A 51,815-nucleotide genomic window follows, 5' to 3' on the forward strand; every position below is an offset into this window, starting at 1 on the left:
CGTCAATTGACGAAAATCATGGGGAACCGCTTGAAATCATTTGGAAAATGTCCGGCGGCCGAAGCGAGAAACCGCCTCACTGCGCGCTGAGACCCGGCTGGCGCGGCTTGGCGGATTTCACTTTCCGATCCGAAATAAAGTGGCTTGATTTTTCCTTTCGGAAACCGTGGCGATTCCCGGATCGAAACTATTTATCCGATCGGAAACACATTCCACCGGCGTCAAGCGATCGCAAATAAATCCCTATTCCTGCATGCAGGAAAACCCTAAATGCAAACTGCGCCAAGTCGTTGATTCGATTCACAAAACTTACACAAATATTTCAATCGAATCAGACGGCATCGTGTCGATCGCGTGAAAATGGGCGCGCATGCTCGGCACGGATATTTCCGATTGGAAATCGGGAAAACTTTCGGGTGCCTACGCATTTTTCTCGAAAATGCGCCGAAACCGTTGATGAAAATCAGCGGACATACCGTCGCATTGCCGCACCACTGCGCCGCCGCGTCGTTCCAGAGGCGCGAACTCCGGTGTATGCTCGCTGCCTCGCCGCCGGTCTTATGCACCAACGCGGCGCACGGCGTACGGGCATGACCGGGCACCACCGGGGACACCACAGGCGCCGCGCGCCACGCCGCGGCGAAGCCGCTTCAAGCGGCCCTACCCGTCCAGAACCGAACACTCGGGGGAGATCAAAGAGAATGAAGACCGTCAAGCTGGCCGCCCGCGCCGCCACCCTTACCCTGATCGCCAGCGCCGCCGCGCTCTCGCTCGCCTGCGGCGCCGCGCACGCGGCCGACACCGCCACCGTCGAAGTCCTCTCGATCGTCGAACATCCGGCGCTCGACGCGATCCGCGACGGCGTGCGCGACGAACTGAAGGCCGCCGGCTACGACGCCGGCAAGAACCTCAAGTGGGAATACCAGAGCGCGCAGGGCAACACCGGCACGGCCGCGCAGATCGCGCGCAAGTTCGTCGGCGACAACCCGAGCGCGATCGTCGCGATCGCGACGCCGTCGGCGCAAGCCGTGGTGGCCGCAACGAAGTCGGTGCCCGTGGTCTATTCGGGCGTGACCGATCCGGTCGCCGCGCAGCTCGTGAAGACGTGGTCGGCGAGCGGCACCAACGTGACCGGCGTGTCCGACAAGCTGCCGCTCGACAAGCAGGTCGCGCTCATCAAGCGCGTCGTGCCGAACGCGAAGACGGTCGGCATGGTCTACAACCCCGGCGAAGCAAATTCGGTCGTGGTCGTGAAGGAACTGAAGGCGCTGCTCGCGCAGCAAGGCATGACGCTCAAGGAAGCCGCCGCGCCGCGCACCGTAGACATCGGCTCGGCCGCCAAGAGCCTGATCGGCAAGGTCGACGTGATCTACACGAACACCGACAACAACGTCGTTTCGGCTTACGAAGCGCTCGTGAAAGTCGCCAACGACGCGAAGATCCCGCTCGTCGCGTCCGACACGGACAGCGTGAAGCGCGGCGCAATCGCGGCGCTCGGCATCGACTACAGCGACCTCGGCCATCAGACCGGCAAGGTCGTCGTGCGTATCCTGAAGGGCGAAAAGCCCGGCGCGATCGCTTCGGAAACCAGCAGCAAGCTGCAACTGTTCGTGAATCCGGCCGCCGCGCAGAAGCAAGGCGTGACGCTCTCGGCCGATCTGCTCAAGGACGCGACCTCGGTCGTGAAGTAAGGCCCAGGCACGCATGACGGATCGACGGCTGCGCATGTAGCACACGTTGCGCACGTAACGTTTCCCATCGGAAACGCCCGCGCGCCGTCGATCCCGCAAGGCCCGCCAGGCGCACCCGCGCCCCCGCGCACGCACCGGCGTGCGGCCTCACCCTGGCCGCGCGCCGGTGCGGCGACCGATCCGCCGCCGTCGCCACAATCGACGCGCCGGAGACCGCAACAGGATTCCCCATGTCCCTCTATTCGCTGCTGGGCGCGCTGGAGATCGGCCTGATCTTCAGTCTCGTCGCCCTCGGGGTGCTGATCTCGTTTCGCATCCTCAACTTTCCCGACCTGACCGTCGACGGCAGCTTTCCGCTCGGCGGCGCCGTCGCGGCCACGCTGATCGCAAGCGGCCACGATCCGTTTCTCGCCACCGTCTGCGCGATGCTCGCGGGCGCCGCCGCCGGTTTCGTCACGGGCTGGCTCAACGTGCGCCTGAAAATCATGGACCTGCTCGCCAGCATCCTGATGATGATCGCGCTCTACTCGATCAATCTGCGCGTGATGGGCGCGCCCAACGTGCCGCTCATCACCGAATCCACCGTCTTCACGATGATCCAGCCCGCGTGGCTGCCCGACTACGTGCTGCGCCCGCTCGCGCTGCTCGTGGTCGTGTGCGTCGCGAAGTTCGGCGTGGACTGGTTCTTCTCGTCGGAATACGGCCTTGCGTTGCGCGCGACCGGCGCGAATCCGCGCATGGCGCGCGCGCAGGGCATCGCCACCGGCCGCGCCACGCTCGCGGGCATGGCGCTGTCGAACGCGCTCGTCGCGCTCGCGGGTTCGCTGTTCGCGCAGACGCAAGGCGGCTCGGATATCTCGATGGGCATCGGCACCATCGTGATCGGCCTCGCGGCGGTGATCATCGGCGAAAGCATTCTGCCCGCGCGCCGTCTCATGCTCACGACGCTCGCCGCCGTGCTCGGCGCGATTCTCTATCGCTTCTTCATCGCGCTCGCGCTCAACAGCGACTTCATCGGCCTCAAGGCGCAGGATCTGAACCTCGTGACCGCCGTGCTCGTGACGATCGCGCTCGTGCTGCCCGCGACGCGCAAGAAGCTGTTTGGCCGCAAGAACGGGAGAGCCTGAGATGCTCAGCGCACAAGATCTTCGACTCACTTTCAATCCCGGCACGCCGATCGAAACACGCGCGCTGCGCGGGCTCACGCTGGAGATTCCGACCGGCCAGTTCGTGGCCGTGATCGGCTCGAACGGCGCGGGCAAATCGACCTTCCTGAATGCGATCAGCGGCGACCAGATGGTCGACGAAGGCACCCTCACGATCGACGGCCAGGACGTCACGAAGAAGCAGGCCTGGGACCGCGCGCATCTGGTCGCACGCGTGTTTCAGGACCCGATGGCGGGCACCTGCGAGGCGCTCACGATCGAGGAAAACATGGCGCTCGCGATGGCGCGTGGCAAGCGGCGCGGCTTCGGTTCGGCGCTGAAAAAGCAGGATCGCGAGCTGTTCCGCGACAAGCTGCGGCTGCTGAATCTGGGCCTCGAAAACCGCCTGACCGACCGCATCGGCCTGCTTTCGGGCGGCCAGCGCCAGGCCGTGAGCCTGCTGATGGCGTCGCTGCAGCCGTCGCGCATTCTGCTGCTCGACGAGCACACCGCCGCGCTCGATCCGAAGACCGCCGCGTTCGTGCTCGAACTCACGGCGCGCATCGTCGAAGAAGCGAAACTCACGACGATGATGGTCACGCACAGCATGCGCCAGGCGCTCGATTACGGTCAGCGCACCGTGATGCTGCATCAGGGCCAGGTGGTGCTCGACGTGTCCGGCGAGCAGCGCCGCGGCCTCGACGTGCCCGACCTGCTGCGCATGTTCGAGCAGACCCGCCACGAGCAGCTCGACGACGACGCCCTGCTGCTGGGCTGATCGTCGACGCGCGGCGCGATGCCATGTAAAAAGCCCGCTTTCTGCGAGGAAAGCGGGCTTTTTTACGCCCGAACGATTAATTCGGATATCGAATCAATCGAAAATCAAGCCGATTTCGCATACTTGAACGTACCTTGCGCGCTTGCGATCAGCAGCGTGTCGTCCACCCACGCTTCCGCGCGCGCGAAGAAAATCGAGCGGCCGCCGCGTTCGAGAAAACCCTTGGCGCGCACGAACTGGCCAAGGCCCTTGTCGAGATAGTTGGTGGTCAGCGAAAGTGTGAAGCCATGACGCTTGGGTGCGTCGAGTTCGGCGAACAGGCCCGCGTAGCCCGCGGCGGCGTCGAGCAGCGTGGCGATCGCGCCGCCTTGCAGCACGCCCTGGCGATTGAGCTTCGAGGCGTCGATCGGCATCAGCAGTTCGGCGTACCCTTCGCGCCAGGCCGCGACGCTCACGCCGAGCGTTTCGAGAAACGGATTGTCGACGGCGAATTGCGTCATGCGTGCTGTCCCCCCGGTGTTGTCGATGAAAGCGGCGTGGTTCGAAGCATCGTTGCCAAGCCGCGCCGCGCAGCCGATTATAGAACCCCGCGCCGCGCGTTGCAGCGTCGCATCCGCGACTGTTCCGGCAAAAAGCGCGCAACTGTACATGGTATTGTGCGCCGCGCCGGAGAACACTGTACGTTTCCCTTGCCGCCCGAGCGCGCGCATTTTTCCACTGTCCCAAAAGGAATCATCATGACCGACAACACGCGACCCACCGACTCCCTCACCCTGCAACGGGCGGCAGCGGCGGCCGCCGCCGCGTTGCCGGTCCCTTGCCCGGGCGTCGATCCGCTCACCGAGATCCTGCCCGACGAGCCGCTGCTCATGATGGGCGCAGGCCCCGTGCCGATCCCGGACGCCGTCGCGAAGGCCAACTCGGTCGTCATCAATCACCTCGGCGACACCATGGCGCGCGTCATCGACCAGGTGAAAACCATGGCGCGCTACGTGTTCCAGACGCGTTCGAACTGGGTGCTCGGCGTGGCCGGTCCCGGCTCGGCGGCCATGGAAATGGCGATCTCCAACCTCGCCTGGCCCGGCACGCGCGTGCTCTCCATCGTCAATGGCTTCTTTAGCGGCCGCATGGCGGAGATGGCGCGCCGCATCGGTGCCGACGTCACCACGCTCGACGTCGCCGACCGCGAGATCGCTTCGCTGGAAGCCGTCGCGCAGGCCATCGAGCGCACGCGTCCGGCCATCGTCACGATCGTGCACGGCGAGACCTCGAACACGGTCTGGAACCGCCAGCTCAAGGACATCGTGCAGATCGCCAAGGCGGCGGGCGCGCTCGTGGTGGTCGACGCCGTCTGCACGCTGAGCACGATGCCGCTGGAGATGGACGCGTGGGGCATCGACACAGTGATCACGGGCGGCCAGAAAGGTCTTTCGTCGATTCCCGGCGTCTCGCTGATCGCGTTCTCGGACGCCGCGTGGGAACGTGTGCGCACGCGCACCGCGCCGAACACGCACTGGTGTCTCGACGCCGTGCTCGCGGAGAACTTCTGGCACAAGGCGGGCTATCACTACACCGCGCCCGTGTCGGGCGTGCTCGCGCTGCACGAGGCGCTGCGGCTCGTCTGCACGGAAACGCTCGAAAAGCGTTTCGCGCGCCATCAGCGCTGCTCGCTCGCGCTGCAAAGCGGCGTGGCCGCGCTCGGTCTCGCGCTCTATACGCCCGAGCTTTGCCGCCTGAATTCCGTGGTCGGCATCGAACTGCCCGACGGGCTCACGCCGCGCGACGTGTGCAATCACATCTCGCAGCAGTATCAGGTGGAGATCGCCGGATCGTTCGGATTGCCAATCATCCGCATCGGACAGATGGGCGAGCAGTGCCGCGAACACCATCTGTTCCGCACCGTGCATGCGCTCGGCCGCACGATGCGCGATCTGGGCGCGATGGTGGATCTGCCTGCCGGCGTCGCGGCGCTTGAAGAGTCGCTTTCGGCGGCGGGCGCGCGGCGCTAATCGCCAGGCGCCAGGCGCACGCCGCGCGTCATATCACGTCATCACATCACGTCAAATCACGCCACTCACACGCGGCGCGCGCGCATGCAGATAAACGCGGGCGCGAGCATCAACTCCGCGTAGAGTCTGGGCGCAACGTCCTTCATCTCGGGCAGGGGCTTCGGTTCGGTCATGCGATCGACGCTCCAGCCCGTCTCGATCAGCGCGTTGACGATATCGGCGAGCGGACGGCGATACGCCTCCACATACGGCTTCGGTTCGCCGAAACCGCCCCAGTGCAGGCCGAAGCGCGTGGTCTCGAAGTACGCGCGGCCGCCGCGCGTGCGCGTGTCGATCCAGTCGCGCATCGGATGCGCCATCGAGAACACCAGTTGCGCGCCGGGCCGCGTGACGCGATGAAACTCCGCGAAAGTGGGCGCCAGATGCTCGACATAGTCGAGCGCGAGCGAGCAGACGATGCGGTCGAACTGCGCGTCGGCGAGCCAGGCGAGCGGCTGGCCGAGGTCGCCTTGCGCGATCTCCACCGCCATGCCCGCGCAGCGCACGCGCGCTAGCTCGACCATCGCGGGCGTGACGTCGAAGGCCTGCACGCGCGCGCCCTTGCCCGCGAGTTCCGCGCTGACGATGCCGGGGCCGCAGCCCGCGTCGAGCACCGCGAGTCCCGCCACGTCGCCGAGCAGAGCCTCGGTGGCCGGACGCTCGTAGAGCGCGTTGTGCGGTTTTTCGGGCGCCATCTGCGCGTAGCGGTCGGCGAACTGCGTGTAGTTGGCGCGGCCCGGCAGTTCGGGGGCGGCGGCGTTAGCCGGTTCGGACGGGTCGTTGTGCATGCTGGCGTGAACGGAAAAGCGAAACCGCCATTGTCCCGTGTTTCGTGCCTTCGACTCCAGTGCGATGCGCGTCCCGGTATCATCGCGCTCTTGCAACGCGGCCCGCGCCCGTTCATCATTTCATTTTGCTTTCACACGCGCCATCAAACGCACCATCAAACGCCTCCTCCAACGCGCCTGATTCCGACGATGTCCTCGCTTCCCGCCCTTTCTACCGCCCTCTCTTTTGACGCCGTGCTCTTCGATTGCGACGGCGTGCTGGTCGATTCCGAACGCATCACGCACGTCGTGCTGGTCCAGATGCTCGGCGAACTGGGCTGGACGCTCAGCGTCGACGATGCCATGCGCATCTTCGTCGGCAAGATGGTGAAGGACGAGGCCGATCGCATCGAAGCCCACACCGGCTATCGCATCACCGAAGACTGGCTCGTGGGCTTTCGCGCGCGCCGCAACGAAGCGCTCGCGCGCGACCTCGAAGAGATTCCGGGCGCGCCGGCCGCCGTGCGCGCCGTGCACGCGGCCTTCGACGGGCGCATCGCGGTGGCGTCGGGGGCGGATCGCCGCAAGGTCGAACTGCAACTGCGCAAGGTCGGGCTGCTCGACTGTTTCGACGGACATATCTATAGCGGCCACGAAACGCCGCGCAGCAAGCCGCATCCCGACGTCTATCTCGCGGCCGCCGCCGGGCTCGGCGTGGACCCGCGCCGCTGCGCCGTGATCGAAGACACGGTGACCGGCGCGCGCGCGGGCCTCGCGGCGGGCGCCACGGTAATCGGCTACAGCCCCGCCGAGCCGGGCCACAGCAGCGCCGAGGCGCTGCGCGCCGAAGGCGTCGCTCACGTCATCACCGACATGGCCGCGCTGCCCGCCCTGCTGCAAGGCTGGCCCGCACGCTAACTGCGCCGGACCCAACGCTACGCCCTAAACCCATCGCGCTCCGCTGCAAAGCAAGTAAGCGTGTGTGACAATCGCAACCCTGCCGCCAATCAGGAGACAACCGGCGGATCCAGCGTGGCGTACAGGTCACACGAACGCCACGCGAGCGCCACGCAGACGCCGGCTCGATTACTATCCGAGGATGGCGTCGTCAGCCGGAAAAAGATAGTTTGCTACCAAATCGCTTTGGGCTATCATCCCGCCGATGTCGAATCTTCACACCTTACGACTGGCCGTCAGCAGCACGCTCGTCCTCGCCGCGCGCAAATGGCGCCGCACGACGCATGGCGCGCTCACGGCCTATAACGTCTCCGAAGCCTGCGCTTCGCCGCTGCTGATCGCCGGCCGTCTGGGCGAAGGCGTACGCCAGGTCACGCTCGCCGAACACGTGGGCATCGAAGGCCCGTCGCTCGTGCGCCTGCTCGACCAGCTCTGCGCCGCCGGTCTCGCGCGCCGCGACGAAGACCCCGACGATCGCCGCGCGAAAACGATTTCGCTCACCGACGAAGGCCGCGCCGTCACCGCGCGGATCGAGGCTGATCTGCGCGATCTGCGGGCGCGCGTGCTCAAGGGCGTGAGCCGCGCCGACCTCGAAGCCACCTTGCGCGTGCTCAGCGCCTTCAACGCCCCGGACCCGGCCGAGGGCGCGCCCCGGACAGAAAGCTGAAAGCGGCCTCATGACCTACCCCTCACTTCGCGACTGGCTTTTCTCGGTCAAGACGTTCGCCGCGTCGATGCTCGCGCTCTATATCGCGCTGATCTTTCAGCTGCCGCGTCCGTACTGGGCGATGGCGAGCGTCTATATCGTCTCGAATCCGTTCGTCGGCGCGACGCGCTCGAAGGCGCTCTATCGCGCGCTCGGCACCGCGCTCGGCGCGGCCGCCGCCATCGCGCTCGTGCCGCCCTTCGTCGAAACGCCGCTGCTGTTCAGCGTGATCGTCGCGACCTGGACCGGCACGCTGCTCTATCTGGCGATCATGGACCGCACCGCGCGCAGCTACGTGTTCATGCTCGCGGGCTACACGATGCCGCTGATCGCGCTGCCCACCGTGACCGATCCGAGCACCGTGTTCGACGTCGCCATCGCGCGGACCGAGGAAATCACGCTCGGCATCATCTGCGCGAGCGTGGTGGGCAGCAACATCCTGCCGAGCCGCCTCGCGCCCACGCTGATCGAGCGCGCCGACGCCTGGTTCCGCGACGCCGCCTTCTACGGCCGCGAAACGCTCTCGGGCCACATCACGGGCAAGGCGTTGTCGGCCTGCCGCCAGCGCCTCGCGGCCACGGTCAATCAGCTCGAATTCCTGCTCAGCCAGCTGAGCTACGACCACACGCATCCTGAAGTGCTCGCGCGCGCGGAGAATCTGCGCGGCCGCATGCAGCTATTTCTGCCGATGATTTCGGCGCTCGCCGATCCGCTGCTCGCCTTGCGCCGCGATCTGCATACGTGGCCCGAAGGCCTCGACGCGCTGCTCGCCGACGCGGCCAAATGGTTCGATGCGCCGCTGCCCACGCGTGCCGCCGAGATGCGCGACGACGCCGGCGACCCCGTCGCGGACAGCCTGCACGCGCGCATCGCCGCCTTGCAGCCGGGCCACGACGCGCTCACGAGCTGGGAAGGCGCGCTGCTCTCGAACGCGCTCTGGCGTCTGGGCCAGGTCATCGACGTGTGGCAGGACTGCCGCTCGCTGCGTGCGCTGATCGCACACGAAGCAGGCACGTGGCGGCCGCGCTATCGCCACTGGCGTCTGGGCGGCACCGAGCGCTTCTACGACCGCGGCATGATGCTGATCTCGTGCGCCGTGCCGGTCAGCGCAATTCTCGTGGCCTGCTGGCTCTGGGTCAGTTCGGGCTGGCACGACGGCGCGGGCGCGGTGACGCTCGCGGCCGTGGCCTGCTGCTTCTTCGCCGCGCTCGACGAGCCCGCGCCGATGGTGTTCCGCTTCTTCGCCGCGACCGCCGCGAGCGTGGTGTTCGCGGGCCTCTATCTGTTCGTGGTGCTGCCGAAGGTGCACGACTTCCCGATGCTCGTGCTGCTGTTCGCGGGGCCGTTCATCCTGATCGGCACGTTGATTCCGCGCCCGCAATTCAATATGGTGACGATGCTCGTGGCCGTGAATACGGCCACCTTCATCAGCATTCAGAGCGCCTACGAGGCCGACTTCCTCGTGTTCCTCAACAGCAATATCGCGGGCGTCGCGGGCCTGCTGTTCGCCTACGTGTGGACGCGCGTGACGCGCCCGTTCGGCGCCGAACTCGCCGCGCGCCGCCTGCTGCGTTCGAGCTGGTCCGACGTGGCGCTCTCGGCGTCGGTCGCGCCGCTCGGCGATCAGCGCAATCTGGCTTCGCGCATGCTCGACCGTCTGATGCAGTTGCTGCCGCGTCTCGCGGCGTCCGACGAACACCGCCATCCGTCGATCGAGAGCTTCCGCGATCTGCGCATCGCGCTCAACGCGCTCGATCTGCGCCGTTCGCGCCGCAAGCTCGACGGCGACGTGCCCGCCGCCATCGACCGCGTGCTCGCGGGCGTCAGCGATCACTACTCGCGCTGCGCGCAAGCGAGCGCGCGCCAGGACGCGCCGCCCGCGCTGCTCGCCACCATCGACGACGCGCTGCACCGCGTCGCCACGCGCGGCATCGCGCAAGGTCTCGGCGACGCGCAGACCGAAAACGCCGCGCCGCCGCGCATGCGCGTCTCGCAGCGCTGGCTGCGCGACACGCTGCATGCGCTGGTCGGCCTGCGTCTGTCGCTCTATCCGACGCTGGTCGCCCAGCGTCCGAGCGGCGACACCTCGGGAGGCAAAGCGTGAGCGCGCAACCATTTTCTGTCTTTATCAAACCCGCACCATGATCGGCGAAATCGATATCTTCGGCGTGTTCGTGCCGGCCGTGCTCGTGCTGATGCTGATCGCGTACCTCATCAATGTCGTGATCGGCAAGATGCTCACGCGCGTCGGTTTTTACCGGCTCGTCTGGCATCGCTCTATCTTCGATCTCGGCATTTATGTGTTCGTCCTGGCTGCCGTCATCATCGTGTCGCATCGCTTCGTGAACTAACGTGAACGTGAAAAAAACCTGGTTCTCCGCAGGCCAAATCCTGCTGACGCTCATCGTCGTCGTCGTGGCCGCGCTCGTGCTGTGGCGCATCGTCAACTACTACATGTTTTCGCCGTGGACACGCGACGGCCACGTGCGCGCCGACGTGATCCAGGTCGCGCCCGACGTGGGCGGCCTCATCACGAACGTCGACGTGGTCGACAACCAGCAGGTCAAGAAAGGCCAGGTGCTGTTCGTGATCGACCAGGCGCGCTACGCGCTCGCGCTGCGTCTCTCGCAGGCCGCGCTCGAACAGCGCAAGGCCACGCTCGCGCAGGCCAAACGCGAATTCGCGCGCAACATCGCGCTCGGCAACCTCGTGGCGAGCGAGACGCTCGAAGAAAGCCGCACGCGCGTCGAGCAAGGCGAAGCCGCCGCGGCCGACGCCCAGGTGCAGGTCGATACCGCGAAGCTGAACCTGCAGCGCACGACCATCGTGAGCCCCGTGGACGGCTATCTGAACGACCGCGCGCCGCGCGAGGGCGAATATGTGTCGGCGGGCCATGCGGTGCTGTCGGTGGTCGATATGCATTCGTTCCGCGTCGACGGTTACTTCGAGGAAACGCGCCTGCACGGCATTCATATCGGCCAGCCGGTCGAGATCACAGTGATGGGCGAAACGCGTCCGCTGCGCGGCCACGTGCAGAGCATCGTCGCGGCTATCGAGGACCGCGACCGCCAGGCGAGCCCGAATCTGCTGCCGAACGTGAACCCGGCGTTTAGCTGGGTGCGTCTTGCGCAGCGTATTCCGGTGCGCGTGGCGCTCGACGAAGTGCCCGACGACTTCCGCATGATCGCGGGCCGCACCGCGACGGTCGCCGTGCGTGCCGATGCCGACGACAAGCCGCGCGCGAAGGACCACGCCAATGGCGCGAGCGGCGCAAGCGGCACATCCGCCGCTTCGGGTGCCAGCGCAGCATTGGCCGCGAGCGGAGCCTCGCAATGACGCGCCGTAGTCTCTGGCGCTCGTTCGCACTCGCGCCGCTCACGCTCGCGCTCGGCGCGTGCATGAACCTGGGCCCGAATTACAAGCTGCCGAACGACGCGCTCGTGAACGCGCCGCTCGCGCAAGGGCCGATCGCGGGCGCGGACAAGGCGCCGGTTTCGCAGGGCGAGGTGCCCAACGACTGGTGGCGTCTCTACGACGATCCCACGCTCGATCAGCTCGTGCAGGACGCGCTCCAGTCGAACGCGAGCCTGCGCGTGGCGGCCGCGAATCTCGCGCGTTCGCGCGCGGCGCTCGACGTCGCCAACGCGCAAGGCGGCTTCTCGGGCGGCGCGACCGTGGGCTTCCAGCGCGCCCAGGAATCGGCGGAACAATACCTGCTGTTCAGCAAGCTGCCGGTCGAAAACCTCGGCTCGCTCGGCGTGAACGTCTCGTATGAACTCGATCTGTTCGGCAAGCTGCGCCGCGGCGTGGAGTCGGCGGAAGCGGAAGACGAAGCCGTGCTGGCCGCCGCCGATCTCGCGCGCATCACCGTGGTCGCCGACGTCGTGCAGGCCTATGTCGAATCGTGCTCGGCGGGCGAGGAACTCGCCATCGCGCAGGAATCGCTGAAGCTGCAACAGCAGCGCGTGGCGCTCACCAAACGTCTGCGCGACGCGGGACGCGGCAATCAGCCCGACGTGACGCGCGGCGTGACGCAAGTCCAGACGCTCGCCGCCGACATTCCACGCTTCCAGGGACGCCAGCGCATCGCGCAATATCAGCTCGCGATGCTGCTCGCGCGGCCGCCGGCAGAACTGCCGCCCGCCGTGCTCAGCTGCAACCGCCTGCCGAAGCTCAAGCAGCCGATTCCTGTCGGCGACGGCGCGGCGCTGCTGCGCCGCCGCCCCGACGTGCGCGAAGCCGAACGGCAACTCGCGTCGGCGACCGCGAAGATCGGCGTGGCGATGGCGGCCATGTATCCCGACATCAGCATCGGCGCGAGCGTGGGCTCGGTCGGTATCGCGAGCGATCTGTTCTCGCCGATCACCAATAGCTGGTCATTCGGACCCCTGATCAACTGGACGTTCCCGGCGAACGGGCAGCGCGCGCGCGTGCGCGGCGCGCAGGCGGCGACGGCGGGCGCGCTCGCGCATTTCGACGGCGTGGTGCTCAACGCGCTGCGCGAAACGCAATCGAGCCTCGCCACCTACGCCGCCGACACGCAACGCGCCGATTCGCTGCGCACCGCGTACGGTTCGGCGCGGCAGTCCGCCGATGAAACGCATCGCCTCTATTCGGCGGGCCGCGAATCGTTCCTCTCCGATCTCGACGCCACGCGCACGCTCACGGCGGCGCACTCGCAGGTGGCGGCGGCCGAAGGCCAGGTCGCGCTCGATCAGGTCAAACTGTTCCTCGCGCTCGGCGGTGGCTGGCAGCCCGATCAGGAAAAGCCCGCGCCCGCCGATGCAGCATCGGGCACGCAGGCCGCACAACCGGTTCGCGCGCAATAGACGCCGCAATAAATGCCGCGATAAATAGCCATCAACGCAGCGACAAAACGAGGGCGCGCAAAGCGATTTGCGCGCCCTCGCTTCATTTGGCGCAGCATGCTTACTTCGCTTCGACCGCCGCCGCGCGATAACGCGCCGCCGGTTGCGACTGGCCGAAGTTCGCCGCCATCGCCTGACGTGCGGCTTCGAATGCGTTCCACTGCTGCTCGTCGGGCAAGGGCGGAATCGTGACCGTCTCGCGGCGATCGTAGCCCGCGAGCGCTGAATCGACGAGATCGTCGACTTCCATCACGCCGCTCAACTCGTTCACATCCTTGCCCGCGTGCGACCAGATATCCGTACGCGTGGCGCCCGGCAGCACCGCCTGCACGTACACGCCCTTCGGCCCGAGTTCGACGTGCAAACCTTGCGAGAGGAACAGCACGAACGCCTTGGTCGCGCCGTAAACCGTCGCGTGATACTCGGGCACGAGGCCCAGCACCGACGCCACATTGACGATGGCGCCCTGCCCCTCGCGCGCGAAACGCGGCGCGACGGCGGCAGCGAGCCGCGCGACCGCCGTGGCGTTCAGATCGATCAGTTTGCTCACCACCTCCGCGCCCTGCTCGATGAAGGTGCCCGCCGCCGTGGTGCCCGCGTTGTTCACCAGCACGCCGATGCGCGCGTCGCTCGCGAGACGCGCTTCCACTTGCGCGAGGTCGGCGTGCTGCGTGAGGTCGGCGCGCAGAATCTCGACGTTCACGCCATCGCGCTCGCGCAGCCGCGCGGCCAGCGCTTCCAGACGCGCCTGATCGCGCGCGACCAGCACGAGGTCGTGGCCGCGCTGCGCGAAACGATCGGCATACACCGCGCCAATACCGGTGGATGCGCCTGTGATCAGAACAACGGGTTTTGCTGACATGGTGACTCTCCTTCGCGTATCGAATCTTTATACATGACGGTCATCANNTGACCGTCATGTATAATGTCAAGCAGAAAATCTAGGGCAGCGGAGAACGCGATGCGAGTCAGTCGTGAGCAGGTGGCGATCAATCGCCAAAAAATTCTGGAAGCGGCCAGCCGTTTATTCCGCGAGCGCGGCTACGACGCCGTCACGGTCGCGGAAGTCATGAGCGCCGCCGGCCTCACGCACGGCGGCTTCTATGGCTACTTCAAGTCGAAGGACGATCTGATCGCCGAAACGCTCGCGCACGTGTTCGCGCAAGGCGACGCGGGCGAAACGGACGTGGCGCGCTACGCGTCGCGCTATCTGTCGCGCTCGCATCGCGACAATCTCGCGGGCGGATGTCCGACTGCGGCGCTGGGCGCGGAAACGGTGCGCCAGACGCCCGAGGCGCGCGCCGTGATGGCGGCGGGACTCAGGAAGCAGATCGAACGTTTGAGCGCGGCGAACGCCGCGAGTGGAGACGCTTCCACTGCCGAACACGCACGGCGTGCGGCCATCGGCAGTTGGTCGGCGATGGTGGGCGCGGTGATTCTCGCGCGGCTGATCGACGACCCCGCGCTCTCGGACGAAATTCTCGACGAAACGCGCGCATGGATCGATGATCGGGAGAACGATTCAATTTAAACGATTGATGAATCGCACCACGGTGAAAGCGCTTTCACTGAGGTCGAATCGAACGCCGTAGAACGCGAAAACGCGGTGCGCCCATTTGGGACGCACCGCGTTTACACATTCGATTACGCCAATACCGGGCGCAATTCAGGCTCACTTCATGATGACCGGCGGCGAATACGAGCTAGCCGAGCCGCTTTGCGACGTGCCATCGGTCGAAGGACCATAACCGCTTTGCGCGGCCAGGCGGGCCTGTGCGGCGCGGTAATCTTCAGGATAGTAAGGAGACACGACGTTCGGGCGCCAGCCCACCGACTCCAGCTGCTTCAACTCGGCGCGCACCTGTTCACGCGTGACAGGACCGTTTCCCGGCTGCGATTGGGCGAACGACACAGCGGGCACCACGAGCACGGCGGCCAGCGCAGCAGCCTTGAAAAGCGACTTCATGACAGAACCTCCAGTAACTTGACTTGTCGGTGCAGCGCTCGCTGCGAACCGTTGATTACAAGTCTAGAAACTCTGGCCTCCGAGATAAATGTCGACGAAACGAATTCACTGTTTTCATGGCTCGCATAATCGCGCGACGGTTTTTATCCCCTTTTGCATCATGGGCATTCGCTTCTTTCCTTAAGACATAAGCTTATTCCCTTATGAAATAAGGCGCGGCGGGCGACACGGTCCATACGCGCGAGCGCGCGCTGGTGCATCATAGCCACTCGATCTCGTCGAAGACGAAGGAGGCGACAACGATGGCGACGTGGAAACCGGATCCGACGTTTTACCCCTCAGCACGTCTGGCCGCCGACGCGGCCCCTGAGAAACTCGCGTGGGTTGCGAGTTTCGACCCCACTAGCGCGGTGCCCGACTCGCTCGATGTCGTCGATCTCGATCCCGCCTCGCCGGAATTCGGCCGCATCGTTCATCGGCTCGCCATGCCCAACACCGGCGACGAACTGCATCACTTCGGCTGGAACGCGTGCAGTTCGTGCCTGTGCCCGAATGCGCCGCACGCGCATACCGAGCGCCGCTATCTCGTCGTGCCGGGGCTGCGTTCGTCGCGTATTCATATTGTCGATACGAAACCCGATCCGCGCCGCCCGCGCATCGTGCGCGTCCACGAACCGGAAAGCGTCGCGCAGCGCGCGGGCTACACGCGCCCTCATACGGTGCATTGCGGGCCGGATGGCATTTACGTGACCGCACTCGCGAACGCTCAAGGCGAAGCGCCCGGCGGCATCTTCCTGATGGACCACGAGAGCTTCGATATTCTTGGCCAATGGGAAATCGAACGCGGCCCGCAGGAACTGGCCTATGACGGCTGGTGGCATCTGGGCTTCGACACGGTCGTGACGAGCGAATGGGGCCTGCCCGCGACCTTCGAAAACGGCCTCGTGCCTGAGGTATTGCTGGGCGGGCAGTACGGTCATCGTCTGCACTTCTGGGACCTGCATACGCGTCGGCACAAGCAGACGCTCGACTTCGGCGCGGAGAATCAACTCGTCTTCGAACTGCGGCCCGCGCACGATCCCACGCGTCCCTATGGCTTCGTGAATTCCGTGATCAGCCTGAAAGATCTCTCGGCCTCGATCTGACAGTGGTATCTCGACGGCGACCAGTGGGCCGCGCGCAAGATCATCGAGATTCCCGCCGAGCCCGCCGACCCCGAATCGCTGCCGCCGATGCTCAAGGGCTTCAGCGCCGTGCCGCCGCTCGTGACCGATATCGCGCTGTCGCTCGACGACCGCTTTCTTTACGTGGCGTGCTGGGGCACCGGCGACCTGCGGCAATACGATGTTTCGGACCCCGAACATCCCAAACTCACGGGAAGCGTGCGCATCGGCGGCATCGTTTCGCGCGCGACGCATCCGCGCGCAGGCGGACGCGCGCTCAACGGCGGCCCGCAGATGGTCGAAGTGAGCCGCGACGGACGGCGTGTCTATTTCACGAACTCGCTCTATGGCGCGATCGATGCGCAGTTCTATCCCGAAGGCATCGACGGATGGATGGTGAAGCTCGACGCGGGCGCGGACGGCGGCCTCGCATTCGACGAGCAATTCTTCGTCGAGTGGCCGAAGACGCATCGGCCGCATCAGATCCGGCTAGAGGGCGGCGATTGCTCGTCGGATTCGTACTGCTATCCCTGAGCGCGCGGCGCGATGAGCGGCATCCTCGACAGCTTCGACGCGCACTGGGTGGCCTGGAGCGCCGTCGTCGGCAGCGGCGTTTTTCACGGCGCGAATCCGGCGATGGGCTGGTTGTTCGCGACGGCGCTGGGCCTGCAACGGCGCAATCGCGCCGCGCTTCTGATGGCGCTGCCGCCGATCGCGCTCGGACACGCAGCGTCGGTGCTGCTGTTGACGAGTTCGATCGCGCTGCTCGGCGCCTGGCTGCCGCGTCTCGCGCAAGGCGGGCTGCATTGGGTGCTGGGCGCGCTGCTGATCGGCTGGGCGCTCTGGCAGCATGTGTATGGGCATCGGCACCGCGTGCGCGTGGGCATGACGGCGGGTTTTCTGGGGCTCGCCGCGTGGTCCGCGTTGATGGCGACGCTGCATGGCGCGGGACTCATGCTCATGCCCGCGATGCTGCCGTTGTGCGGGGCAGGCGGCGCGAATCCGCTGGCCGTGTCGTTCACGTTCACCGCGCTGCACACGCTCGTCACGCTCGCGACCACGGCAGTGATCGCGCTCGTCGCTTATGAGTATGTCGGGCTGGGAATGCTGCGGCGCGGCTGGATCAATTTCGACTGGTTATGGCGCGGCGCGCTGGTGGCCACGGGGACGTTGGTGATGGCGGCGGGGTGAAGCGCCGCTCATCGCGCCATACTCCGCTCACTCCCCCGCCGGAAAATCCGTCCCCAGCCCCGTCTCGCGCCACGTTTCGATATCGGCCAATGCAGCACGCAGCCGAGCCGCCACCGCATCCACGCCAAACGCGCCCAGCACCAGATGGCGCGGCGGCGACTCCACCTCCGTGATACGAATGATCGCCTGCGCCGCGCGCTTCGGATCGCCCGGCTGGTGACCGCTGCCTTCTGCCGTGCGCTCCATGCGCGCGCCCGCCGTCGGCGCATAATCGGCGATACGATTCGGCGTCTGCACGAGCGAACGCCCCGCCCATTCGGTGCGGAACGGCCCCGGCTCCACGCAGGTCACCTTGATGCCGAGCGGCCCGGCCTCCGCGAGCAGCGAATCGGAAAAGCCCTCGACCGCGTGCTTGCTCGCCGCGTAATACCCCGACCCCGGAAAGCCCGCGAGCCCCGCCACCGACGTAATGTTGATCACGTGTCCGCGTTTTTGCTCGCGCATGACGGGCAGCACCGCGCGCGTGAGCGCGAACAGGCCGAACACGTTCGCATCGAATTGCGCGCGGATCTGCTGCTCCTCGCCCTCCTCGATCGAGCTTTGATAACCGTAGCCCGCGTTATTCACGAGCACGTCGATCTCCCCGAAATGCTCGCGCGCCTGCGCGACGGCCGCGGCGATCTGCGCCGGATCGGTCACGTCGAGCGCAACCTTCAGCAGACGCTCGCCCGCCTCGGGCGCGAGATCGTCGAGCGCGGCCTGGTTGCGCGCGGTCGCGACGCAACGCCAGCCGCGCGCGAGCACAGCGCGCGCGAACTCGCGCCCGAAGCCGATCGAGCAGCCGGTGATGAACCACACAGGGGAAGCATTCGTGGAAGCATTCGAAGAAGAAGTTGCCGACATGACAGGGCCTCGCAGACGTTGACACAGCAGAGGTGAACACAGCGGATGCAGCCGCAAACGCGCGCCACTGCGGCGCGCGAAAGGCAATCGGAAGGCGCGCCGCCGTCGAGCCGATCGTCGAGCCGATCGTCGAATCACTCGTCGAATCACTCGTCAAACTGCGTGGCGCACGCGCGCGTCGATGATAGCGGTAACGCGCCATCCGTGCAGAGCGCAGCGCGCGTGCCCACTCAGGTCCGCCCACGCATGCCTCAGCGCCAAATCGCGAGGCCATGTACCATACGGCGCTCGCGCCCACGCGCTCCGCTTATCCTGTCCGCATTCAACGCATCACCCGGAGTCAAACCGATGTCCACCCTCAGCACGCCCGAGTCCGCCACCCAGAACGCCACCGAAGCCCTCGAAACGCGTTACGGCACGCCCTGGCACGCGCCGTTGCCCGCCTGGAACGCCACGCTCGACACGCTGCTCGCGCATCGCTCGGTGCGCAATTACGCCGACAAGCCGCTGCCCGAAGGCACGCTCGAAACGCTGATCGCGGCGGCGCAATCAGCTTCCACGTCGTCGAATCTGCAAACGTGGAGCGTCGTCGCCGTCGAGGACCCGGAACGCAAGGCGCGTCTGTCGAAGCTCGCCGCCGACCAGTCGCAGATTCGCGAAGCGCCGCTCTTTCTCGTCTGGCTCGCCGACCTCAACCGCCTCGAAGCCGCCGCCGAGCGCACGTCCGCGAGCGCCGAGGGTCTGCACTATCTGGAGACGCTGTTCGTCGGCGTGATCGATGCCGCACTCGCCGCGCAGAACGCCGTGGTCGCGCTCGAATCGCTCGGCCTGAGCTCGGTGTATATCGGCGCGATCCGCAATCAGCCCGAGCAGGTCGCCGCCGAACTCGGCCTGCCGCCGCGCGTGATGCCGGTGTTCGGCCTCTGCGTGGGCTACGCGGACGAATCGCGTCCGGCGCAAATCAAGCCGCGTCTGCCGCAAAGCGTCGTGCTCCATCGCGAGCAATACGACGCGCCCACGCAAACCGAAGGCATCGCGCAATACGACGACGTAATGGGCGCTTTCCAGACCGCGCAAGGCCTGAGCGCCGCCGGCTGGACCTCGCGCTCACTCGCGCGCTGGCGCAGCCGCGAGTCGCTGCATGGCCGCGACCGGCTGCGCGATGCGCTCCAGGCACTCGGCTTCGAATTGCGCTAAGCGACACACGCGCACGACCGCGTAAAAATCATCAGCATAACGAAGTGTTCGAATGGAGGAGCAACGCAAATGAAAGTCGCCATCATGGGAGCGGGCGCGGTGGGCTGCTATTACGGCGGCATGCTCGCGCGCGCGGGACACGACGTCGTGCTGATCGGCCGCGCACAGCATGTCGAGGTCATCGAACGCGAGGGTTTGCGTCTGGAAACGCAGACCTTCGACGAGCTGATCGGCGCGCCGCATCTGCGCGGCAGCACGGAGCCGGCCGCCGTGGCGGGCGCGCAGCTCGTGCTGTTTTGCGTGAAGTCTCCCGACACCGAGAGCGCGGGCGAATCGATCAAACCGCATCTCGGCGCGGACACGCTCGTGCTCACGTTGCAAAACGGCGTCGATAACGCCGAGCGCTTGCGCACCGTGATTCCGCAGGACGTGGCCGCCGCCGTGGTCTATGTGGCGACGGAAATGGCCGGGCCCGGCCACGTGCGCCATCATGGCCGCGGCGAACTCGTGATCGAGCCGTCGCGCAGCAGCGAAGCCGTCGCGCAGACACTGATCGACGCGGACGTGCCGACCGAAATCTCCGCGAACGTGCGCGGCGCGCTCTGGGCGAAGCTGATTCTGAACTGCGCGTACAACGCGCTATCGGCGATCACGCAATTGCCGTACGGACGTCTCGTAGAAGGCGCGGGCGTGCGCGACGCCATGCATGACGTGGTCGAGGAATGCAAGGCCGTGGCGCATGCCGACGGCGTGACGCTGCCGCCCGACGTCGAAGCCGCCGTGCGCCGCATCGCCGAAACCATGCCGGGACAGTTCTCGTCCACCGCGCAGGATCTCGCGCGCGGCAAGCGCAGCGAAATCGATCACCTGAATGGCCTGATCGTGCGGCGCGGCGCGGCGCTCGGCGTGGCGACGCCCGCGAATCGCCTGCTGCACACGCTCGTCAAACTCATCGAGGACAAGGCGCACGGCGCGCTTTGATCGCCGAGGCAAACTCCCCCGTGCCGCCGCTTCAGCCTGCGAATAATCCCGACGGCTGCGGCGGCAGCTTCACGCGAAAAATCGCGAATCGCCCTTTGCGCGGATAGCCATTCGAGAAGTTCAACTCGTGCAGATGCGAATCCGCGAAATACAGATAATCATTCTGGAGTGCGAATCCATCGGCCCATGAGATCTTGCCGGGATCATCGACGAGCGTGCGTTGCGTGAAGGCCGGTTTACCCTCGAGCGTCACGGGCGCGAGCGCCACCACCGTGCGCTGTTCGAGATCGCCGCCGTAAAGCGTGCCGTCCGCGCCCATCAGCAAGCCGCCCGTGAGCGCGTAATCGCCGAGCGATTGCACGCGCTGCCCGAGCGCTTGCGGCGAGAGCGTTTCGTCGACGAGCGCCTCGGTCGGCACGCGCCAATAGTGATGATCGGTGAGCGGACGATAGTAAAGCCAGTCGCGCTGCGGCGACAGCGCGATGCCGTCGGTTTGCAGCACGAGCACCTGGCCGTCGAGCTTGCGCGCCACGCGGTCGCCGAACATCAGATGCTGCTTCGGATCGGAGACGCTGGAGCGGTCGCCCGCCAGCACGAGGCGCGCGCGTCCGTCGCTCAAGCGCGCGACCACCACGCCGCCCCGATTGCCCGCGTTGCTGATGAACGCATAGCCGTGCTGTAGATCGATGCGCACGTCGTTGATCGAATCGGCCGGCGTGATCGCGGACTCGAACGTATAAGTGCGCACGGGCGTGGGCTTCTCGAGATCGAACTGCACGAGCTTGGGCGGTTGCAGGCGCTGATCGGCAGTGGGCAGCGACGAGTCGAGCACCCACAGGCGGTCGCGTTCGTCCACCCAGAGCGCCTGCGCCGAAATCCACTGACGCTCGCCAGAGCGATTCGGCTGATACGTGTTCCAGCGCGTGTCGGGAAACGGCAGCAGGCTGCCGCTGCGCAGATCGACTTCGACGACGCTGAAGCGCGATCGATGCACCGACGAAGGCGCGGTCGCGAATACGCGCCCCGCTTTCGTCACGCCAATGCCGACGAGCCGAAAATCGTCGCCAAAGGTCGCGACTGTTTCGAGTTTCGAATGATCGGGATTCGGCGCGGCCCGTGCCGCGGATATCGGCACAACGGCGGGAAACACTGCGGGTAAGGCCGCGCCGCACACGGCGGCGCCCAGCTTCGCGACAAAGCGTCTGCGCGAGCGCAGGAAGGAATGCACGGCGTCCATGCTGTCTCCTTGCGGTTGGGAAGCCGTGCGGCTGTCACGGCCCTCGCTGATGATGTGGCAGCCGCGAGGCCGTGTTGGTTCCCTGTAAACCGCGGGAAGCGAGCGCCGTGCCCGTCTTTATCCGCGCTGCATCAAGTGCTGGACGACTCACGTTCGAAAACAAGCAGCGTCGACGTCGCCGACGCATAGAGCTTGCCCGCCGCATCGGTAATCGACGCCTCCGCGAAAGCCGCGCGGCGGCCGATGCTCAGCACGCGCCCTTCCGCACGCACCGGCCCCGTCTTCGCGGTCATCGGCCGGTGGTAGGCCACCTTGAGTTCCAGCGTGGTGTAACCCTGATTCGGCGCGAGGCGCGAATGGGCCGCGCAGCCGCAAGCCGAATCGAGCAGCGTGGCCGCGTAGCCGCCATGCACCGTGCCGATCGGGTTGTACGCATGCAGTCCCGGCACGCCTTCGAACACCACGCGGCCTTCGTCGACTTCAACGAGCTTGAAGCCAAGGGTTTCGCCGATGGGTGCGCTGCGCCCGCTCGCGAGCATGCGCTGGAGTTGTTCGAGGCCGCTCAGGTCGGCGGGCAATTCAGCAACGAGGTTCATGGCAGTCCGGTCTCCGTCGGGTTGCGCTGGGTTGCGCGCTGGGTTTCGCCAACGCGTGCGCGTGTGTGCTCACGTATGCGTGCGTATGCACAGATGCGCCCAAAAAATCGGGCAGTGCGCGCCTCTGCCTTGCGACTGACTGTTGCGCAAGGTTGACGCGCGCGCCGCCGTCCCGACATCCTACCTCGTTGCGAACGATCGTGCACAAATCGTTTTGAACCTGAATCGATGCTCCATTCCAGCGCGTACGCGCCCTCAATACGTTTCGAGGTGCAGCCGCCCTTCGCGCTTGAGCCGCGCCCACAGCGCATCCCAACCGAGGCCGTGCGCCTCGGCGATTTCGGCAAGCGCCTGCAGCACGCCGTCCTCCATGCCCTTGAGCCCGCAGACATAAACATGTGTGTTGCCATCCGCGAGCAGCGGCGCGACATCGGCGGCCCGCTCGCGCATGGCGTCCTGCACATAACGCTTCGGTTTTCCGGGCGTGCGCGAAAACGCAAGATTCGTGTCGATGAAATCCTTCGGCAAATTCATCAGCGGTCCGAAATAAGGTAATTCCGCCTGCGTGCGTGCGCCGAAGAACAGCATCAGTTTGCCCGTTGCGCCTTTGAGCCTGCGGCGACGGCGATATTCGGTCATCGCGCGCATCGGCGCAGAACCGGTGCCGGTGCAGATCATCAGCAAGTGCGAGTTCGGATGATTCGGCATCAGGAAAGTGTCGCCGAACGGCCCGATCACCGTCACCACGTCGCCTTTCTTGAGATCGCAGAGATAGTTCGAACACACGCCGAGCGTGGCCTTGCCGCCGTGATCGTGCGTCACGCGCTTCACCGTGAGCGAGACGTTGTTGTAGCCGGGCCGCTCGCCGTCGCGCGGACTCGCAATCGAATATTGACGCGCGTGATGCGCGCGCCCCTCTGCGCTCTCGCCCGGCGGAAGAATGCCGATCGACTGTCCTTCGAGCACCGGAAACGGCATCGCGCCGAAGTCGAGCACGAGGTGATGGATATCGCTTTCCGTGGCCTCGTCGGTGAGGCGATAGTTGCCGACCACCGTGGCCGTCGTCGGCGCCTTGTGCGTGTAGAGATTCACGTAAGGACGCGCCGCCGACCATGGCGGCACGGTCGAACCACGCACGAGATCCGAAGCGACAACCGCCGCATCCGGCATCTCGCTCACGGCGTCTTGCGACGCGCTTTCCGCCGCTGCGGGCGCGCTTACCGTGGGATTCTGCGTCGGCAATTCGTCCCACGAAAACTGCTCGTCGAGACTATATGCATTCGCCTTGAACACGTTGCGCCAATTGTCGATCGCGCCCGTGGGACACGGCGGCACGCACGCCATGCAGCCGTTGCAGACCTCGGCCTTCACCACGTAATTCGTGCCGTCATGCGTGATCGCATCGATCGGACAGGTTTCTTCGCAGGTATTGCAGCGAATGCAGATCTCGGGATCGATCAAATGCTGCCTGAGAATGTCCACGGGAACCGGTCCGTTCATGATTGTCTCCCTGCCTGCCGCGCCGTCTTTCAGTTGAAGCGCACGTACTCGAAATCGACGGGCTGACGATTGATGCCCATCGCGGGCGGCGCGATCCAGTTGGCGAACTTGCCGGGCTCCACCACGCGACCCATCAGCGAGGCCACATACGCGCGATCTTCGGCGGTAGGCAGCCAGGTCGCCTCGTTCGCGGCCCATTGCGCCTCGTCGATCACACGGCCGTCGGGCGCTACGCGCAAGCCCGCGAAGGTGCCGATCTGCCGGTTGAACGCCTTGTGCGGCACGCTCAGCCGAAAGCCGATGCCCGCCTTCTCCAGCACCTTGTTCCAGCGGTTCACGCCCGCGACCGAGTCCTTGATGTAATCGTCGCGCAGCACTTCGTTCATGGCATTGAGCATGGGCACCTCGCGCTCCACGAGCTTGCCCTCCTGCACGTCGAGCAGCCGATACTGCTGGCCTTCGAGCCGGTGATCGTCGTCACGTTTCGTTTCCTCGTAGCGGCCCTTGAGGCCGGAACTGTAGAACGTCGCCGCATTCGACGAATGATCGGCACCGAACAGGTCGATCGTCACCGAGTAATGAAAGTTCAGATAGCGCTGGATCGTGTCGAGATCGATCACGCCCGCTGCGCGCAGACGCGCCGCGTCGTCGGTGCCGAGTTCGTTGATCGCCTGCGCCGTGCGCTGCACCACGCGCGAGACGCCCGATTCGCCGACGAACATATGATGCGCTTCCTCGGTCAGCATGAATTTCGTGGTGCGCGCGAGCGGATCGAAGCCCGATTCCGCGAGTGCGGAAAGCTGGAACTTGCCGTCGCGGTCGGTGAAATACGTGAACATGAAAAACGCCAGCCAGTCGGGCGTTCTCTCGTTGAATGCGCCGAGAATGCGCGGATTGTCGTCGTCGCCGGAACGCCGCTCCAATAATGCTTCGGCTTCCTCACGACCATCGCGACCAAAGTAGCGATGCAGCAGATACACCATCGCCCACAAATGCCGCCCTTCCTCCACGTTCACCTGAAACAGGTTGCGCAGATCGTACATCGACGGCGCGGTCAGACCCAGATGACGTTGCTGCTCGACCGACGCGGGTTCGGTATCGCCCTGCGTGACGATGATGCGGCGCAGATTCGCGCGATGCTCGCCCGGCACTTCCTGCCACGCGGGCTCACCCTTGTGCGCGCCGAAATGAATCTTGCGTTCGGCTTCGCCTGGCGTGAGAAAAATGCCCCAGCGATAGTCGGGCATTTTCACGTGATCGAAATGCGCCCAGCCGCCCGCGTCCACGCTCACCGCCGTGCGCAGATAAACGTCGAATCCCTGCGAGCCGTCGGGCCCCATGTCGCCCCACCACGAAAGAAAATTCGGCTGCCACTGCTCCAGTGCGCGCTGAAGCGTGCGGTCGTCGGCGAGATTGACGTTGTTCGGAATCTTTTCGCTGTAATTGATAGTCGACATGTCGGTTCCTTGCGGCGATTCATGCGAAATTCAAACGCGATTCACGCGACACTCAAACGCGCGTGGCATCGAACTGCGCCTTGCTGCCCTTGCCGTACACCTTGAGCGCGCCCTTCTCGCCCACGGCGTTCGGGCGATTGAAGATCCAGTTCTGCCATGCCGACAAGCGGCCAAAGATGCGCGTCTCCATCGTTTCCGGGCCATTGAAGCGCAGATTGGCTTCGAGCCCTGTTAGCGCATCGGGTGACATGGCCGCGCGTTCTTCCAGCGCGATGCGAATCTCGTCGGACCAGTCGATATCGTCGGGCGCGGCCGTCACGAGGCCGATGCGCTCCGCTTCCACGGGCTTGACCGGCTCGCCGATCTTCGCGCGCGCCGCGTCGAGCGGTTCTGCTTCGTTATAGAAACGCCGTGCGAGCCGCGACTGATGCGTGACCATCGGATAGAGACCGAAATTCGCTTCGGAAAACGTAATAACGGGTTCTTCATCCTCGTTCGATGGCAGCGCCGCCATATAGGTGCGGTCGGCGGCGAAAGCCAATTCCGCGAACGTGCCCGCGAAACACGATCCCGGCTCAATCAGCGCAAACAGCGAACGCGACGAGACGTCGATACGCGCGAGCGTTCTGCGCAGCATGCCGATGGTCTCGCGCACGAACCAGTGCTCGCGATGCGCGAGCAGCGCAGCGTCGGCGGCCAGCACCGCGCGCGCGTCGCCTTCGGTCTTGAGTATCCAGGTGCCGATATCGAGTTCGTTGCTGCGCATCGAGAGAATCGCGTCATCGAGTTCGCGTGCGAATTGCAGCGGCCACCATGCCGCGCCCGCCGCAACGATAGCGTCGATGCCTTCAGGCAACGGCGCGACCGGCGCTTTCGCCGTGAATGTCGCCGTGCGCTTCGCGCGATCGATCGTTACGTCGAGGTTCGCGTAGCGCAAGCCGTTCTCGTGCTCGACGCGTTCCACGCGCGTCAGCGTCACGCCTTGCGCACCCACGGGCCGGTCGCTCGACGCGGCCAGTTCGAGCGCGCGCGCCTGCACGGCCTGGCGAAACTGATTGGGCTTCACCACGTCGTCGACGAGACGCCACGCCTTCGCGCGCTCGCCGCGAATGCCCTCCACCACGGTGCAGAAAATATCGGCGCGATCGTGGCGCACCTTGCGCTTGTCGGTCAGGCGCGTGAGGCCGCCGGTGCCGGGCAGCACGCCGAGCAGCGGCACCTCGGGCAGCGCGACCGTCGACGAGCGATCGTCCACGAGCAGAATCTCGTCGCACGCGAGCGCGAGTTCATAACCGCCGCCTGCGCACGCACCGTTGACCGCCGCAATGAATTTGAGTCCCGAATGGCGCGACGCATCTTCGATGCCGTTACGCGTTTCGTTGGTGAACTTGCAGAAGTTGACCTTCCAGGCATGCGAGGAAAGGCCGAGCATGAAGATATTCGCGCCCGAGCAGAACACGCGCTCCTTGAGGCTCGTGAGCACCACCGTGCGCACTTCGGGATGCTCGAAGCGAATGCGCTGAAGCGCATCGTGCAATTCGATATCGACGCCCAGATCGTATGAATTCAGTTTGAGCTTGTAGCCCTCGCGTAGACCGCCGTCCTCGGCGATATCGAGCCCGAGCGTCGCGATCGCGCCGTCGAAGCTGAGCGTCCAGTGTCGATAGCGCGAGGGATCGGTCCGGTAATCGACCGGCGCGACGGGCGCAACGGGTGAAACGGCTGCAACGCGCGCGGCCAGCGCGGCTTCTTGCGGGGCGAGGACGGTGTCGGCGGCGGCCATGGGCGTCTCCTGGGGATGTTCATCTCATCGTTTCAATGAACGATAGTGCTACATCGCACCCATGTAAAGCACTTTAGTGCATATCAAGCCACCACGACGAGTAAACCATGAACTGCAATGCAGGACGACTCACGCGCCCCGCAACCTCAACAACGTCAATCGACGCGTACCGGCAACTCCGCGCCCAGCCGCGCCGCCAGCCGGTCGCGCAGTTGCAGATAGGCGTCAGCGAGCGTGCGTTCGCTGGTGTCGAAGCTCATGTCCGCGCGGCCGTACAGTTCGGCGCGGCCCGCGAGAATACGTTTGAGATCGTCCATCGCCTCGCTGTTGCCGGCGTGACCCGACATCGGCCGCAAGTCGCCTTGCGCGACCACGCGGCGCATATGATCCTCGGGCGCGGCCTGCAGCCAGACCGTGAAGCAGTGCGCGAGCAGCGCGTTGAACGTCGCGGGCTCGGAGACGAGACCGCCCGGCGACGCGATCACGGCGCGCGGATGCTCCGCGATCACTGCTTCGAGCGCGCGCTGCTCGTAGCGGCGATACGCGCTCGCGCCGTAAAGCGAGTGGATTTCCGCAGGCGGGCAGCCCGCCATCTGCTCGATCACGCGCGTGAGTTCGACGAACGGCACCTTGCGTTCCTGCGCGAGCATGCGGCCCAGCGTGGATTTGCCCGCGCCGCGCAGACCGATCAGCGCGATGCGTTCGTTGCGGTGCGGATCGGCGGGCGCCTGGGAAAACATCTCCGCGAGTGCGACGCGCGCGCGATGCAGCGCGGCCGGGTCACGCCCTTGCAGCAACTCGCGGATCAACAGCCATTCCGCCGACGACGTGGTGACGTCGCCGGTCACTTCGGCGAGCGAGCAGTTCAGCGTGATCGCGATCTGGCGCAGGACCAGCACCGAGGCATTGCCGACGCCCGATTCGAGATTCGCCAGATGACGCTCGGACAGCCCGGTTTCCGTCGCCAGCGCCTTGCGCGTCATGCCGCGTCGCGCGCGCAGCATGCGCACGCGCTCGCCCATCGCCGTGAGAAACGGATCGCGCTCGGCACGCTCGCCGCGTGCGCCTTCCTGTGCCTCGGCGGCCTCGTCCGCCTGCGGCTCGGCAACGTATGTTTGCTTCATTTTCAGAAACCTCCCAGCGCGATTTTATGTACTATAGTGCTTGACACGGACTTGTCTAAGCGCTAATTTTCCGCCAAAAGCGCACGTGGCGATAGCCCGTCGCGCCGCCTGGCCGCTCCATGTCAAATCGTGGCGCGACTGCCTGCACGATCATGCATACCCGGCGGTCCGGCACAGATCGGACGCATTGAGGACGCGCTGGAGACACGCGCGCGGGCGGCGGCAAGACTGCGAGCATCGCGCACGACCTCAAACAATCATTAGCAATCCCTGGCAATATTGGAAGCAATATAACAAGCGGCGATCGGCGGCACGCGATCGAGGCGGACAAAACGGAGACAGCATCGTGGACACGAAGGCAGCGTCAATCAATTCCGTTATTCCCCCTCCCGTGCAATTCAATTTCGCCGCGCATCTGTTCGCGTTAAACGCCGCGCGCACCGAGAAACCCGCCTATATCGACGATCACACAACCCTCGCTTATGGCGAACTCGAAACGCGCGCGCGCCGTTTCGCGAGCGTCTTGCGTGCGCTAGGCGTGCATGCCGAACAACGCATCCTGCTCGTGATGCTCGACACCGTCGAATTGCCGGTCGCGTTTCTCGGCGCGCTGCTTGCGGGCGTGGTGCCCGTGATCGTCAACACACTGCTCACGGCCGCCGATTACGCCTATATGCTCGCGCATAGCCGCGCGCGCGTCGTCATCGTATCGGGCGCCGTGCTGCCTGCGGTGAAGCCCGCGCTCGACCAGGCGGGCTGCGAAGACTGCACGCTCGTCGTGTCGCAACCGCTTGCGGATCGTTCGACCGAAACCTCGCTGCGCACACTCATCGACAACGCGGCACCCGCCGCGCACATCGCGCCCACCAGCGCCGACGATATCGCCTTCTGGCTCTATTCGTCGGGTTCGACTGGAAAACCGAAGGGCACGGTTCACACGCACGCGAATCTTTATTGGACCGTCGAAACCTACGCGAAACCGATACTCGGCATCCGCGAAACCGACGTCGTTTTTTCAGCCGCTAAACTCTTTTTCGCGTATGGACTCGGCAACGCTCTGTCGTTTCCGCTTTCGGTTGGCGCGACCACCGTGCTGATGGCCGAGCGCCCCACCGCCAACGCGGTATTCGCGCGCCTCGTGCAGCATCGCCCGACCGTGTTCTACGGGGTGCCTACGCTCTACGCGAGCATGATGGCCTCGCCGTCTTTACCCGCGCGCGCGGACGTCGCGCTGCGCGTCTGCACCTCGGCGGGTGAAGCGTTGCCGCGCGAAATCGGCGAGCGCTTTCGCCAGCATTTCGGCAGCGATATTCTCGACGGACTCGGCTCCACGGAAATGCTGCATATCTTTTTGTCGAATCGTCCCGGCGATGTCGAATACGGCACCACGGGCCGCCCGGTTCCTGGCTACGACGTCGAATTGCGCGACGAATCCGGCCAGCTCGTCGCCGATGGCGAAATTGGCGACCTCTATATTCGCGGCCCGAGCGCCGCGCTAATGTATTGGAACAATCGCGAGAAGTCGCGCGCGACCTTTCTCGGCGACTGGGTCAAGAGCGGCGACAAATATCGTCGCCTGCCGGGCGGCTGCTATGTTTACGCGGGCCGCAGCGACGACATGCTCAAGGTCAGCGGCCAATATGTCTCGCCAATCGAAGTGGAGATGGTGCTCGTGCAGCACGAAGCCGTACTCGAAGCGGCGGTGATCGGCGTCGAGCAAAACGGGCTCGTCAAGACCTGCGCATTCGTCGTGCTCAAGCGCGAGCGTCGGGCCGAATGCGCCGAACCCGACACGATGGCCGCGACGCTCAAGGCCTTCGTGAAAACACGTCTGGCGCCGCATAAGTATCCGCGCGATATTCTGTTCGTCGACGATTTGCCGAAAACCGCGACCGGTAAAATCCAGCGTTTCCGGCTGCGCGAACAATTTCAATCTCCGCCTTGAATTCATGAACGCAAGCGAATTTGCCGTGTTGCCCGCCGGCGCCGACTTTCACGCCAGGCGCGGCGCGCTGAGTATCGAATACCGCTGGATCGGCGTCGACGACGCGCATGCGCCCATCGCCGTTTTTCTGCACGAAGGACTCGGCTCGATTGCGATGTGGAAGGACTGGCCGCAAGCGTTATGCGAACGCCTCGGCTTGCGCGGGCTCGTTTATTCGCGGCCCGGTTATGGCCGCTCCACGCCGCGCGCGTCCACGGAAAAATGGCCCGTCGATTTCATGTCGAGTCAGGCGCGCGACGTGTTGCCCGCGCTGCTCGATGCGCTCGGCGTGAGCGATGCCGAACGCGCGCGTATGTGGCTCATCGGGCATAGCGACGGCGCCTCGATCGCACTGCTATACGCCGCGTCTTTTCCGCGTGGGCTCGCGGGCGCGGTCGTGATCGCGCCGCATGTCTTCGTGGAAACGATTTCAGTCGAGAGCATTGCGCAAACCCGGCGGGCCTACGAAGCAACGGCACAGCAGACAAACCCGCAAACGACTCTGCGCGCCAAACTTTCGCGCTATCACGACGACGTCGATTCCGCGTTCTACGGCTGGAACGACATCTGGCTCGATCCGGCATTCCGCGCGTGGAATATCGTCGAGACGCTCTCGCCGATTACCGCGCCGCTGCTCGCCGTGCAGGCGCGCGACGATCAATACGGCACGCTGGCGCAAATCGAGGCGATCGGCGCGGCGGTGCCGCACGCGCACGTGCTGACGCTCGACGCGGGCGGCCATTCTCCCCATCGCGACGCGCGCGCCACGCTCGACGACGCCATCGACACGTTCATGCGCAGCCGGATCGGCGCACGATAATCGCAGCACACGCGCAAACGATGCGCCGGGCATCGAATACTTACCGCGCGCAAAACCCTCCGCTGAACCCTGACTGTTCGCTCCCCGCGCCGCCCGAACGGCGCATCGCAATGATGGTATCGTTTGCTCTGGCCGAAAGCGCTGCCAGAGCGCCCACGGAGACGCGCGGCTGGCGCAACGCAACGCACGCAACGCACGCGCCGCGACGTGTGCACACGCACAGCAGCGCCGCCGACGGCACGGCACCCAACGATGAGCGATTCCATCCTGATGAACGTATCGAGAATCACGCTGCGCGCGCGGCGCGAATGGGCCGCGCTGAAGGCGTTCATGGCGCACGCGTTCGCGCCCGCGCTGCGCAACATGCAATACGTGAAGCGGCGCATGCGGCCCTTCGCCGTGGTCGCGACAATCGGCTTTCCACTTTACTACTACGTCTGGAAAGTCCTGTTTCCTCAGCCTTATGAAAATCTCACGCTGCGCCTGATCGGGTCCGCGCTGTTCGCGCCGTTCCTGTTCCCGGACCGCTGGCCCGTCGCGATAAAAAAATTCCTGCCGTGGTACTGGTATTTCTGCACGCTTTACGGCCTGCCGTTTTTCTTCACCTTCATGCTGTTCAAGAACAACGGCAATGAGGTCTGGGTGGAAAGCGCGCTGATCGCGGCCTTCGTGATGGTGCTGTTGCTCGACTGGCTGATGCTCGTGCTGCAATTTCTCGTCGGCATCGGCCTGGCGCTGCTCGCCTACACGCTCACGTCCGATTCGTTCACGCTGACTGGCGGCTACCTCACGCATCTGGCGATTTTCTCGTTTGCCGTGGCGATCGGCGCCATCGCCAATTACGACCAGGACCGCATCCAGATCGAACAGGAGCGCGCGATGCTCGCCACCGCGGGCAGCGTCGCGCACGAACTGCGCACGCCGCTCGTCGCCATCCGCGTCGGTGCCGCCGGCCTCATGCGCTATCTGCCCGCGCTGCTCGATACCTATCTGCTGGCCCAGCGTCACCGCCTGCCGGTGCCGAAAATACGCGTGGCGCATCTGCATTCGATGCAAGGCGTGGTCGGGCGCATCGAGCAGGAGGCGCTGCATTCGAACGCGATCATCGACATGCTGCTCGCCACCGCGCGCTTTACCGGCGGAACGATGCAAAACGCAAGCACGTGCTCCATCGTGCATTGCGTGGAAACGGCACTGGCGCGCTATCCGTTTCGCGAAGGCGACCGCGCGCGCGTGCATTGCAATCTGCGGCCCGATTTCGAATTCGCCGGCTCGGAAATGCTGACCGTGCACGTCTTGTTCAATCTGATTAAAAACGCCTTCCGGCATATGGGCAGTATCGAAGGCGCGCATATTTCTATTCGTCTTGAATCGGGTAAACGCGCTAATCGCTTGATTTTCAGCGATACCGGAACGGGTATTTCGCCGGAAGCCTTGCCGCACATCTTTACCCGCTTTTATACTTCAAGCACCATCACCGATGACGTATCGCTGGGCGCGGGAATCGGACTGGCATTCTGCCGCGATGTCATGCAAGCGATGGGGGGAGCGATTACCTGCTCCTCGGTCAAAGGCCAATATACCGAGTTCGTTTTGACATTCCCAACGCCATGACGAAAGCCATTCAGCCATTTTCCTGGCCAACCACAGTCGCCTTCGTCGACGACAGTGCGGCATTTCTTTCGAATCTGAGCTTGCAGCTCGACCCGGAACTGGCGTTCCGCATGTTCAGCTCGCCGGGCGAAGGACTCAAGTACCTCAATGCGCGCGCGGCCCAGGATCAGCCCGTCTCGCCCATCTTCAGTCCCTATCTCGACCGCACCGAGGAAAACGATGCGCATCAGGTCATCGCCATGCGCGTGGACGCGATTCGCAGCCTCGTGAACCGGCCCGCGCGCTTCGAGTCCATTTCGGTCGTAGTGGTGGATTACGACATGCCGGAACTCAACGGTATCGAATTTTGCCGCCGCCTTACGAATCCCTCGATCAAAAAGATCATGCTCACCGGCAAGGCCGACGAACACGTGGCGGTGAAAAGTTTCAATGAAGGGCTAATCGACCGTTTTATCCGCAAGCATGAAGCCGATGCCGTCGAAACCTTGAATCAGGCCATTCACGACATGCAGCTCGCGCATTTCGACAAAACCAGCGGCAGCGTGCTCGACGCACTCGCGGTATCGGAATATGCGTTTCTCAAGGACGGCGCGCTCGCGGCGCATGTGCAAGGCATTTTCGATTCATTTGGCATTGTCGAACATTACCTTTCTTATCAGCCGCCCGGCCTTCTGATGTTCGATGCCGAAGGCACGGCTTATCTGCTCATTATTCATACCGACGAATCGCTGCGCGGCGTGCGCGAGATCGCCGTCGAGCAAAGCGCGCCCGCGAGCTTTCTCGCCGAACTCGACAGTTGCGGCAGCGTGCCCTACTTCTGGCGCACCGAAGGCTACTATCCGGCGCAATGCGCGGACTGGCGGCTCTACATGCATCCCGCATCGGTATTCGAAGGCGAACGCCGCTACGTCTATTCGATCGTGAAGCGCCCGCCCGGCCTCACGCTCGACAGCGTCGCGCCCTACGACGGCTATCTGCAACGCCTCGACCGCGAGATTCAAGCGGCGTGGGGCACGCACTGAACGCCCCACGCCTGCCCTGACGGCTTAACGCTTTTCCAGCCTTATCCGCCCTATCCGCTTTATTACGCCGCTTCCGGCAGCTCGATCAGCGCGGGCGCCTGACGCGTGCGCGCACGGCCTTCGCCACGCTCCATGAGACGGCGCGTCGACGGCCAGTTCCACATCTGCACCTCGTCGCGAATCGCCTTGCAAACATCCACGAGGCGCTCGATATCCGCATCGCTCATGGCCGCGTTGATCGACAGGCGAATCAGCGAGCGATTCTGCGCCGTGGCGGGCGCGCAGAATACCGACCCGAAAATGCCGCGCGCTTCCAGCGCATCGCGCAGCACGATGGTCTGCGTTTCCGGCCCCGCTTCGAGCGCGACGATCTGCGTTTCGCTGCCGTTGAGGTTGTAGCCGAACTCGCTCAGACGCGAACGCACATAATCCGCATTCGACGCGAGCCGCGCGCGGCGCCAGTCGTCGCGCTCGATCACGTCGAGCGTCGCCGCGAGACCCGCGGTTTCATGCGGCAGCAGTGTCGAACTGAAAATGGCGGGCAGCGCTTCGAACTTGAAATACTCCTGAAAACGCCGCGAACAGCTGATGATGCCCGCGCGTCCCGCAAACGCTTTCGCGAGACTCGCCGTGCGGAAATGCACGCGCTCGCCGAGCCCCAATTCCGCGACCATGCCCGCGCCGTGCGGCCCGTGCGTGCCGAGCGAATGCGACTCGTCCACCACGAACACGCAATCGTGCGCGGCGCACACGTCAGCGAAGGCCTGCAACGGACAGACACTGCCATTCGTGCTGTACACCGAATCGACCATCACGATGCCCGGCCCGTAACGGCGAATGCGCTGCTCCAGATGCGCGGCATCGTTATGCATGAAGCTGATGGGTTTCGCGCCCGCGCTGCGAATGCCTTCCCACAGCGACATGTGCGCCATCATGTCGACATACACCGGCGTCTGCGCGTTGGCGATCGACTGGATCAGCCCCGTATTGGCGGCGAATCCCGATTGACACAGCACGCTCGCTTCGGTGCCCATATAGCGGGCAAAGCGGTCTTCGAGCACGAGTTGCGGACACGCGTCGCCGTGCAGAAAAATGCCCGACATTAGCAGACCGTTGCCTTCCGAACGGATGCTCGTGCACATCGCGTCGAGAATTTCCGGCTGCCGCGCGATCGACAGATAGTCGTTGCTCGACAGATGCAGCGCCTGCGCATCGGGCTCGCGGCCCATCATGATGTGACCGCCCGCCCACGTCTGCTGCACGCGCGCCTCGTAATAGCGGTCGACGCGTGCCGCGAGAAATGCGGGCAAGCCCGCGTCGTTGTTGTGTGCGTCACGCCAGTTGTTATTCACTGCTTTCATCTCAGGCTCCTTGGTGGTGAATGGCCGCCCCCCGCTAGCGACATCTGGGTCGAGATCGACTGCGATAGCTGGCCGGTGATAGACCCGTGCCTGGACACCTCGCGCACGAAGGCATGGCGAGACATCCAGGCTGCAGGCTGGTAAAACAGGCTGGTAATTGCGGATATGAAAGACTGGCGCGCGCGTGGCGACGAGGGGCGGGCCGGATGCGCCATCGCACCCGGCCCCGAGTGCAACGCTGAGCGCAAACCCGAGCGCATGCCGGCCGCGCGCGGCGGCCGCGATGCTGCGCTGAGATCCCCTTGGCGCGATCTCCCGTCGACGCGCTACGCATCCCCCCGGACGCGCGCAAACGGCTGCGAATTGAAAGGCGGATGCGGGCGCTTTACGCCTTGAGCGAGCGTCCCGGCACTCGTGCGATGACCGCTTCGCGCAATCGCCACGGGTGGATGGAAAGAGACGCTTGCCCGATGAATGGGGTACGGTTCCGCGCGGCGCGCACATGATGGCGCACAGCTCGCTGGAACAAACGTTGCGGGGAACGTTTAACGCACCTTCGATAATTATCCTTTAAAAACAGCCACGTGATGCATTTCACCGGCTTCGATGCGCTTTGCATTCCGAAATTATTTTCGCCGTAACGAATGCACACCGGCGATGGTAAAGATTTCATGCGACAAGCATGAATCCCCTGCTATTGGCAGGTAAATAAGCGAAACAATCGAATCAGCCAGCGTGCAGCGGCGCGTCCGCACGCAACAATGCGTGAACAACGCGTGTCATGCGAAGCGAGAAGAAAATATTGCCGACGGCGTTATGAAATTTTTGTGTCGTCGTTGGCGGAAATCGCGTCGCGCGATTCAGCGGCGCGCGCACTCACGACCTGATTGCGGCCGCGCATTTTCGCTTCGTAAAGCGCCGCGTCCGCGCGTGCCATCAGGGTCGTCAAGGTGTCGCCGGGAGCGAGCGCGTCCACGCCCGCGCTGAAGGTCAAACCGTCGTGGGCGGGTTCGCGCGCGAGATGCGGCTCGCCTGAGCCGCTCTGCTCCGCGCCCGGTGTCCCGTGAATCGGCGCCGGTTGATCCGCCGTGCGCCGCACCGAAAGCGCGGCCACGCGCAGCGCGTCGACGCGCGCGGCGGCGTGCTCGCGCTGCGTCGCCGGAAACAGCAGCGCGAATTCCTCGCCGCCCAAGCGCCCGAACAGATCGGTCTCGCGCACGCCCGACGACATCACGCGGCCGAAATGGGCCAGCACGCGATCGCCGGCCGCGTGGCCATAGAGATCGTTGACAGCCTTGAAATGATCGATGTCGATGATGGCGAGCGCGAGCGGCGCGCCCATCGCGCGGGCCGCGCCGAGCAAGGCGTCCGCTTGCGTGACGAAGGCGCGGCGCGTGAGCGCTCCGGTCAGTTCGTCGCGGTTGGCGAGGTGTTCGAGCCGCTCCGCCATGCGGTCGTGCGCGAGCAGCACCATGCCGATCGAGAGCGCCGGCAACACCAGAATGCCGAGCGCCAGATACGCCACATTGAAGGGCGTGGAATCGAGCATCGTGGTCTGGTGCACGAGCCCGCTGCCGTAAATCATGCCGCGCAGGCCGTGCGCAAACGCGCCCAGCCACGCCGACCAGGTCACGAAACCATAGCTGTAACGCGGTCGACCGGGCGGCCGGTCATGCAGCGCGAGCCAGCCGATCGCGCCATAAACCGACGCATGAAACGCCGACACGATCGCAATGCGCACGCCGAGATCCGGTTCCACCCAGTACCACCACGCGATGCCGACCGCCAGCGCCGCGCAGCCCGCCCACGCGAGCGGCACGCGCGGACGCAGGCCGAAAAACTCGCGGCAGCCTTCGAGCACGCGCGTGACGGCGACCGCGAGCAGCGTGTTCGACACGAGGATCGTGAGGATCGGCATGCCCATGGGCTGCATGCCCGCGAGCACGAGCGCGATGCTCGCCATCACGTAAGCGCCAATCCAGCGGCTCACGCCAGGAATGCGGGCGGGCCGCAGCGAGCCGAGAATCGCGAGGCTCATGATGCTCGATAGCACCGTGACGAGAAGAATATTGACCGGATTTAGCATGGACTGCGCACGGCCGCGGCTGGCTCGGAATTCGATAAGGGGTCACGTCAGTTTAGGGCACGAATTGCATAAAGCTTGCATGGTTTTTAGTAGGCACCGTCGATATGTGGCGCGGATATTTATTCATGCAGGATGAATAGCCGCGAATTGGCGATGAATTGCCACGACTCGCTCCGCATTCGCCCCGCATTCACCGATCGATGCGTACACACGGATCGACGGGAACGCCATCTGCTGAAGAAAACGGCAATGCACGCCCATTCAACGCCAACGTCATTCAGGAGACTGCCATGCCCGCATCGATACCGGACGTCGCACGCGAGGCGCTGATATTGCGCGTCGAGCGCGCCGTCGACACCGTGACCTTCCCCGCCCATCCGGGCACGCTGATCGAATGCGCCGAACGCGCGGGCGCGCGCGCCGACGTGCTCGCCGCGCTGCGCGAGCTGCCCGACGAGGCGTTCGGCAGCTTTTCGGAAGTGTCGGCGTCGATTGTCGCCGCGCACGACCGGCAGGCGCGCCCGCGGCCTTTCGCGGTCCGCTGAGCGCCGCTTACACCGGTCAACGCCTATGCGCAGCAGCCAGACAACGACGCCCCCGGACTCGCCGGGAACGAAATTTGCGCACTCCGCCCCGAGTGCCGGACGGTCCCCGGCTTCGGACTGCCCGGATCAAGGGCGCAGCCACGGCAAGAACAAGGGCGCACGCGACGTGAGGACCGCCGGGGTGGTCGATGCGCGCCGCACAGGTAAACGACGTATGGCAACCGTATTACTCGTCGACGACGACAGCAACGCACTGGACGCGCTCAAGGAGCTGGTCGGCCAGGAAGGCTATCGGGTCAGGACCGCCTTGGACGGCTCGGACGCGCTCAAGAGCGCGCTCGCCGACCCGCCCGACGTCGTGATCTCCGACTGCATGATGCCGCGCATGGACGGCCTCGAACTGATGCGCGCCATGCGCCGCGACCGCAAGCTCGCGGCCGTTCCGCTCGTGCTCGTCTCCGCGCTCGTCACGCTGCCCGCCGACGCCGACGTGGTCGGTTTTCTGCGCAAGCCTTTCGCCGTGGCGCAATTACTCGATATTCTGCGGCGCGTAGCGTCTCCGTGACGACGATTGATTCGCCATCCTCAGTGATTGCCATGAAGTCGCGGCACGCGCATTGCGGCGCGCAAGGCATGACGATGCCACCAGGAGGGCCATCATGACCGACTACGCAGGACGCTCGCAGGACGACCGCGTCGCGCAACGCAAGCAGCACAAACAGCCGTCACAGGAGCCACCCGGCGGCGATATGGCCGTGCACGGCACCGAGCCAGACGCCACACACAGCAGCGGCGAACTCTCGGAACGCGGCAAGGAAGTCTGGCGCAAAGGCGCGGGCCTCGACGGCGGCGGGAAATCGGATTAATCGCCGGACTCGGCAGATTCAATATTCACGCTGATATGAAACGCGCGCGGCGCAAAAGCGATTGACGCCGCGCGCGCTTTTACACCTCATTCAATTCCCGCGTCTTCATTCAGCGCCGCTTGGGATTCACATGGGCATTCGCATTGGGCTTCGCGTTGCGATTCGCCTGCGCGTCGTTTTGCGTGCGCGACTGATACGCATCGCCACCCCAGCGGTCCGTATCCTCCAAACCGCGTTCGAGATCGCGATGCCCCTGCACGCCCACCGAACGCGGCTCGTGCGGATGACGCGTCGCCACCGGCTCACCGCCCTCATGACGCGGATGCTTCACACTCTGCGCTTCCTCCTGCGAGGGTTCCTGCGATTCGTGGGACGTCTGCGATACATGACGCGCTGTATGCGCGGCAGGCGCCGCCTGTTGCTCAGCACGCTTGTGATGATCGTTCATGGCACACCTCCGATAACGGCGCATTTCCGCCAATGACGCGCCTCTCCTGCGCACAGCAGCTTGCGTGCCGCGCACGCTGGCTTAAACTCGCGACATCGACGGGGTACGACACCCGCAACACGCTCACTGAATCCGGTACAGTCGATACGCAAGCGCGCGGCCAACGTGTCATGCTCACGCGTGCCTAGCCTGCATCCGCCCACACCATCACCGCACGTTGCACGATGACCTCGAAGGACCGCCGTCACTTTCTGCGCAGCGCCGCGGCCGGCGCCGCGCTCAGCCTGTTTCCGCCCGCGATCCGGCGCGCGCTCGCCATCCCCGCGCACAACGCGACCGGCACGATTCAGGACGTCGAGCACGTCGTGATCTTCATGCAGGAAAACCGCTCGTTCGATCATTACCTCGGCACGCTGCCCGGCGTGCGCGGCTTCGGCGACCGCATCACGATTCCGCAGCCGCGCGACGCGAGCGTCTGGCAGCAAAGCGACGGCGAGCGCACGCTGCTGCCGTTCTACCTCGACAAAAGCAAGGGCAATGCGCTGCTCGCGGGCGGCGCGCACGAATGGCTCGACGCGCATGCCGCGTGGGATGCGGGCCGCATGACGCACTGGCCGCGCGCGAAAGGCAATGTGTCGATGGGCTATTTGCAGGCCGCCGACCTGCCGTTTCATTTCGCGCTCGCGAATGCCTTCACGATCTGCGACGCCTACCATTGCTCGCTGCATGGCGGCACGAATTCGAATCGCCTCTTCCTGTGGACCGGCACCAACGGTCCCGGCGGCGCGCCCTACGCCGTGGTCAACAACAATGGCTGGGACTGGCTCGACAGTTCATCCAGGGGGCTCACGTGGACCACATACGCGGAGCGTCTGCAGAAAGCCGGCGTGAGCTGGAAGGTCTACGAAAATCAGCCCGACAATTACAACGACAATCCGCTCGCGGGTTTCGCCACGTTCCGCAAGGTGCACGAGTCGATCGCGGGCGCGCCCAATGCGCCGTGGACACCGGAAATCGAAGCGCAATCGCCGCTCTATAAAGGCATCGGCAATACGCTGCCCGACGGCGGCTTTTTGCAGGCGCTCAAGGACGACGTGACGGCGAACCGGCTGCCGCAAGTGAGCTGGATCGTCTCGCCGCAAGCGTATTGCGAGCATCCGGCCATTTCCACGCCGGGCCAGGGCGCGTGGTACATCCAGCAACTGCTCGACGCGCTCACGTCGAATCCCGAGGTCTGGAGCAAGACCGTGCTGTTCGTGAACTACGACGAGAACGACTGCTTCTTCGATCATATGCCGCCGCCCGCCGTGCCCTCGCCGCTCGACGACGGCAGCTATGCTGGCAAGTCGACGGTCAGCACGGAGCACGAGTATTTCACGGTGCCGAATCCGCCCGGCGACAAACAACCGCTCGCGCCCGACGGCCAGCCTTACGGGCCCGGTCCGCGCGTGCCGATGTTCGTGATCTCGCCGTGGAGCACGGGCGGCTATGTCAATTCGCAGGTGTTCGATCACACGTCCGTGCTGCGTTTTCTCGAACAGCGCTTCGGCGTGCAGGAGCCGAATATCAGCGCATGGCGGCGTGTCGTTTGCGGCGACATGACCTCGGCATTTAACTTCAGTAGCCCGAACGAAAAATCGTCCACGCATTTTCCTGCGCCCACACGCGCCGCCGCCGATGCGCTCAACGCCCAGCAAAGCGCGCTCAAAACCGTGCACGCGCCCGCCGAAAGCGAACAGACGATGCCGCATCAGGCGCGCGTCGCGCGTCCGTCGCGCGCACTGCCGTATCGGCTGCATACGCATGCGAGCGTCGATGCGAAACATCGCGAGGTGCATCTCGTCTTCAGCAACGAAGGCAGCGCGGGCGCGGTCTTTCACGTCTACGACAAACGGCATCTCGACCGCGCGCCGCGTCGCTATACCGTCGAAGCTGGCAAGCATCTCGCCGATACGTGGACGCCCACGCCCACCGATGCGGGCGCCTACGATCTCTGGGTGCTCGGCCCCAACGGATTTCATCGCGGCTTCGCGGGCAACGTGGGGCAGCCGCCGCACGGAGCGGGACTGAAAATGCAGGTGAGCTACGACGCGGGCGCCAATAGCGTCGGCATCGCCATCGTCAACGAAGGCCGCGAATCCGCCACCTGCACCGTGAGCGCGAACGCCTATCGCCGCGATGGACCGTGGACCTTCACCGTCGCGCCGCGCGCACGCGTCACGCAGAGCTGGCCGCTCGACGCATCGGGCGGCTGGTACGACTTCACGCTGAGCGCCGCCGACGGCACCACGCGCCGCTTCGCGGGCCGCGTGGAAACCGGCAGGGACAGCATCAGCGATCCCGAAATGGGCGCGGCGAGCTGAGCCGCCCCGTTTCATATCGATTGATCTAAAATGAGGGCTTCCCTTGCCACGGAGCCATCAATGGGCCGCCCTCGCGAATTCGACGAAACCCACGTGCTGGACGCCGCCTGCGACGCTTTCTGGGCGCGCGGCTACGAAGCCACCTCCACGCGCGATCTGGTCAAGGCCACCGGGCTCACCCAGCCGAGCTTGTACAACGCGTTCGGCGACAAGCGCGCGCTGTTTCTGCGCGTGCTCGATCACTATCTGGAGCAGTCGCTGCGCGAGCGCATCGCGCGCCACGAAGCCGCCGGCACGCCGGGTACCGCCATCACCGGATTTTTCGCGGAGACCGTGCAGCGCTCGCTCGACGATCCCGCCAAACGTGGCTGCCTGATGGTGAATTCGGTTCTCGAAGCCACGCCCGACGACGAGGCCTTGCGCGCCGCGCTCGCCGCCGAAATCGTGCAGATTCGCGACTTTTTCCTGCGCTGCGTGCAGGCCGGTCAAGCCAGCGGCGAAATCGCCAAAACAGTCGGCGCACAGGAAGCGGCGCAGCATCTGCTCGCCGTATTGCTGGGCCTGCGCGTGATCGCGCGCATTCAACCGGAGCGCGACTGGCTCGTGAACGCCGTCGCGCCCGCGCTCATGCTGCTCGGATTGCTGCCGGGCCAGGCGGGCTGACGCGCGGCGTCCGCCTGTGTTAATCTTCTAACTCCGATTCAATCAGTCGCGGTATCGTCATGTCTTTCATCAGCACCGGGGTCGAATACGGTTTGCATTGTCTGCTCTATCTCGCGAAGCCTTCGGGCGTGCGCGAAGCGAGCGTGCGCGATCTCGCCGAGATGCAGGGCGTGTCGGTCGATTACGCGGCCAAGCTGTTCACGCGCCTCTCGAAAGCGGGCATCGTTTCGGCCACCGAAGGCGTACGCGGCGGCTTCGCGCTCGCGCGTGCGCCCGAACACATCACCGTGCAAGACGTGGTCGACGCCATCGACGGCGACAAACGCCTGTTCGACTGCCGCGAGATTCGCGCGCAATGCGCGGTCTTCGATGATGAAGCGCCCGCCTGGGCCACGCGCGGCACCTGCTCGATCCACGCCGTGATGCAGGCCGCCGAGCGCAGCATGCGCGAGGAACTCGAAAAGCACACGCTCGCCGACCTCGCCGCGCGCGCCCATTCGAAGGCGCCCGCGAGCCACGGGCATCAAGTGGTCGAGTGGTTTGCCGACCGCGCCGCGAATCGGCGCAGCGATCGCGCGTAAGCTTTCCGATATTTTTATCGACCACGAAGAAAAGGCCCTTTTTCAAGGGCCTTTTTCATTGACTGCGTTTGGGGATGGGGGCGATCAGGCCACCACGATCCGGCGCGGATCTGCCGAGGCGAACACCTCCTCACGCTCGGCGCGCGGCGGATAAATCCACTCGGTGTTGATACGGTGCTTGAGCGCCTTCGCTTCCTGGCCGCTCATCTTCACCTCGCGCTCCCAGCCCTCGGTATAGACCGCGCCCCACGGGCCGAGATCGAGACAGGTCACGTATTTCGGCTGGCTATACGGCAGCGCGTCGAGGCCCAGCAGATCGGCGGCGGCGTTGTGCCCTGCCGAGCGGCCGAGATTCATCGCGTGCTGACACGACATGAGCGTGCGATTGCCTTCGTCGTCGGTGGCCGCGCTCGCGACGTCGCCCGTCGCGTACACGCCCGGCACGCCCTCGACCGCAAGGTGGCGATCGACATAGAGACGGCCCGCTGTATCGCGGCGCGCGGGAATCTGCTCGGTCAGCGCGCTCGCACGCACGCCGGCGGTCCAGATGACCGTATTCGCGGCGATGTGCTCGCCATCGGCCAACGTGACGCCGTGTGCGTCGACGGCCGTCACGCCCTGACCCAGTTTCCACTGCACGCCGAGTTCGCCGAGCGCCTGCTCGATGACGGGCCGCGGGCCCGGACCGAGATCGGGACCGAGCGCCTCGTTACGTTCGACGACGATCACACGCACTTGCGCGCTGCTGCCGAGCGCGGCGCGCAAACGCGCGGGCATTTCCGCGGCCGTTTCGATGCCGGTGAAACCGCCGCCCGCCACCACGACGGTATTGCGCGCGGGCGTATCGGGCAGTTGCGCGAGATCGCGGATATGGGCTTCGAGCTCCGCCGCTTCGTCGATCTGATCGACGCTGAACGCATGCTCCGCGAGGCCCGCGATGGCCGGGCGGAACAGCTTGCTGCCCGTCGCCAGCACGAGGCGGTCATACGACATCGTGAACGCGCGCTGATCCGCATCCACGCCCTCTACTTCGCGACGCGCCACGTCGATGCGCGCCACGCTGCCCTGCACGAACTTCACGCCGGCTTCGCGGAAGATGTCCGTGAGCGGCGCCTTCATGTTCTCCGGCCCTTCTTCGTACAGGCGCGGACGCACGTGCAGATGCGGCTCCGGCGCGATCAACGCGACTTCGACGTCCGCACGGCCTGCCTCGTCGAGCAAACGCGCCGCGCTCAGCGCGCTCCACATGCCGGCGAAACCGGCCCCGATAATCAAAATGCGTCTGGACATGCTGCTGCTCCTGTGGATCGTTGCACCGTCGCAACGTGTAACTCGGATTCTATGAGTCGTAGTTTAACGCGACAATGCATGTTAACGAAACACACTGTTGACTCCACTGAGCGAAAACAAACGCCGGGCATTCGTCCGATCAATTGCGCTTCGATTTCGAGCGCTGAAAATAAAAGCGCCCGCATGCCGGAAGCATGCGGGCGATCGTGCTCGTCTTGTGTATCGCGATCGCAATCGCGATTAGCGCCTCATTGTTTCGACAGCCGGCTCGTCGCCAGATCCGCGACAAACGCCAGCGAGAGCGCAACGGCGCCGCACGCGAAAATCAACGCGTAGTTTTCATGCGTGTGCGAAAACAGAAACGAATAACCGTAGCCGCCCAGCGCCTGAAACAATGCGAATGCGGTAGTCGCGCGGCTCCACGCGGCACGCTGTTCGAGATGATCGTGCGGCACGAGTTCATGAATGCGGCCCAGCGCGAGCGGCACGACGCCCGGCGTCAATGCCCCGAGGATCAGCGTGGCGATGAGCACCGCCGCCGTGTGATTCGACAGCGCCAGCAGCGCCACCGCAACGGCCTGAATCAACAACGCAAAACGCCAGGCGAGTTTGAAACCGATCCGATCGGCGAGTTGCCCGCAGAGAATCGGCCCCGCGATCGCCGCCATGCCGTAGAGCACCCAGACATGCGCGCCGGTCGACGCGCCGCGTCCGAGTCCGCGCGCCACATAATCGACGAGCAGGATCATCGCGGGCACGAGCCCCAACGCATTGGCGGCGTATTGCGCGTACAGCACGCGCAGCGGCGTTTGTGCCGCTACAGCGTGACCCGCAGTTTGCGCGGGCGCGGCAGCAACGGGCGCATCGCTGGCCGGCCAGCCGAACCAGCTAATCGCCGTCAGCAGCAAGGCGAGCGCGCCGAGGCCAATCCACGCGGCGCGCAAACCGTCATGCAGCAGCGCGGGAATGACCGTTCCCGACGCCGCGATGCCAAGCCCCAGCCCGAGAAAAATCATTCCGCTCACGAAGCCGCGTCGTGCGGGCGGCACGTGCGGAAGAATCGACGTGGCGACCAGCACCATGATCGCGCCGCCCGCCACGCCGGACGCGAGCCGCCACACGAAGAACCACGTCACGGACAGCGGAAACGCACACGCAAAAAACGCGAGCGTGGCGGTCGCCATGAGCACGCGCAGCGCGTGCCGGTTCGTGAGCGCATGGGCGATGGGCCGCCCGAGCAGCGCGCCCAGCAGATAACCCGCGAAGTTCGCCGCGCCGAGCGTGACGGCTTGCGAAGCGGTGAACCAGTGCGCCTGAATCAGCGCCGGAATCAACGGCGTGTAGGCGAAACGCGCAAGACCGATGGCGACGAAACTGCCGCACAGGCCCGCGAGCGTCGCGAACAAGGCCGAAGCGTCGAGCCGCTCGGGCACGCGTGCACGAAGAGTGGATGGCTGGGCTGACATGTTTGCTTTCCTTCTCGAAGAGGCTGTTTTATATCACTCGATACAGTAATCACGGATTCTATATCGATCGAAATAAAATGCAAGCCCCGAGCGCAGCCGGACAGCGTGCGCAGTACACTGCTCGTTGCCGTTCTTGACGCTCGCCTGTCCCGCACCCCTTCTCCCCCGATTGATGCAAGGAGCCACGATGAAAATCGATTTGTCTGGAAAACTCGCGCTCGTGACCGGCTCGGCGGCCGGAATCGGCCTCGCCATCGCCAAAGGTCTCGCCGAAACCGGCGCGACCGTGATCGTGAGCAGCCGCCACGCCGCCAACGTCAGCGATGCCGAAGCGGCCGTGCGCGCCGCTGTGCCGGGCGCGCAAGTGCAGGGTTTCGTCGGCGATCTGTCGAATACGCAGGGCTGCGAGGCGCTCGTGAAAGCGCATCCAAAAGTCGATATCCTCGTCAACAATCTCGGCGTGTTTCAGCAGGAAGATTTCTTCGAGATTCCCGATAGCGAATGGCAGCGCTTTTTTGAAACCAATGTGATGTCGGGCGTGCGGCTCTCGCGCGCGTATGCGGGCGCGATGGTCAAGCAGGGCTGGGGGCGCATCGTGTTCATCTCGTCGGAATCGGGACTCAATATTCCCGCCGACATGGTTCACTACGGCATGACCAAGACCGCGCAACTCGCCGTGGCGCGCGGGCTGGCCAAGCGCCTCGCTGGCACAGGCGTGACGGTGAATTCAGTGCTGCCTGGACCGACGCTTTCGGACGGCGTGGAAGCGATGCTTCGGGACGAAGTCGCAAAGACCGGCAAGACGGTCGAGGAAGTCGCGGCGGCTTTCGTGCAGCAACATCGCGCCTCGTCGATCATCCGCCGCGCCGCGAGCGTGGAAGAAGTGGCGAACATGGTTGTCTATGCGTGTTCGACGCAGGCTTCGGCCACCACGGGCGCTGCGCTGCGCGTCGACGGCGGCGTGGTCGATACCATCGCTTGATACTGATTCGATATCCTTAGCAAATACCGTGACGTGGGGATATAGAACTCGCGATCGCCACGCTGCGCAAGGTGTGACACATAAAGAAACGGCCCGCGAATTCCGCGGGCCGTTTCATTTTCACGCGCGTGCAAAGCGTGATGTCGACACACACTCAATGCACCCTCAGCGCCGCACAACGCCAACCAGCAACGTGACGAGAAAGATCACGATAAAGATAAAGAACAGAATTTTGGCAATGGATGCCGCGCCCGCTGCAATGCCGCCAAAGCCGAAGACGGCGGCAATGATCGCGATAATGAAGAAAATGACTGCGTATTGAAGCATGACGTCCTCCGGTCTTCGAAAAAAGAATTCGACATGAATCGCGAGGCGTGCCTAGCGCGGCACGGATTGCACGGGCTCGACGGTTTTGGTCGGATCGAAGTCCGCCCATTTACCTTGTTGCCAGCGGCCGTGTGCTCGCTCCACTTCCACGCCGCCCGCTGCGCCCAATACCTCGGCGGCCTGACGCTGCGTGTCGGGACTCACATGCACGGCCACGAGCACGCCCGATTCGCGGCCGTGCGGCGTGCCGTCCGGGTCGTGAGCGATATCGGGCGCCTTGCCATGACCGCCGCCGCGCGTTTCCATCAGCGCGCCCGCGAGCGTGCCCACATAGGCGCCCACGCCGGCCGCCACCGCCAGCACGAGCAACGAACGTAAAAAGAGGAGCGACAGCACGATGGCGATGACCACGCCTGCAAGCGCGCCCACGCCGGCTCCCGCTCCTGCGCCAAGCGAGGCCCAGCGTGACTGGGGATCGACGAAGCGGTCGCCGCCCACGGGAAAGCGAGCGTGCTGGCCGCCCGGATTCACGTAAAAGAGCGACACGTCGTCGTCGATGAATCCGTTCGTGTGAAGCTGGCCGATGGCCGCTTCGGCGTCGTTGAACGTCGTGAAGCGGCTCGCAACGATCAGAGACATAGCCGTTCTCCTTGCTCGATCAACCTTGAATGCGAAAGTGGCCGCTATGCAGCACCACGCCGCCGCCCGTCTGTTCGATGGCCTCGGTACAGACGCTGCGAATCTGTGCGCGACCGCGCACGAACGCTTCCTGCAGCGGACCTTCTAGCGCCGATTCCGCGCCAAAGTGGTCTTCGAGCGCTTCGGCGCTGATAGCGCAATCGACAGGTTCGCCGTCCACTTCGGCGACGAAATGCATCAACAGATTCGCACCGTCGAATTCAGGCGCGTCATTCCGGTAGTGGATGTTCATATCGGAATCCTTATCGATTTTGGCCAGCGATGCGCCGTGGACGACTGACGCGGCGCGTGCCCGCTTTTTGGCGCAGCCGTCAGGCAAGCGATCAATTCCGCGTTGAAGGCCGGCAAATCGTCAGGCTTGCGGCTCGTGACGAAATTGCCGTCGCGCACCACGCGCTGATCGACCCATGTGCCGCCCGCGTTGCGAATATCGTCTTGCAGCGAAGGCCAACTCGTCATGGTGCGCCCTTTCACGATGCCCGCCGACACCGGCAACCAGCCGCCATGGCAGATCGCGGCGATGGGTTTGTGCGCGGCATTCGCCGACTTCACGAACGCCTGCGCCTCGGGGATCAGACGAATCGCGTCGCCGTTGATCACGCCCCCGGGCAGCACCACCGCGTCGTAATCGTCGGGCTTCGCCTGCGCGAACGTGCGATCGACCTTCACGCGCGCGCCCTTGTCGACATGCCGAAATCCCTGAATTTCGCCGGGTTCGCTCGATATCACGTCGACGTGCGCGCCGGCTTCGATCAGTGCCTGTTGCGGCCCGGTGAGTTCGACTTCCTCGAAACCGTCCACGGCGAGAATCGCTACCTTGCAATGTTCCAGTTCACACGTCATCACGCACTCCTTCGACTGTCTCGTTGAGGCATCGGCTCACATCATCGAATAGTTGAGCAAGCCGGATGCCCGAGGTTAAAGGGCGCCACGCAGGACACGTCACGCGAATCATTGCGTCGTGTTCGGCGACGTGGTTTGCGGCATCGATTGCGAGTTGCCGCCGTTGTTGTTCCAGCCCGGCGCGGTCGAAGGCGACTTGTTCGGCGTCGAGCCCGTGCCGGTGCCCATGCCGCCGCCTACGCCCGTGCTGCCCGGCGCGCCGTAACCGCTGGTATCGCCGTTCGTGCCGGTACTGCCGTTTCCATTCGCGCCTATGCCGTTATTCGGCGCCATGCCTGCCGCGCCCTGCGCGGTGCCGCCGCCCGCGCCCACGCCGCCGGATCCTCCCATCCCGCCTGCTGCGTATGCCGCGCCGGAAAGCGCCATTGCGAGAACCCATGTCACTGCCTTGATCGTCGGTCTGCTCATCGTCGTTCTCCCTGAAAACGATTCGTTTGCCGATATGCGGCGCGTCGCCTGCCGGTGTGTACGTGCATCGCGAGGCGCGCCGCGCGAACACCTTCGTGAGCGCAAGCGATGTGCCGCACGAAGCCGGATAAACATGGCGGAGCTAATCAACGAGGAAGAAAAGCGCGGGCCGAAATAGAAACGGGCCCGTCTTCGCGGGCCCGTTCAAACAGATAAGTCAGGGATGCGTTAAATACCGCGTTTCAAGCCAGATGCGCAGGCCGATGCCAGCCGTTTTGCTGAAACGTGGTGGAGAAGAACAACACCTGGTAACGAATCGAATTCGACCAGTATGACCACGTATGGCCGCCGGGCCGCTCCGCATAATCGTGAGGCACGCCCAATGCAATGAGCTTTTCGTGCAGCGTGCGATTCGATTGCACGAAGAAGTCGCTCACGCCGCAATCGATCGTGAGCGCGATATGCGCGTGCTCGAAATTGCTTGCGTCCTCGACGATGGCGTTGCGGGTCCAGAAGTCCGCATGACGCGCGGGATTGCCGAACACGCGGTCGATGCCCGGTTCGTCCTCGCAATTGCGCGGATCGACCGCGCCGCTGATGCTGCCCGCGGCGCCAAACGTTTCCTGCCGGTCGAGCGCGATACGCAGCGCCCCGAATCCGCCCATGCTCAAGCCGGTGATTGCGCGCGCCTGCCGCGTGGCGATCGTGCGGAAGTGCGTGTCGATCCACGAAACGACTTCGGTGCCGATATAGGTTTCGTATTGGCTCGCCTGATCGAACGGACTGTCGATATACCAGCTTTCGTGACCGCCATCGGGCATCACGAGAATCACGTGATAACGGTCCGCGAGTTTGCCGATCTGCGTATTCGAGGTCCAGTCCGCGTAATTACCGCCGGAACCGTGCAGCACATACACCACCGGATAGCGCGTGGTGCCGCTGCCGCGCCCGTAATCGCCGGGCAGGACCACGGTGGCGTCGAACGCGCGATGCATGGCGACGCTCGGGATCGAGACGATTTTCGTCTGGAACGCCCAAACGGGTGCGCTAAAAAACACAATCAGAAACAGCCAGAACACACGCAGGGGCCGGAACGCGCGGGCTTTATTCATGAGTGGTCGCTCTTGTCAGATAGCCACGAGGGGCACGACATCAGCGACGACTCTAGCAACTGGCACTTACAACCAAATTTCGGCGAACCCTACGGCGACATTCACGGCCCCATTCGTCCACTAATTGGGCACGGCGAACCTGATCGCCCATTCAGTCGCTTATTCAATCGCCATTGCGCCGCCTGCGCCGTAGCCGCCCTTGCGGCTCGCCCTCGTGCAGCAGCCCCTTCTGGCGCGGCGTGAGCGGATCGTTCAGGCAAGGCTCGGCGTCGAGTTCCTGCTCGAAGCGCTCCCAGATGCCCGCAGGCGTATTGGCGGTGCCGACGCGCGTACCGATCATCATGCGGACCTGATTCGCGCGGCTAATGGTCGAGCGCAATCGATGAATCTCCCAAAGCAGCCGCAAGACCACGGGCAGCGGATGCTGGTCGTAAATATCGGCCAGCTCCGCTGCCGTGAGCGGAGGGAAATGACGATGATTTCGTCCCATGATTGCGTGTGAAGTCCTGCGCCGAGTACTGTATATATATACAGGTTAGCACACGCATGAATCGTTCTGGAAGGTCCTGGCGGAGCGATTGAAGCGGGTGAAAAAGGGTGCATGGCACCCTTTTAATGAGGCTAATGCGGCGCGTGCGCGTCCATGTCGATAGGCGGATGATGGCTGCCATACAGGCGCAACGCCAGCGCACAGATCGCCGCGCCGAGTCCGCCCGCCACGCCGCCGAAAGTGCCGAGCCACGCAATGCCGAAGTCGTTGGCAATATGATTGCCGAGCAGCGCGCCCGCGCCGATGCCCACGTTATACAAACCCGAATAGATCGAGACCGCGAGATCGGCGGCATCGGGCGCGAGCCGCAGCACCCACGCCTGCATGGCCAGGCCGAAACACACGACCGCGCCGCCCCAGATCGCCGTATGCACGGACAGCGTCACGATATTGAGCGCACACGGAAACAGCACGAGCAGACACACGCAAATCGCAAAGACGGCCGAGCGCAGGAACTGTTCGGGACGTTGCGGAAACAGGCGATTGAAACCAATGGCGGCGGGAATGCCGGCCGCGCCGAACAGAATCAGCAAATACGTAATGCGGCCGTTGCTTTCCTGGCCAACGTGGTGAATAAACGGCTCGATATACGTATACGACGTGAAGTGCGCGCATACGACGAGCACGGTAATCAGATAAAGCGATACCAGCATCGGCTTTTTAAACAGCACGGGCAGGCTTTTGAACGACCCGGTCTGATGGCTCTCGAGCTTCGGCAACGCGAAACGCAGCATCAGCAGCGTGACGCCGGCGGCCGCCGCGATCGCCAGAAACGTTTCGCGCCAGCCCAGCGTTTCGCCGATCACACGGCCAAGCGGAATGCCCGCCACCATGGCGATCGACGTGCCCATGCCGAGCATGCCAAGCGCGCGGCTTTTCTGGCCGGGCGGCGCGAGCCGCACGACCAGCGACACCGATATCGACCAGAAAATCGCATGCGCACACGCAATACCGATCCGGCCGACAACCAGCACAGGGAAACTCCATGCCACGCCGGTCAAAATGTGGCTGGCGATAAACAAACCGAATACGCCGGTCAATAACTTGCGGCGCTCGATATTGCGCGTCAGCAGCATCAGCGGCAGCGACGCCACCGCGACAGTCCACGCGTAGATCGTCAGCATGAGGCCGACGTCGGTCGCCTTCATTTGCAGGCTGTCGCCAATCGCGCTGAGCAGCGCCACCGGGAAGAATTCGGTCGTGTTGAAAATAAATGCGGACAGCGCCAATACCAGCACGCCCCACCAGGCGTAACCGGATGTGCTCCGTTCAGGCGTCGACATATTCAATCAGGGGCAAAAAGCAAAACAGCGGCAATTATCACGTAAAGCACGTGCAAGCCTGTTGCAACGCGCAAAAAGGGTTCATGCGGGCAAATTTACCGGACCATAACGCCCCAATAACGTCTGCCGTTTATTTCAGTTTGCGTAAGGGGCTCTCGCGGAATCACGGGTGTTTGCGATCATTTTGTTACACCTCTTACCCCCAAACCTTGCCGTCGTTACAGGAGCCTTTCAGATTGGAAGTTATACTCAGCGCCGGATTAAAACCAATGAGTTCACTCATGAAGAAATTCTTCCCGATGATGGCGATCGCAGCGCTGGCTGCCACGGCTTCGATTCCGGCAATGGCCGGCGACATGAACAATGCGCTGGGCGGCGCGCTCG

At 64.5% G+C, this 51,815-nt stretch carries 49 protein-coding genes and 1 pseudogene; 26 read left to right on the top strand and 24 right to left on the bottom strand.

Annotation, left to right across the window (positions count from 1 at the left end; translation table 11 throughout):
• Positions 1-701: 701 nt before the first annotated feature.
• The 3 genes from LDO54_RS09710 (at position 702) to LDO54_RS09720 (ending at position 3,614) form a co-directional block, all read left to right on the top strand.
• The gene (locus tag LDO54_RS09710) at positions 702-1,691 is read left to right on the top strand and encodes an ABC transporter substrate-binding protein (RefSeq protein WP_224009601.1); all 990 of its coding nucleotides are present in this window, start codon (positions 702-704) and stop codon (positions 1,689-1,691) included.
• Between the two features lie 230 nt (positions 1,692-1,921).
• Entirely contained in the window at positions 1,922-2,818 is an 897-nt protein-coding gene (locus tag LDO54_RS09715) for an ABC transporter permease (RefSeq protein WP_224009603.1), read from the top strand.
• A gap of 1 nt (position 2,819) precedes the next feature.
• Complete coding sequence (locus LDO54_RS09720; RefSeq protein ID WP_224009605.1) at positions 2,820-3,614, top strand: ABC transporter ATP-binding protein; 795 nt, start codon at positions 2,820-2,822, stop codon at positions 3,612-3,614.
• A 104-nt stretch (positions 3,615-3,718) separates the two neighbouring features.
• On the opposite strand, the gene LDO54_RS09725 is transcribed toward LDO54_RS09720, so the two are convergent.
• The gene (locus tag LDO54_RS09725) at positions 3,719-4,114 is read right to left on the bottom strand and encodes a PaaI family thioesterase (protein WP_065065395.1); all 396 of its coding nucleotides are present in this window, start codon (positions 4,112-4,114) and stop codon (positions 3,719-3,721) included.
• Positions 4,115-4,483: 369 nt separating this feature from the next.
• Here LDO54_RS09725 and LDO54_RS09730 point away from each other — a divergent pair, with 369 nt between their 5' ends.
• Positions 4,484-5,623, top strand: a complete 1,140-nt coding sequence (locus LDO54_RS09730) for a pyridoxal-phosphate-dependent aminotransferase family protein (RefSeq protein ID WP_224009730.1) — start codon at positions 4,484-4,486, stop codon at positions 5,621-5,623.
• A gap of 65 nt (positions 5,624-5,688) precedes the next feature.
• Here the strand turns inward: LDO54_RS09730 and LDO54_RS09735 are convergent, their stop codons facing one another.
• Positions 5,689-6,450, bottom strand: coding sequence for a class I SAM-dependent methyltransferase (locus tag LDO54_RS09735; RefSeq protein ID WP_224009606.1), 762 nt, complete (start codon positions 6,448-6,450; stop codon positions 5,689-5,691).
• Positions 6,451-6,639: 189 nt separating this feature from the next.
• On the opposite strand from LDO54_RS09735, the gene LDO54_RS09740 reads away from it, so the two are divergent.
• From LDO54_RS09740 to LDO54_RS09765, 6 genes are all read left to right on the top strand, one after another.
• The gene (locus LDO54_RS09740; RefSeq protein WP_224009608.1) at positions 6,640-7,347 is read left to right on the top strand and encodes an HAD family hydrolase; all 708 of its coding nucleotides are present in this window, start codon (positions 6,640-6,642) and stop codon (positions 7,345-7,347) included.
• Between the two features lie 244 nt (positions 7,348-7,591).
• On the top strand, positions 7,592-8,053 hold the full coding sequence (locus LDO54_RS09745; protein ID WP_224009617.1) for a MarR family winged helix-turn-helix transcriptional regulator: 462 nt from the start codon (positions 7,592-7,594) through the stop codon (positions 8,051-8,053).
• 10 nt (positions 8,054-8,063) lie between these two features.
• Positions 8,064-10,196 (top strand): FUSC family protein, encoded by a 2,133-nt coding sequence (locus tag LDO54_RS09750; RefSeq protein ID WP_224009619.1) that lies wholly within the window; start codon positions 8,064-8,066, stop codon positions 10,194-10,196.
• 37 nt (positions 10,197-10,233) lie between these two features.
• Positions 10,234-10,443, top strand: coding sequence for a DUF1656 domain-containing protein (locus LDO54_RS09755; protein ID WP_224009621.1), 210 nt, complete (start codon positions 10,234-10,236; stop codon positions 10,441-10,443).
• A gap of 7 nt (positions 10,444-10,450) precedes the next feature.
• Complete coding sequence (locus tag LDO54_RS09760) at positions 10,451-11,428, top strand: efflux RND transporter periplasmic adaptor subunit (RefSeq protein ID WP_224009732.1); 978 nt, start codon at positions 10,451-10,453, stop codon at positions 11,426-11,428.
• Positions 11,425-12,921 (top strand): efflux transporter outer membrane subunit, encoded by a 1,497-nt coding sequence (locus LDO54_RS09765; protein ID WP_224009623.1) that lies wholly within the window; start codon positions 11,425-11,427, stop codon positions 12,919-12,921. Before LDO54_RS09760 ends, LDO54_RS09765 begins: the two co-directional genes overlap by 4 nt.
• A 100-nt stretch (positions 12,922-13,021) precedes the next feature.
• On the opposite strand, the gene LDO54_RS09770 is transcribed toward LDO54_RS09765, so the two are convergent.
• A complete protein-coding gene (locus LDO54_RS09770) occupies positions 13,022-13,822 on the bottom strand; it encodes an SDR family NAD(P)-dependent oxidoreductase (protein WP_224009625.1) in 801 nt (266 codons plus the stop codon).
• Positions 13,823-13,921: 99 nt separating this feature from the next.
• On the opposite strand from LDO54_RS09770, the gene LDO54_RS09775 reads away from it, so the two are divergent.
• Positions 13,922-14,491 carry a TetR/AcrR family transcriptional regulator gene (locus LDO54_RS09775; protein WP_224009627.1) on the top strand — a complete coding sequence of 190 codons (570 nt, stop codon included), beginning with the start codon at positions 13,922-13,924 and terminating at the stop codon, positions 14,489-14,491.
• 141 nt (positions 14,492-14,632) lie between these two features.
• On the opposite strand, the gene LDO54_RS09780 is transcribed toward LDO54_RS09775, so the two are convergent.
• Entirely contained in the window at positions 14,633-14,926 is a 294-nt protein-coding gene (locus LDO54_RS09780) for a DUF4148 domain-containing protein (protein WP_224009629.1), read from the bottom strand.
• Positions 14,927-15,228: 302 nt separating this feature from the next.
• Between LDO54_RS09780 and LDO54_RS09785 the strand changes: the two are divergent.
• Together LDO54_RS09785 and LDO54_RS09790 are read left to right on the top strand one after the other, a co-directional pair.
• Positions 15,229-16,623 (top strand): annotated as a pseudogene (locus LDO54_RS09785) (selenium-binding family protein).
• A 12-nt stretch (positions 16,624-16,635) separates the two neighbouring features.
• Positions 16,636-17,280 (top strand): hypothetical protein, encoded by a 645-nt coding sequence (locus tag LDO54_RS09790; RefSeq protein WP_224009631.1) that lies wholly within the window; start codon positions 16,636-16,638, stop codon positions 17,278-17,280.
• 27 nt (positions 17,281-17,307) lie between these two features.
• Here LDO54_RS09790 and LDO54_RS09795 read toward each other — a convergent pair whose 3' ends face one another.
• The gene (locus LDO54_RS09795; protein ID WP_224009633.1) at positions 17,308-18,183 is read right to left on the bottom strand and encodes an oxidoreductase; all 876 of its coding nucleotides are present in this window, start codon (positions 18,181-18,183) and stop codon (positions 17,308-17,310) included.
• A gap of 348 nt (positions 18,184-18,531) precedes the next feature.
• Between LDO54_RS09795 and LDO54_RS09800 the strand changes: the two genes are divergently transcribed.
• Both LDO54_RS09800 and LDO54_RS09805 read left to right on the top strand, forming a co-directional pair.
• Positions 18,532-19,380, top strand: coding sequence for an NADPH-dependent oxidoreductase (locus LDO54_RS09800; RefSeq protein ID WP_224009634.1), 849 nt, complete (start codon positions 18,532-18,534; stop codon positions 19,378-19,380).
• Positions 19,381-19,449: 69 nt separating this feature from the next.
• Positions 19,450-20,361, top strand: a complete 912-nt coding sequence (locus tag LDO54_RS09805; RefSeq protein ID WP_224009636.1) for a ketopantoate reductase family protein — start codon at positions 19,450-19,452, stop codon at positions 20,359-20,361.
• A 31-nt stretch (positions 20,362-20,392) separates the two neighbouring features.
• Here the strand turns inward: LDO54_RS09805 and LDO54_RS09810 are convergent, their stop codons facing one another.
• From LDO54_RS09810 to LDO54_RS09835, 6 genes are all read right to left on the bottom strand, one after another.
• Positions 20,393-21,598, bottom strand: coding sequence for a major royal jelly family protein (locus LDO54_RS09810; RefSeq protein WP_224009638.1), 1,206 nt, complete (start codon positions 21,596-21,598; stop codon positions 20,393-20,395).
• Between the two features lie 131 nt (positions 21,599-21,729).
• The gene (locus LDO54_RS09815) at positions 21,730-22,194 is read right to left on the bottom strand and encodes a PaaI family thioesterase (protein WP_224009640.1); all 465 of its coding nucleotides are present in this window, start codon (positions 22,192-22,194) and stop codon (positions 21,730-21,732) included.
• 255 nt (positions 22,195-22,449) lie between these two features.
• On the bottom strand, positions 22,450-23,694 hold the full coding sequence (gene boxA / locus LDO54_RS09820; protein ID WP_224009642.1) for a benzoyl-CoA 2,3-epoxidase subunit BoxA: 1,245 nt from the start codon (positions 23,692-23,694) through the stop codon (positions 22,450-22,452).
• Between the two features lie 29 nt (positions 23,695-23,723).
• A complete protein-coding gene (gene boxB, locus LDO54_RS09825) occupies positions 23,724-25,151 on the bottom strand; it encodes a benzoyl-CoA 2,3-epoxidase subunit BoxB (protein ID WP_224009644.1) in 1,428 nt (475 codons plus the stop codon).
• A 52-nt stretch (positions 25,152-25,203) separates the two neighbouring features.
• A complete protein-coding gene (boxC, locus tag LDO54_RS09830) occupies positions 25,204-26,934 on the bottom strand; it encodes a 2,3-epoxybenzoyl-CoA dihydrolase (RefSeq protein WP_224009646.1) in 1,731 nt (576 codons plus the stop codon).
• Between the two features lie 155 nt (positions 26,935-27,089).
• Positions 27,090-28,058 (bottom strand): helix-turn-helix transcriptional regulator, encoded by a 969-nt coding sequence (locus LDO54_RS09835; protein WP_224009648.1) that lies wholly within the window; start codon positions 28,056-28,058, stop codon positions 27,090-27,092.
• Between the two features lie 346 nt (positions 28,059-28,404).
• Between LDO54_RS09835 and LDO54_RS09840 the strand changes: the two genes are divergently transcribed.
• The 4 genes from LDO54_RS09840 (at position 28,405) to LDO54_RS09855 (ending at position 33,498) form a co-directional block, all read left to right on the top strand.
• Complete coding sequence (locus LDO54_RS09840) at positions 28,405-30,003, top strand: benzoate-CoA ligase family protein (protein WP_224009650.1); 1,599 nt, start codon at positions 28,405-28,407, stop codon at positions 30,001-30,003.
• Positions 30,004-30,007: 4 nt separating this feature from the next.
• Complete coding sequence (locus tag LDO54_RS09845) at positions 30,008-30,862, top strand: alpha/beta fold hydrolase (protein WP_224009652.1); 855 nt, start codon at positions 30,008-30,010, stop codon at positions 30,860-30,862.
• A gap of 252 nt (positions 30,863-31,114) precedes the next feature.
• Entirely contained in the window at positions 31,115-32,476 is a 1,362-nt protein-coding gene (locus LDO54_RS09850) for a sensor histidine kinase (RefSeq protein WP_224009654.1), read from the top strand.
• Positions 32,473-33,498, top strand: coding sequence for a response regulator (locus LDO54_RS09855; RefSeq protein WP_224009656.1), 1,026 nt, complete (start codon positions 32,473-32,475; stop codon positions 33,496-33,498). The genes LDO54_RS09850 and LDO54_RS09855 overlap by 4 nt, the downstream gene beginning before the upstream one ends.
• A gap of 62 nt (positions 33,499-33,560) precedes the next feature.
• On the opposite strand, the gene cqsA is transcribed toward LDO54_RS09855, so the two are convergent.
• Both cqsA and LDO54_RS09865 read right to left on the bottom strand, forming a co-directional pair.
• The gene (gene cqsA / locus LDO54_RS09860) at positions 33,561-34,859 is read right to left on the bottom strand and encodes an alpha-hydroxyketone-type quorum-sensing autoinducer synthase (RefSeq protein ID WP_224009657.1); all 1,299 of its coding nucleotides are present in this window, start codon (positions 34,857-34,859) and stop codon (positions 33,561-33,563) included.
• 814 nt (positions 34,860-35,673) lie between these two features.
• Positions 35,674-36,945: a GGDEF domain-containing protein gene (locus LDO54_RS09865; protein WP_224009659.1), complete on the bottom strand. Its 1,272-nt coding sequence runs from the start codon at positions 36,943-36,945 to the stop codon at positions 35,674-35,676.
• A 290-nt stretch (positions 36,946-37,235) separates the two neighbouring features.
• Between LDO54_RS09865 and LDO54_RS09870 the strand changes: the two genes are divergently transcribed.
• From LDO54_RS09870 to LDO54_RS09880, 3 genes are all read left to right on the top strand, one after another.
• On the top strand, positions 37,236-37,490 hold the full coding sequence (locus tag LDO54_RS09870; protein ID WP_224009661.1) for a DUF2795 domain-containing protein: 255 nt from the start codon (positions 37,236-37,238) through the stop codon (positions 37,488-37,490).
• A 214-nt stretch (positions 37,491-37,704) separates the two neighbouring features.
• A complete protein-coding gene (locus tag LDO54_RS09875) occupies positions 37,705-38,055 on the top strand; it encodes a response regulator (RefSeq protein ID WP_224009663.1) in 351 nt (116 codons plus the stop codon).
• A 94-nt stretch (positions 38,056-38,149) separates the two neighbouring features.
• Positions 38,150-38,356, top strand: a complete 207-nt coding sequence (locus tag LDO54_RS09880) for a hypothetical protein (protein ID WP_224009665.1) — start codon at positions 38,150-38,152, stop codon at positions 38,354-38,356.
• A gap of 109 nt (positions 38,357-38,465) precedes the next feature.
• Here the strand turns inward: LDO54_RS09880 and LDO54_RS09885 are convergent, their stop codons facing one another.
• Positions 38,466-38,804 carry a hypothetical protein gene (locus LDO54_RS09885; protein WP_224009667.1) on the bottom strand — a complete coding sequence of 113 codons (339 nt, stop codon included), beginning with the start codon at positions 38,802-38,804 and terminating at the stop codon, positions 38,466-38,468.
• A gap of 224 nt (positions 38,805-39,028) precedes the next feature.
• Between LDO54_RS09885 and LDO54_RS09890 the strand changes: the two genes are divergently transcribed.
• Genes LDO54_RS09890 through LDO54_RS09900 form a run of 3 tightly spaced genes read left to right on the top strand, consistent with a single transcriptional unit; the run spans position 39,029 to position 42,411 of the window.
• Entirely contained in the window at positions 39,029-41,167 is a 2,139-nt protein-coding gene (locus tag LDO54_RS09890) for a phosphocholine-specific phospholipase C (protein ID WP_224009669.1), read from the top strand.
• Between the two features lie 60 nt (positions 41,168-41,227).
• Complete coding sequence (locus tag LDO54_RS09895; RefSeq protein WP_224009671.1) at positions 41,228-41,830, top strand: TetR/AcrR family transcriptional regulator; 603 nt, start codon at positions 41,228-41,230, stop codon at positions 41,828-41,830.
• Positions 41,831-41,889: 59 nt separating this feature from the next.
• Positions 41,890-42,411: an RrF2 family transcriptional regulator gene (locus LDO54_RS09900; RefSeq protein WP_224009673.1), complete on the top strand. Its 522-nt coding sequence runs from the start codon at positions 41,890-41,892 to the stop codon at positions 42,409-42,411.
• A gap of 84 nt (positions 42,412-42,495) precedes the next feature.
• Here the strand turns inward: LDO54_RS09900 and LDO54_RS09905 are convergent, their stop codons facing one another.
• Together LDO54_RS09905 and LDO54_RS09910 are read right to left on the bottom strand one after the other, a co-directional pair.
• Entirely contained in the window at positions 42,496-43,701 is a 1,206-nt protein-coding gene (locus LDO54_RS09905; RefSeq protein ID WP_224009675.1) for an NAD(P)/FAD-dependent oxidoreductase, read from the bottom strand.
• A gap of 248 nt (positions 43,702-43,949) precedes the next feature.
• The gene (locus LDO54_RS09910; RefSeq protein WP_224009677.1) at positions 43,950-45,167 is read right to left on the bottom strand and encodes a YbfB/YjiJ family MFS transporter; all 1,218 of its coding nucleotides are present in this window, start codon (positions 45,165-45,167) and stop codon (positions 43,950-43,952) included.
• 187 nt (positions 45,168-45,354) lie between these two features.
• Between LDO54_RS09910 and LDO54_RS09915 the strand changes: the two genes are divergently transcribed.
• A complete protein-coding gene (locus LDO54_RS09915) occupies positions 45,355-46,149 on the top strand; it encodes an SDR family NAD(P)-dependent oxidoreductase (RefSeq protein WP_224009679.1) in 795 nt (264 codons plus the stop codon).
• A 165-nt stretch (positions 46,150-46,314) separates the two neighbouring features.
• Here LDO54_RS09915 and LDO54_RS09920 read toward each other — a convergent pair whose 3' ends face one another.
• The 8 genes from LDO54_RS09920 to LDO54_RS09955 all read right to left on the bottom strand — a co-directional run bounded on the left by LDO54_RS09920 (position 46,315) and on the right by LDO54_RS09955 (position 51,431).
• Positions 46,315-46,476 (bottom strand): DUF1328 family protein, encoded by a 162-nt coding sequence (locus tag LDO54_RS09920; RefSeq protein WP_224009681.1) that lies wholly within the window; start codon positions 46,474-46,476, stop codon positions 46,315-46,317.
• A 51-nt stretch (positions 46,477-46,527) separates the two neighbouring features.
• Positions 46,528-47,115 carry a hypothetical protein gene (locus tag LDO54_RS09925; RefSeq protein WP_224009683.1) on the bottom strand — a complete coding sequence of 196 codons (588 nt, stop codon included), beginning with the start codon at positions 47,113-47,115 and terminating at the stop codon, positions 46,528-46,530.
• Positions 47,116-47,134: 19 nt separating this feature from the next.
• A complete protein-coding gene (locus tag LDO54_RS09930; RefSeq protein ID WP_224009685.1) occupies positions 47,135-47,407 on the bottom strand; it encodes a DUF1488 domain-containing protein in 273 nt (90 codons plus the stop codon).
• Positions 47,404-48,018, bottom strand: a complete 615-nt coding sequence (locus tag LDO54_RS09935) for a type 1 glutamine amidotransferase domain-containing protein (RefSeq protein ID WP_224009687.1) — start codon at positions 48,016-48,018, stop codon at positions 47,404-47,406. Before LDO54_RS09935 ends, LDO54_RS09930 begins: the two co-directional genes overlap by 4 nt.
• Positions 48,019-48,126: 108 nt before the next feature.
• Positions 48,127-48,408: a hypothetical protein gene (locus LDO54_RS09940; protein ID WP_356789437.1), complete on the bottom strand. Its 282-nt coding sequence runs from the start codon at positions 48,406-48,408 to the stop codon at positions 48,127-48,129.
• 320 nt (positions 48,409-48,728) lie between these two features.
• Positions 48,729-49,598: an alpha/beta hydrolase gene (locus tag LDO54_RS09945; RefSeq protein ID WP_224009692.1), complete on the bottom strand. Its 870-nt coding sequence runs from the start codon at positions 49,596-49,598 to the stop codon at positions 48,729-48,731.
• 163 nt (positions 49,599-49,761) lie between these two features.
• Positions 49,762-50,088, bottom strand: coding sequence for a hypothetical protein (locus LDO54_RS09950; protein WP_224009694.1), 327 nt, complete (start codon positions 50,086-50,088; stop codon positions 49,762-49,764).
• Between the two features lie 131 nt (positions 50,089-50,219).
• Positions 50,220-51,431: a sugar transporter gene (locus LDO54_RS09955; protein ID WP_224009696.1), complete on the bottom strand. Its 1,212-nt coding sequence runs from the start codon at positions 51,429-51,431 to the stop codon at positions 50,220-50,222.
• Positions 51,432-51,815: the final 384 nt, after the last annotated feature.

Origin of the sequence: Paraburkholderia tropica (assembly GCF_914484835.1) — a bacterium.
Taxonomy (GTDB): domain Bacteria; phylum Pseudomonadota; class Gammaproteobacteria; order Burkholderiales; family Burkholderiaceae; genus Paraburkholderia; species Paraburkholderia tropica_A.

Coding starts and splice junctions, on each gene's coding strand:
- LDO54_RS09710 (WP_224009601.1), top strand. CDS start 702: ATGAAGACCGTCAAGCTGGCCGCCCGCGCCGCCACCCTTACCCTGATC.
- LDO54_RS09715 (WP_224009603.1), top strand. CDS start 1,922: ATGTCCCTCTATTCGCTGCTGGGCGCGCTGGAGATCGGCCTGATCTTC.
- LDO54_RS09720 (WP_224009605.1), top strand. CDS start 2,820: ATGCTCAGCGCACAAGATCTTCGACTCACTTTCAATCCCGGCACGCCG.
- LDO54_RS09725 (WP_065065395.1), bottom strand. CDS start 4,114: ATGACGCAATTCGCCGTCGACAATCCGTTTCTCGAAACGCTCGGCGTG.
- LDO54_RS09730 (WP_224009730.1), top strand. CDS start 4,484: ATGATGGGCGCAGGCCCCGTGCCGATCCCGGACGCCGTCGCGAAGGCC.
- LDO54_RS09735 (WP_224009606.1), bottom strand. CDS start 6,450: ATGCACAACGACCCGTCCGAACCGGCTAACGCCGCCGCCCCCGAACTG.
- LDO54_RS09740 (WP_224009608.1), top strand. CDS start 6,640: ATGTCCTCGCTTCCCGCCCTTTCTACCGCCCTCTCTTTTGACGCCGTG.
- LDO54_RS09745 (WP_224009617.1), top strand. CDS start 7,592: ATGTCGAATCTTCACACCTTACGACTGGCCGTCAGCAGCACGCTCGTC.
- LDO54_RS09750 (WP_224009619.1), top strand. CDS start 8,064: ATGACCTACCCCTCACTTCGCGACTGGCTTTTCTCGGTCAAGACGTTC.
- LDO54_RS09755 (WP_224009621.1), top strand. CDS start 10,234: ATGATCGGCGAAATCGATATCTTCGGCGTGTTCGTGCCGGCCGTGCTC.
- LDO54_RS09765 (WP_224009623.1), top strand. CDS start 11,425: ATGACGCGCCGTAGTCTCTGGCGCTCGTTCGCACTCGCGCCGCTCACG.
- LDO54_RS09770 (WP_224009625.1), bottom strand. CDS start 13,822: ATGTCAGCAAAACCCGTTGTTCTGATCACAGGCGCATCCACCGGTATT.
- LDO54_RS09775 (WP_224009627.1), top strand. CDS start 13,922: ATGCGAGTCAGTCGTGAGCAGGTGGCGATCAATCGCCAAAAAATTCTG.
- LDO54_RS09780 (WP_224009629.1), bottom strand. CDS start 14,926: ATGAAGTCGCTTTTCAAGGCTGCTGCGCTGGCCGCCGTGCTCGTGGTG.
- LDO54_RS09790 (WP_224009631.1), top strand. CDS start 16,636: ATGAGCGGCATCCTCGACAGCTTCGACGCGCACTGGGTGGCCTGGAGC.
- LDO54_RS09795 (WP_224009633.1), bottom strand. CDS start 18,183: ATGTCGGCAACTTCTTCTTCGAATGCTTCCACGAATGCTTCCCCTGTG.
- LDO54_RS09800 (WP_224009634.1), top strand. CDS start 18,532: ATGTCCACCCTCAGCACGCCCGAGTCCGCCACCCAGAACGCCACCGAA.
- LDO54_RS09805 (WP_224009636.1), top strand. CDS start 19,450: ATGAAAGTCGCCATCATGGGAGCGGGCGCGGTGGGCTGCTATTACGGC.
- LDO54_RS09810 (WP_224009638.1), bottom strand. CDS start 21,598: ATGGACGCCGTGCATTCCTTCCTGCGCTCGCGCAGACGCTTTGTCGCG.
- LDO54_RS09815 (WP_224009640.1), bottom strand. CDS start 22,194: ATGAACCTCGTTGCTGAATTGCCCGCCGACCTGAGCGGCCTCGAACAA.
- boxA (WP_224009642.1), bottom strand. CDS start 23,694: ATGAACGGACCGGTTCCCGTGGACATTCTCAGGCAGCATTTGATCGAT.
- boxB (WP_224009644.1), bottom strand. CDS start 25,151: ATGTCGACTATCAATTACAGCGAAAAGATTCCGAACAACGTCAATCTC.
- boxC (WP_224009646.1), bottom strand. CDS start 26,934: ATGGCCGCCGCCGACACCGTCCTCGCCCCGCAAGAAGCCGCGCTGGCC.
- LDO54_RS09835 (WP_224009648.1), bottom strand. CDS start 28,058: ATGAAGCAAACATACGTTGCCGAGCCGCAGGCGGACGAGGCCGCCGAG.
- LDO54_RS09845 (WP_224009652.1), top strand. CDS start 30,008: ATGAACGCAAGCGAATTTGCCGTGTTGCCCGCCGGCGCCGACTTTCAC.
- LDO54_RS09850 (WP_224009654.1), top strand. CDS start 31,115: ATGAGCGATTCCATCCTGATGAACGTATCGAGAATCACGCTGCGCGCG.
- LDO54_RS09855 (WP_224009656.1), top strand. CDS start 32,473: ATGACGAAAGCCATTCAGCCATTTTCCTGGCCAACCACAGTCGCCTTC.
- cqsA (WP_224009657.1), bottom strand. CDS start 34,859: ATGAAAGCAGTGAATAACAACTGGCGTGACGCACACAACAACGACGCG.
- LDO54_RS09865 (WP_224009659.1), bottom strand. CDS start 36,945: ATGCTAAATCCGGTCAATATTCTTCTCGTCACGGTGCTATCGAGCATC.
- LDO54_RS09870 (WP_224009661.1), top strand. CDS start 37,236: ATGCCCGCATCGATACCGGACGTCGCACGCGAGGCGCTGATATTGCGC.
- LDO54_RS09875 (WP_224009663.1), top strand. CDS start 37,705: ATGGCAACCGTATTACTCGTCGACGACGACAGCAACGCACTGGACGCG.
- LDO54_RS09880 (WP_224009665.1), top strand. CDS start 38,150: ATGACCGACTACGCAGGACGCTCGCAGGACGACCGCGTCGCGCAACGC.
- LDO54_RS09885 (WP_224009667.1), bottom strand. CDS start 38,804: ATGAACGATCATCACAAGCGTGCTGAGCAACAGGCGGCGCCTGCCGCG.
- LDO54_RS09890 (WP_224009669.1), top strand. CDS start 39,029: ATGACCTCGAAGGACCGCCGTCACTTTCTGCGCAGCGCCGCGGCCGGC.
- LDO54_RS09895 (WP_224009671.1), top strand. CDS start 41,228: ATGGGCCGCCCTCGCGAATTCGACGAAACCCACGTGCTGGACGCCGCC.
- LDO54_RS09900 (WP_224009673.1), top strand. CDS start 41,890: ATGTCTTTCATCAGCACCGGGGTCGAATACGGTTTGCATTGTCTGCTC.
- LDO54_RS09905 (WP_224009675.1), bottom strand. CDS start 43,701: ATGTCCAGACGCATTTTGATTATCGGGGCCGGTTTCGCCGGCATGTGG.
- LDO54_RS09910 (WP_224009677.1), bottom strand. CDS start 45,167: ATGTCAGCCCAGCCATCCACTCTTCGTGCACGCGTGCCCGAGCGGCTC.
- LDO54_RS09915 (WP_224009679.1), top strand. CDS start 45,355: ATGAAAATCGATTTGTCTGGAAAACTCGCGCTCGTGACCGGCTCGGCG.
- LDO54_RS09920 (WP_224009681.1), bottom strand. CDS start 46,476: ATGCTTCAATACGCAGTCATTTTCTTCATTATCGCGATCATTGCCGCC.
- LDO54_RS09925 (WP_224009683.1), bottom strand. CDS start 47,115: ATGTCTCTGATCGTTGCGAGCCGCTTCACGACGTTCAACGACGCCGAA.
- LDO54_RS09930 (WP_224009685.1), bottom strand. CDS start 47,407: ATGAACATCCACTACCGGAATGACGCGCCTGAATTCGACGGTGCGAAT.
- LDO54_RS09935 (WP_224009687.1), bottom strand. CDS start 48,018: ATGACGTGTGAACTGGAACATTGCAAGGTAGCGATTCTCGCCGTGGAC.
- LDO54_RS09940 (WP_356789437.1), bottom strand. CDS start 48,408: ATGGGAGGATCCGGCGGCGTGGGCGCGGGCGGCGGCACCGCGCAGGGC.
- LDO54_RS09945 (WP_224009692.1), bottom strand. CDS start 49,598: ATGAATAAAGCCCGCGCGTTCCGGCCCCTGCGTGTGTTCTGGCTGTTT.
- LDO54_RS09950 (WP_224009694.1), bottom strand. CDS start 50,088: ATGGGACGAAATCATCGTCATTTCCCTCCGCTCACGGCAGCGGAGCTG.
- LDO54_RS09955 (WP_224009696.1), bottom strand. CDS start 51,431: ATGTCGACGCCTGAACGGAGCACATCCGGTTACGCCTGGTGGGGCGTG.